This is a genomic window from Seohaeicola nanhaiensis, assembly GCF_042654245.1.
Classification (GTDB): Bacteria; Pseudomonadota; Alphaproteobacteria; order Rhodobacterales; family Rhodobacteraceae; genus Seohaeicola_A; species Seohaeicola_A nanhaiensis.
Genome location: NZ_JBHSGI010000002.1, coordinates 109,024 through 161,371, shown reverse-complemented (window position 1 = coordinate 161,371; position 52,348 = coordinate 109,024). Strand labels below are relative to the sequence as shown.

62 protein-coding genes (1 of these 62 cut by a window edge) are annotated in these 52,348 nt (G+C 65.7%); 32 read left to right on the top strand and 30 right to left on the bottom strand.

Features of this window, described 5'->3' with window-relative positions; all coding sequences use genetic code 11:
- Positions 1 to 689 carry the 5' end (the start) of an ABC transporter permease gene (locus ACFO5X_RS00960; protein WP_380715029.1) on the bottom strand. 982 nt of this gene lie to the left of the window's left edge, so only the first 689 of its 1,671 coding nucleotides appear in the window; its start codon is at positions 687 to 689; its stop codon lies off the left edge, out of view.
- A 44-nt stretch (positions 690 to 733) separates the two neighbouring features.
- Entirely contained in the window at positions 734 to 1,198 is a 465-nt protein-coding gene (locus tag ACFO5X_RS00955; RefSeq protein WP_380715028.1) for a MarR family winged helix-turn-helix transcriptional regulator, read from the bottom strand.
- Between the two features lie 78 nt (positions 1,199 to 1,276).
- Between ACFO5X_RS00955 and ACFO5X_RS00950 the strand changes: the two genes are divergently transcribed.
- Genes ACFO5X_RS00950 through ACFO5X_RS00940 form a run of 3 tightly spaced genes read left to right on the top strand, consistent with a single transcriptional unit; the run spans position 1,277 to position 2,504 of the window.
- Positions 1,277 to 1,684, top strand: coding sequence for a VOC family protein (locus ACFO5X_RS00950; RefSeq protein WP_380715026.1), 408 nt, complete (start codon positions 1,277 to 1,279; stop codon positions 1,682 to 1,684).
- Complete coding sequence (locus ACFO5X_RS00945) at positions 1,681 to 2,154, top strand: VOC family protein (protein WP_380715024.1); 474 nt, start codon at positions 1,681 to 1,683, stop codon at positions 2,152 to 2,154. The genes ACFO5X_RS00950 and ACFO5X_RS00945 overlap by 4 nt, the downstream gene beginning before the upstream one ends.
- Positions 2,151 to 2,504, top strand: a complete 354-nt coding sequence (locus ACFO5X_RS00940) for a DUF1428 domain-containing protein (RefSeq protein ID WP_380715023.1) — start codon at positions 2,151 to 2,153, stop codon at positions 2,502 to 2,504. The genes ACFO5X_RS00945 and ACFO5X_RS00940 overlap by 4 nt, the downstream gene beginning before the upstream one ends.
- 3 nt (positions 2,505 to 2,507) lie before the next feature.
- Here ACFO5X_RS00940 and ACFO5X_RS00935 read toward each other — a convergent pair whose 3' ends face one another.
- Together ACFO5X_RS00935 and ACFO5X_RS00930 are read right to left on the bottom strand one after the other, a co-directional pair.
- Positions 2,508 to 3,218 carry an EI24 domain-containing protein gene (locus ACFO5X_RS00935; protein WP_380715022.1) on the bottom strand — a complete coding sequence of 237 codons (711 nt, stop codon included), beginning with the start codon at positions 3,216 to 3,218 and terminating at the stop codon, positions 2,508 to 2,510.
- Complete coding sequence (locus ACFO5X_RS00930) at positions 3,215 to 3,793, bottom strand: nitroreductase family protein (protein ID WP_380715021.1); 579 nt, start codon at positions 3,791 to 3,793, stop codon at positions 3,215 to 3,217. Before ACFO5X_RS00930 ends, ACFO5X_RS00935 begins: the two co-directional genes overlap by 4 nt.
- Positions 3,794 to 3,969: 176 nt before the next feature.
- Between ACFO5X_RS00930 and ACFO5X_RS00925 the strand changes: the two genes are divergently transcribed.
- Positions 3,970 to 4,257: a DUF167 domain-containing protein gene (locus ACFO5X_RS00925; RefSeq protein WP_417765073.1), complete on the top strand. Its 288-nt coding sequence runs from the start codon at positions 3,970 to 3,972 to the stop codon at positions 4,255 to 4,257.
- Here ACFO5X_RS00925 and ACFO5X_RS00920 read toward each other — a convergent pair.
- On the bottom strand, positions 4,227 to 4,469 hold the full coding sequence (locus ACFO5X_RS00920; protein WP_380715018.1) for a hypothetical protein: 243 nt from the start codon (positions 4,467 to 4,469) through the stop codon (positions 4,227 to 4,229). The genes ACFO5X_RS00925 and ACFO5X_RS00920 overlap by 31 nt on opposite strands.
- Positions 4,470 to 4,561: 92 nt before the next feature.
- Between ACFO5X_RS00920 and ACFO5X_RS00915 the strand changes: the two genes are divergently transcribed.
- From ACFO5X_RS00915 to ACFO5X_RS00905, 3 genes are all read left to right on the top strand, one after another.
- Positions 4,562 to 5,284, top strand: coding sequence for a M48 family metallopeptidase (locus tag ACFO5X_RS00915; protein ID WP_380716355.1), 723 nt, complete (start codon positions 4,562 to 4,564; stop codon positions 5,282 to 5,284).
- Between the two features lie 80 nt (positions 5,285 to 5,364).
- On the top strand, positions 5,365 to 5,625 hold the full coding sequence (locus ACFO5X_RS00910) for a DUF6455 family protein (RefSeq protein ID WP_380715017.1): 261 nt from the start codon (positions 5,365 to 5,367) through the stop codon (positions 5,623 to 5,625).
- A 57-nt stretch (positions 5,626 to 5,682) separates the two neighbouring features.
- Positions 5,683 to 6,249 carry a PA14 domain-containing protein gene (locus ACFO5X_RS00905; protein WP_380715015.1) on the top strand — a complete coding sequence of 189 codons (567 nt, stop codon included), beginning with the start codon at positions 5,683 to 5,685 and terminating at the stop codon, positions 6,247 to 6,249.
- Here ACFO5X_RS00905 and rimO read toward each other — a convergent pair.
- Complete coding sequence (gene rimO, locus ACFO5X_RS00900; RefSeq protein ID WP_380715013.1) at positions 6,246 to 7,634, bottom strand: 30S ribosomal protein S12 methylthiotransferase RimO; 1,389 nt, start codon at positions 7,632 to 7,634, stop codon at positions 6,246 to 6,248. The genes ACFO5X_RS00905 and rimO overlap by 4 nt on opposite strands.
- 145 nt (positions 7,635 to 7,779) lie before the next feature.
- On the opposite strand from rimO, the gene ACFO5X_RS00895 reads away from it, so the two are divergent.
- Complete coding sequence (locus ACFO5X_RS00895) at positions 7,780 to 9,711, top strand: AsmA family protein (RefSeq protein WP_380715011.1); 1,932 nt, start codon at positions 7,780 to 7,782, stop codon at positions 9,709 to 9,711.
- Between the two features lie 10 nt (positions 9,712 to 9,721).
- On the opposite strand, the gene ACFO5X_RS00890 is transcribed toward ACFO5X_RS00895, so the two are convergent.
- From ACFO5X_RS00890 to ACFO5X_RS00875, 4 genes are read right to left on the bottom strand one after another with little or no spacing between them, the layout of a single operon-like run.
- Complete coding sequence (locus tag ACFO5X_RS00890; RefSeq protein WP_380715009.1) at positions 9,722 to 11,215, bottom strand: phosphomannomutase/phosphoglucomutase; 1,494 nt, start codon at positions 11,213 to 11,215, stop codon at positions 9,722 to 9,724.
- A gap of 25 nt (positions 11,216 to 11,240) precedes the next feature.
- Entirely contained in the window at positions 11,241 to 12,074 is an 834-nt protein-coding gene (gene kdsA, locus ACFO5X_RS00885) for a 3-deoxy-8-phosphooctulonate synthase (protein ID WP_380715008.1), read from the bottom strand.
- 2 nt (positions 12,075 to 12,076) lie between these two features.
- On the bottom strand, positions 12,077 to 13,822 hold the full coding sequence (locus ACFO5X_RS00880) for a KpsE/RkpR family capsule polysaccharide export protein (protein ID WP_380715005.1): 1,746 nt from the start codon (positions 13,820 to 13,822) through the stop codon (positions 12,077 to 12,079).
- Complete coding sequence (locus ACFO5X_RS00875; protein WP_380716354.1) at positions 13,800 to 14,465, bottom strand: ABC transporter ATP-binding protein; 666 nt, start codon at positions 14,463 to 14,465, stop codon at positions 13,800 to 13,802. The genes ACFO5X_RS00880 and ACFO5X_RS00875 overlap by 23 nt, the downstream gene beginning before the upstream one ends.
- A gap of 268 nt (positions 14,466 to 14,733) precedes the next feature.
- On the opposite strand from ACFO5X_RS00875, the gene ACFO5X_RS00870 reads away from it, so the two are divergent.
- The 5 genes from ACFO5X_RS00870 (at position 14,734) to ACFO5X_RS00850 (ending at position 18,517) form a co-directional block, all read left to right on the top strand.
- Complete coding sequence (locus ACFO5X_RS00870; RefSeq protein ID WP_380715002.1) at positions 14,734 to 15,786, top strand: GSCFA domain-containing protein; 1,053 nt, start codon at positions 14,734 to 14,736, stop codon at positions 15,784 to 15,786.
- A gap of 1 nt (position 15,787) precedes the next feature.
- Entirely contained in the window at positions 15,788 to 16,489 is a 702-nt protein-coding gene (locus ACFO5X_RS00865) for a hypothetical protein (protein WP_380715000.1), read from the top strand.
- 13 nt (positions 16,490 to 16,502) lie between these two features.
- Positions 16,503 to 17,087 (top strand): uracil-DNA glycosylase family protein, encoded by a 585-nt coding sequence (locus ACFO5X_RS00860; protein WP_380714998.1) that lies wholly within the window; start codon positions 16,503 to 16,505, stop codon positions 17,085 to 17,087.
- Positions 17,084 to 17,875 (top strand): SseB family protein, encoded by a 792-nt coding sequence (locus ACFO5X_RS00855; RefSeq protein ID WP_380714997.1) that lies wholly within the window; start codon positions 17,084 to 17,086, stop codon positions 17,873 to 17,875. The genes ACFO5X_RS00860 and ACFO5X_RS00855 overlap by 4 nt, the downstream gene beginning before the upstream one ends.
- Before the next feature lie 123 nt (positions 17,876 to 17,998).
- Positions 17,999 to 18,517, top strand: coding sequence for a YHS domain-containing (seleno)protein (locus ACFO5X_RS00850; protein WP_380714996.1), 519 nt, complete (start codon positions 17,999 to 18,001; stop codon positions 18,515 to 18,517).
- Positions 18,518 to 18,598: 81 nt separating this feature from the next.
- Here ACFO5X_RS00850 and ACFO5X_RS00845 read toward each other — a convergent pair whose 3' ends face one another.
- The 3 genes from ACFO5X_RS00845 to ACFO5X_RS00835 form a co-directional block, all read right to left on the bottom strand.
- Positions 18,599 to 19,213 (bottom strand): GcrA family cell cycle regulator, encoded by a 615-nt coding sequence (locus ACFO5X_RS00845; RefSeq protein WP_380714995.1) that lies wholly within the window; start codon positions 19,211 to 19,213, stop codon positions 18,599 to 18,601.
- 93 nt (positions 19,214 to 19,306) lie between these two features.
- Positions 19,307 to 20,551, bottom strand: a complete 1,245-nt coding sequence (locus ACFO5X_RS00840; RefSeq protein ID WP_380714994.1) for an MFS transporter — start codon at positions 20,549 to 20,551, stop codon at positions 19,307 to 19,309.
- Between the two features lie 9 nt (positions 20,552 to 20,560).
- A complete protein-coding gene (locus ACFO5X_RS00835; protein ID WP_380714992.1) occupies positions 20,561 to 21,538 on the bottom strand; it encodes a DMT family transporter in 978 nt (325 codons plus the stop codon).
- 76 nt (positions 21,539 to 21,614) lie between these two features.
- On the opposite strand from ACFO5X_RS00835, the gene ACFO5X_RS00830 reads away from it, so the two are divergent.
- The 3 genes from ACFO5X_RS00830 to argF all read left to right on the top strand — a co-directional run bounded on the left by ACFO5X_RS00830 (position 21,615) and on the right by argF (position 24,609).
- Positions 21,615 to 22,205, top strand: coding sequence for a transglycosylase domain-containing protein (locus tag ACFO5X_RS00830; protein ID WP_380714990.1), 591 nt, complete (start codon positions 21,615 to 21,617; stop codon positions 22,203 to 22,205).
- A gap of 220 nt (positions 22,206 to 22,425) precedes the next feature.
- Positions 22,426 to 23,604, top strand: coding sequence for an aspartate aminotransferase family protein (locus ACFO5X_RS00825; protein WP_380714988.1), 1,179 nt, complete (start codon positions 22,426 to 22,428; stop codon positions 23,602 to 23,604).
- Between the two features lie 78 nt (positions 23,605 to 23,682).
- Positions 23,683 to 24,609: an ornithine carbamoyltransferase gene (gene argF, locus ACFO5X_RS00820; RefSeq protein ID WP_380714986.1), complete on the top strand. Its 927-nt coding sequence runs from the start codon at positions 23,683 to 23,685 to the stop codon at positions 24,607 to 24,609.
- A 92-nt stretch (positions 24,610 to 24,701) separates the two neighbouring features.
- Here the strand turns inward: argF and hrpB are convergent, their stop codons facing one another.
- The 3 genes from hrpB to ACFO5X_RS00805 are packed head-to-tail and all read right to left on the bottom strand — an operon-like array spanning position 24,702 to position 28,345.
- Positions 24,702 to 27,137, bottom strand: coding sequence for an ATP-dependent helicase HrpB (gene hrpB, locus ACFO5X_RS00815; protein WP_380714984.1), 2,436 nt, complete (start codon positions 27,135 to 27,137; stop codon positions 24,702 to 24,704).
- 39 nt (positions 27,138 to 27,176) lie between these two features.
- Positions 27,177 to 27,914 carry a phosphate/phosphite/phosphonate ABC transporter substrate-binding protein gene (locus tag ACFO5X_RS00810; protein WP_380714982.1) on the bottom strand — a complete coding sequence of 246 codons (738 nt, stop codon included), beginning with the start codon at positions 27,912 to 27,914 and terminating at the stop codon, positions 27,177 to 27,179.
- A complete protein-coding gene (locus ACFO5X_RS00805; RefSeq protein ID WP_380714980.1) occupies positions 27,911 to 28,345 on the bottom strand; it encodes a tellurite resistance TerB family protein in 435 nt (144 codons plus the stop codon). Before ACFO5X_RS00805 ends, ACFO5X_RS00810 begins: the two co-directional genes overlap by 4 nt.
- A 117-nt stretch (positions 28,346 to 28,462) precedes the next feature.
- On the opposite strand from ACFO5X_RS00805, the gene ACFO5X_RS00800 reads away from it, so the two are divergent.
- Complete coding sequence (locus ACFO5X_RS00800) at positions 28,463 to 29,191, top strand: alpha/beta fold hydrolase (protein ID WP_380714978.1); 729 nt, start codon at positions 28,463 to 28,465, stop codon at positions 29,189 to 29,191.
- Here the strand turns inward: ACFO5X_RS00800 and ACFO5X_RS00795 are convergent.
- The 6 genes from ACFO5X_RS00795 to secG form a co-directional block, all read right to left on the bottom strand.
- Positions 29,169 to 29,651: a tellurite resistance TerB family protein gene (locus ACFO5X_RS00795; RefSeq protein WP_380714976.1), complete on the bottom strand. Its 483-nt coding sequence runs from the start codon at positions 29,649 to 29,651 to the stop codon at positions 29,169 to 29,171. The genes ACFO5X_RS00800 and ACFO5X_RS00795 overlap by 23 nt on opposite strands.
- A 41-nt stretch (positions 29,652 to 29,692) precedes the next feature.
- Positions 29,693 to 29,986 (bottom strand): DUF1330 domain-containing protein, encoded by a 294-nt coding sequence (locus tag ACFO5X_RS00790; protein ID WP_380714975.1) that lies wholly within the window; start codon positions 29,984 to 29,986, stop codon positions 29,693 to 29,695.
- Between the two features lie 67 nt (positions 29,987 to 30,053).
- Entirely contained in the window at positions 30,054 to 30,956 is a 903-nt protein-coding gene (locus tag ACFO5X_RS00785; protein WP_380714973.1) for a nickel/cobalt transporter, read from the bottom strand.
- Positions 30,941 to 31,591, bottom strand: coding sequence for a DUF1007 family protein (locus ACFO5X_RS00780; protein ID WP_380714971.1), 651 nt, complete (start codon positions 31,589 to 31,591; stop codon positions 30,941 to 30,943). The genes ACFO5X_RS00785 and ACFO5X_RS00780 overlap by 16 nt, the downstream gene beginning before the upstream one ends.
- A 74-nt stretch (positions 31,592 to 31,665) precedes the next feature.
- The gene (locus ACFO5X_RS00775; RefSeq protein ID WP_380714968.1) at positions 31,666 to 33,309 is read right to left on the bottom strand and encodes a CTP synthase; all 1,644 of its coding nucleotides are present in this window, start codon (positions 33,307 to 33,309) and stop codon (positions 31,666 to 31,668) included.
- A gap of 169 nt (positions 33,310 to 33,478) precedes the next feature.
- A complete protein-coding gene (secG, locus tag ACFO5X_RS00770; protein WP_380714966.1) occupies positions 33,479 to 33,838 on the bottom strand; it encodes a preprotein translocase subunit SecG in 360 nt (119 codons plus the stop codon).
- A 114-nt stretch (positions 33,839 to 33,952) separates the two neighbouring features.
- On the opposite strand from secG, the gene nthA reads away from it, so the two are divergent.
- Genes nthA through ACFO5X_RS00755 form a run of 3 tightly spaced genes read left to right on the top strand, consistent with a single transcriptional unit; the run spans position 33,953 to position 35,561 of the window.
- The gene (nthA, locus tag ACFO5X_RS00765; protein ID WP_380714964.1) at positions 33,953 to 34,576 is read left to right on the top strand and encodes a nitrile hydratase subunit alpha; all 624 of its coding nucleotides are present in this window, start codon (positions 33,953 to 33,955) and stop codon (positions 34,574 to 34,576) included.
- Complete coding sequence (gene nthB, locus ACFO5X_RS00760) at positions 34,573 to 35,250, top strand: nitrile hydratase subunit beta (protein ID WP_380714962.1); 678 nt, start codon at positions 34,573 to 34,575, stop codon at positions 35,248 to 35,250. The genes nthA and nthB overlap by 4 nt, the downstream gene beginning before the upstream one ends.
- Positions 35,247 to 35,561: a nitrile hydratase accessory protein gene (locus tag ACFO5X_RS00755; RefSeq protein WP_380714960.1), complete on the top strand. Its 315-nt coding sequence runs from the start codon at positions 35,247 to 35,249 to the stop codon at positions 35,559 to 35,561. Before nthB ends, ACFO5X_RS00755 begins: the two co-directional genes overlap by 4 nt.
- Here ACFO5X_RS00755 and ACFO5X_RS00750 read toward each other — a convergent pair.
- The 3 genes from ACFO5X_RS00750 to ACFO5X_RS00740 are packed head-to-tail and all read right to left on the bottom strand — an operon-like array spanning position 35,553 to position 37,936.
- Positions 35,553 to 36,128 carry a histidine phosphatase family protein gene (locus ACFO5X_RS00750; protein ID WP_380714959.1) on the bottom strand — a complete coding sequence of 192 codons (576 nt, stop codon included), beginning with the start codon at positions 36,126 to 36,128 and terminating at the stop codon, positions 35,553 to 35,555. The two genes, ACFO5X_RS00755 and ACFO5X_RS00750, sit on opposite strands and share 9 nt — an antisense overlap.
- Positions 36,129 to 36,138: 10 nt before the next feature.
- Positions 36,139 to 36,918, bottom strand: a complete 780-nt coding sequence (locus ACFO5X_RS00745) for an SDR family NAD(P)-dependent oxidoreductase (protein ID WP_380714957.1) — start codon at positions 36,916 to 36,918, stop codon at positions 36,139 to 36,141.
- A 10-nt stretch (positions 36,919 to 36,928) separates the two neighbouring features.
- The gene (locus ACFO5X_RS00740; protein WP_380714955.1) at positions 36,929 to 37,936 is read right to left on the bottom strand and encodes an LLM class flavin-dependent oxidoreductase; all 1,008 of its coding nucleotides are present in this window, start codon (positions 37,934 to 37,936) and stop codon (positions 36,929 to 36,931) included.
- 354 nt (positions 37,937 to 38,290) lie between these two features.
- On the opposite strand from ACFO5X_RS00740, the gene ACFO5X_RS00735 reads away from it, so the two are divergent.
- The 10 genes from ACFO5X_RS00735 (at position 38,291) to ACFO5X_RS00690 (ending at position 47,014) form a co-directional block, all read left to right on the top strand.
- The gene (locus tag ACFO5X_RS00735) at positions 38,291 to 38,854 is read left to right on the top strand and encodes a hypothetical protein (protein WP_380714953.1); all 564 of its coding nucleotides are present in this window, start codon (positions 38,291 to 38,293) and stop codon (positions 38,852 to 38,854) included.
- 50 nt (positions 38,855 to 38,904) lie between these two features.
- Positions 38,905 to 41,490, top strand: a complete 2,586-nt coding sequence (locus tag ACFO5X_RS00730) for a methyl-accepting chemotaxis protein (RefSeq protein ID WP_380714951.1) — start codon at positions 38,905 to 38,907, stop codon at positions 41,488 to 41,490.
- 77 nt (positions 41,491 to 41,567) lie between these two features.
- The gene (locus tag ACFO5X_RS00725; protein WP_380714949.1) at positions 41,568 to 42,113 is read left to right on the top strand and encodes a chemotaxis protein CheD; all 546 of its coding nucleotides are present in this window, start codon (positions 41,568 to 41,570) and stop codon (positions 42,111 to 42,113) included.
- Positions 42,114 to 42,125: 12 nt separating this feature from the next.
- Entirely contained in the window at positions 42,126 to 42,401 is a 276-nt protein-coding gene (locus ACFO5X_RS00720; RefSeq protein ID WP_380714948.1) for an STAS domain-containing protein, read from the top strand.
- The gene (locus ACFO5X_RS00715) at positions 42,398 to 42,766 is read left to right on the top strand and encodes a response regulator (protein ID WP_380714946.1); all 369 of its coding nucleotides are present in this window, start codon (positions 42,398 to 42,400) and stop codon (positions 42,764 to 42,766) included. Before ACFO5X_RS00720 ends, ACFO5X_RS00715 begins: the two co-directional genes overlap by 4 nt.
- Positions 42,767 to 42,773: 7 nt before the next feature.
- Complete coding sequence (locus ACFO5X_RS00710; protein ID WP_380714944.1) at positions 42,774 to 44,876, top strand: chemotaxis protein CheA; 2,103 nt, start codon at positions 42,774 to 42,776, stop codon at positions 44,874 to 44,876.
- Position 44,877: 1 nt separating this feature from the next.
- Positions 44,878 to 45,348: a chemotaxis protein CheW gene (locus tag ACFO5X_RS00705; RefSeq protein ID WP_380714942.1), complete on the top strand. Its 471-nt coding sequence runs from the start codon at positions 44,878 to 44,880 to the stop codon at positions 45,346 to 45,348.
- Positions 45,345 to 46,205, top strand: a complete 861-nt coding sequence (locus tag ACFO5X_RS00700; RefSeq protein ID WP_380714940.1) for a CheR family methyltransferase — start codon at positions 45,345 to 45,347, stop codon at positions 46,203 to 46,205. The genes ACFO5X_RS00705 and ACFO5X_RS00700 overlap by 4 nt, the downstream gene beginning before the upstream one ends.
- Before the next feature lie 42 nt (positions 46,206 to 46,247).
- Positions 46,248 to 46,634 (top strand): response regulator, encoded by a 387-nt coding sequence (locus ACFO5X_RS00695; RefSeq protein ID WP_380714938.1) that lies wholly within the window; start codon positions 46,248 to 46,250, stop codon positions 46,632 to 46,634.
- Between the two features lie 2 nt (positions 46,635 to 46,636).
- Positions 46,637 to 47,014 carry a hypothetical protein gene (locus tag ACFO5X_RS00690; protein ID WP_380714936.1) on the top strand — a complete coding sequence of 126 codons (378 nt, stop codon included), beginning with the start codon at positions 46,637 to 46,639 and terminating at the stop codon, positions 47,012 to 47,014.
- Positions 47,015 to 47,169: 155 nt separating this feature from the next.
- On the opposite strand, the gene ACFO5X_RS00685 is transcribed toward ACFO5X_RS00690, so the two are convergent.
- The 5 genes from ACFO5X_RS00685 to ACFO5X_RS00665 all read right to left on the bottom strand — a co-directional run bounded on the left by ACFO5X_RS00685 (position 47,170) and on the right by ACFO5X_RS00665 (position 50,938).
- Positions 47,170 to 47,709 (bottom strand): adenine phosphoribosyltransferase, encoded by a 540-nt coding sequence (locus ACFO5X_RS00685; RefSeq protein ID WP_380714934.1) that lies wholly within the window; start codon positions 47,707 to 47,709, stop codon positions 47,170 to 47,172.
- Between the two features lie 10 nt (positions 47,710 to 47,719).
- Entirely contained in the window at positions 47,720 to 48,349 is a 630-nt protein-coding gene (locus ACFO5X_RS00680; RefSeq protein ID WP_380714933.1) for a LysE family translocator, read from the bottom strand.
- Positions 48,350 to 48,409: 60 nt separating this feature from the next.
- On the bottom strand, positions 48,410 to 49,294 hold the full coding sequence (locus tag ACFO5X_RS00675) for an S-methyl-5'-thioadenosine phosphorylase (RefSeq protein ID WP_380714932.1): 885 nt from the start codon (positions 49,292 to 49,294) through the stop codon (positions 48,410 to 48,412).
- A 57-nt stretch (positions 49,295 to 49,351) separates the two neighbouring features.
- Entirely contained in the window at positions 49,352 to 50,284 is a 933-nt protein-coding gene (locus ACFO5X_RS00670) for a calcium-binding protein (protein ID WP_380714931.1), read from the bottom strand.
- 69 nt (positions 50,285 to 50,353) lie between these two features.
- Positions 50,354 to 50,938 carry a flavin reductase family protein gene (locus tag ACFO5X_RS00665; protein WP_380714930.1) on the bottom strand — a complete coding sequence of 195 codons (585 nt, stop codon included), beginning with the start codon at positions 50,936 to 50,938 and terminating at the stop codon, positions 50,354 to 50,356.
- Positions 50,939 to 51,019: 81 nt separating this feature from the next.
- Here ACFO5X_RS00665 and ACFO5X_RS00660 point away from each other — a divergent pair, with 81 nt between their 5' ends.
- Together ACFO5X_RS00660 and ACFO5X_RS00655 are read left to right on the top strand one after the other, a co-directional pair.
- Positions 51,020 to 51,517 (top strand): GNAT family N-acetyltransferase, encoded by a 498-nt coding sequence (locus ACFO5X_RS00660; RefSeq protein ID WP_380714928.1) that lies wholly within the window; start codon positions 51,020 to 51,022, stop codon positions 51,515 to 51,517.
- Between the two features lie 50 nt (positions 51,518 to 51,567).
- Complete coding sequence (locus tag ACFO5X_RS00655) at positions 51,568 to 52,335, top strand: EcsC family protein (protein ID WP_380714927.1); 768 nt, start codon at positions 51,568 to 51,570, stop codon at positions 52,333 to 52,335.
- Positions 52,336 to 52,348 lie beyond the last annotated feature (13 nt).

The following is a 52,348-nucleotide window of genomic DNA, read 5'->3' as shown; positions in this document are numbered from 1 at the left end:
TGCGCCACGGTGCCGTAGTCGGCGATGGTCTCCATCACCGTCAGCAGCACCCCGCCGGCGATGGCGGGCCGCGCCATCGGCAGGCTGACCCGCCAGAAGGCGCTCCAGGTCGAATGGCCCAGCGTGCGGGCCGCGAGGAAGGCGGCCGAGCTTTGCTGCAGGAAGGCCGCGCGGGCCAGCAGGTAGACATAGGGATAGAGCACCAGGACCAGCATCAGCGCGGCCCCGGGCAGCGAGCGAACCTCGGGGAACCAGTAATCGCGCGCGCCCCAGCCGGTGATCTGCCGCAGCGTCGATTGCACGATGCCGGGATGGTCGAGGATATAGGTATAGGCATAGGCCAGCACATAGGCCGGGAAGGCGAGGGGAAGGACGAGCGCGATCTCGAACAGGCGGACGCCGGGGAAGCGGGTCATCGTGACCAGCCAGGCGGCGCCGACCCCCAGCGTGAAGGTGCCGCAGGCCACCATCACGGCCAGCGCGAGCGTCGTGGCGGCATAACGGGGCAGCACCGTATCGATCAACTGAGACACCGTCCCGGTGCCGCCGGTGAGCGCGGCCAGCGTCACCGCCAACATCGGCAGCAGGCACGCGGCGGCGACCGTCCAGGCCAGCACGGCCAGAAGCCGCCCGCCGCCTTTGGCGGGGCGGCCGGATCGGGGGGCGGCAGCTGCGACGCTCTGGCTCACGCGGTCGGTCTCCGTGAACGGCACCCAGGGGTGCAGGCAGGGTCTTATCCCGCCTCGGGGGCCGGAGTTCCAGCGGTTTCTGCCGTGAGGCCGGCCAGCCGCGCAAGGTCGCCGAACTGCGCGAGCGGCGGCAGCTGTGCGAGGGTCTTGCGCCAGATCGGCAGCGCCTGCACCAGAAGCTCTTCGGCCGCGGGTGTCAGCGCGAGCCGGCGGCTGCGCCGGTCCGCGGAGTCGGGGTTGACGGTGAGCAGGCCGCGCCGTTCCAGCGGCTTGAGGTTGGCGGTCAGCGTCGTGCGGTCCATGCCGAGCAGGCTGGCGACATCGCCGATCCGCGGCGGCTCGGGCCGGTTGAGAGAGATCAGCAGGGAGAACTGTCCGTGGGTCAGCCCAAGCGGGCGCAGCGCATCGTCAAAACAGCGGCCGACGACGCGGGCCGCGCGTTGCAGATGCAGACAAAGGCAGCTGTCGCGAACTTCGTGGGTGACGTCGATCGGCAGGTCTTTTCTCATGGGGTCAATTTAAGTTGACTTCAACGTATTTGTCAATCACGCTTGTCCCCGAAAGAGGAGAGAACAGGGAATCCGGACGTGAATACATATATCAACCTCTGCGTTGCCGACGTGAAGCGCTCGCGGTCGTTCTTTACGGCGCTGGGCTTTGCGTTCAACGACAATTTCAGCGATGCCGAGTCGATTGCCATGCGGATCAGCGACAGCTGTTTCGTGATGATGCTGCAACCGGGCAAGTTCAAGGGGTTCACCCCGCGCGAGATCGCCGACGCAACGCGGACGACCGAGGTCATGACCGCGTTGCAGCTGGACAGCCGGGCGGCGGTCGATGCGATGGTCGAGGCGGCGGTGGCGGCGGGCGGGTCGGTGTTCCGCGCCGCCGAGGAGCACGGTTTCATGTACGGACGCAGCTTCTGCGATCCCGACGGGCATGTCTGGGAGCCGTTCTGGTTCGATCCGGCAGCGGTTCCGGAGAACCCGTCATGATCCCGGTGCGGACCTGCCTGTGGTATGAGAGCGAGGCAGAGGAGGCCGCGCGGTTCTATACCTCGCTGGTGCCGGGCAGCGCTGTGGAAGAGGTGATGCGCCCGGCGGCGGAGGCGCCGGCGGTGCTGGTGCACTTCACCCTCGGAGGGGTGCCGTTTTCCGCGCTGAACGGCGGCAGCTCGGTTGCACATACCTATGCCGCCTCGGTGGTGCTGGAGGCGCCCGACCAGGTCGAGACCGACCGGCTGTGGCAGGCGATCCTCGAGAATGACGGCAAGGAGGTTCAGTGCGGCTGGATCACCGACCGCTGGGGTGTATCGTGGCAGATCATTCCGCAGGGATTTCAGAAGCTGATGTTCTCGGCGGATGCCGAGGCGAACCAGCGGGCCTATCAGGCGATGCTGAAGATGATCCGGCTGGATCTTGCCGCCGTGCGTGCGGCGCATGAGGGGAAGGGAGGAACGGCATGACTTATGTCGATGGCGTGGTGACGGCGGTCGCGAATGACAGGAAGGACGAGTTCATCGCCTTTTCGAAGAAGCTGACGCCGCTTTTCCGCAAGCTGGGCGCGCTTCAGGTGGTCGATTGCTGGGGCGAGACGGTGCCGGAGGGCAAGCTGACCTCGTTTCCGATGGCGGTGAAATGCGGACCCGACGAGACGGTATGCTTTTCCTGGATGCTCTGGCCGTCCAAGGCGGTGCGGGATGCCGGCTGGGCGGCTTTCGAGGCCGACCCGAAGCTGGCCGAGATGATGCAGCCGGCGCCCTTTGACGGCAAGCGGATGATTTTCGGGGGCTTCGAGGTGGTGTCGGAGGGCTGAGGTTCAGCCACGGCGCGTGTCGTTCAGGGCGTGGAAGATGTGGGTGAAGGTCGCCGCGCCGAGGATCGGGATCACCAGGCCGACCAGCGGGATCGACAGCGGCAGGGCCATCAGGACGCCGGCCAGCCATATGGTGCCGCGATGCCGCTGGCGCAGGGCGATGGCGCGCTCGCGGCCGATCCGGCGCATGGCGGCAAGGGTGAAGTATTCGCGCCCGAGCAGGAAGCCGTTGAGGCCGTAGAAGATCAGCGGCCAGGCCGGGGGAAAGGCAAGAAAGGCGACGGCTGCGATGACGAAGGCGATTGCATTGGCGCCGATCAGAACGCCGAGATAGTTGATGGTGTCGCGCAGGGCGTCGCCGAAAGGGACCTTCGGGGCGGGCGGCAGAAGGGGGTAGTGTTCCTCCTCGACCGCCTGGGCCACGTCGTCGAGGAACATCGACGTGATGGCTGATGCGACCGGAACCATCAGGAAGAAGCTGAGCACCATCATGAAGATGAAGGAGGCAAAGCCGAGCAGATCGTCGAGCCAGCGCACTTCGCCGATCAACGGGATCGACACGGTTTCGCCGGTCATGGCCTGGATGCCCCAGAGCAACAGGGCATAGGCGGCGACCAGCAGCGCGAAGCTGAGCAGCACGCCGAGTGCCAGCACCTTTCGGAATTTGGGATCGCCGATCTGGCCGAGTGCCAGCAGAAACGAACGCAGGATCACTCGGCCACCCAGCGCGTCAGGGCCGAGATGTCCGGGCGAGGGCGCTCGGGTGGGACAGACCCTTCGGTACCGATATGCACGATCCCCGCGACCCGTTCGCCCGGCGCCAGGCCGAAGCCCCGTTCGCAGAATGCAGCGTCATGAGCGGGCCAGCCGCTGAGCCAGCAGGCGCCCCAGCCGGAGGCGAGCGCGGCATTGACCAGCGACAGGCAGACCGCGCCGGCGGAATAGGTCTGTTCCAGCGGCGGGATTTTCTCGGAGGCGACCGGCTTTTCCACCACCACGACGGCGAGATGGCCCTGATCGTACTGGCTGCGGCCCTTGCCGATGTCTTCGGGCGACTTGCCAAGCTCGGCTCCCCGCGCCTCGGCCAGATCGGCGAGGCGGGCCATCGCTGCGCCCTGGATCACGATGAACCGCCAGGGTTCCAGCTTGCCATGATCGGGCACGCGCGCCGCAGCGGTCAGCAGCATTTCCACTTCGGCGCGATCAGGGACCGGCAATACAAGCGTCTTGGCGGGGCGCGACCGGCGGGTCAGCAGAAAGTCGAGGGCGGCAGGGTTCGGCTGGGGCATGTCTTGGTCCTGTAAATTGCCAGTCTCATGTCGGGTGGGCGGGCGCCTGTGTCAAGCCGATGCGGCGCGCCCGGTTGTGCGCGAACCCGGTATGTGCAAAGGGACGGCGCGACTTTCACGGCGATCCCCTGCAAAAGCCCATGGCGCGCGCCCTGCCTGCGGGGCAAAGTGCCGACATGGCCAAACCGCGCGACATTCCTGACCTGACCCGCCTTGCCGTGCCCGGTGCCGAGATCGCCGTGAAGGCCACGCCGCGCGCGGCGCGGGCGCGTCTGGTCGAGGAGAGCGGGGGCTTGCGCGCCTATGTCACCGTGCCGCCGGAGGACGGCAAGGCCAATGCGGCGGTGCAGGCCCTGCTGGCGGCGGCGATGGGCGTGGCCCCGTCGCATCTGACGCTGGTGCGCGGCCAGACCGCGCGCAACAAGGTCTTCGTCTATTTGGACGGCGCGGGCGCCAGCCGGTAGACGCCCTCGGGCAGGTTGAGCGCCGCTCCGAGATCGCGCGCCTGTTCGGGCGACAGGGTGATCCGCATGACCTGATTGGTGCGCGGGTCGAATTGCTCGACCGTGATGCATTCGGCAAAGCTTTGAATGACCACGTCTTCCTGCAGTGGGGACGATCCCTCGTCGACAAGGGTGATCACGGTGGCGTCGAAATCGTGCTCGATGGTGAACATGGGGGCAGAGTGATCGCGTGGAGGTGTTTATGCAAGCAACTTGACCCTCTGGAAGCGCGCAAATCCTGTGCTAGACAGGGTGCATGACTGTGATGCGACATCTCTCGGCCGCCCTGGCTGCCTGCGCCCTGCTGATGACGGCCGCCTGTGACGTTCCGCAACCGCCCGCGACGACGGCGTCGCCCGTGTTCCTGGCGCCAGGCGCCCGCATGTCGCCCGATGAGGCGATGGCCACCTTCAATCGCGTGGTGGCAGCGGTCGAGCCGGTGGCCGAATCGGAATGCCGCCGGCGCACGCCCGGCCGGCGCTGCGATTTCCAGATTGTCGTCGCCAGCGATTCCGCGCTTCCGTCGAATGCCTATCAGAGCATTGATGGGGCGGGCCGGCCCGTGATCACCTTCACCCAGGCGCTGATCCGCGACGCGGGCAATGCCGACGAGCTGGCCTTTGTGATGAGCCACGAGGCCGCGCACCATATCCGCGATCACCTGACGCGTCAGCGCCGCAACGCCGAGACGGCGGCGGTGGTCTTTGGCGGACTGGCCTCGCTGAACGGGCTTGGGACGACCGAGGTGGAAACCGCGCAGAAGCTGGGCGCGGTGGTGGGCGCGCGCACCTATTCCAAGGATTTCGAGCTGGAGGCCGACGAGCTGGGCACGATCATCGCCTGGCGCGCAGGGTTCGATCCGCTGGTCGGGGCTGGGTTCTTTTCCCGCATTCCCGATCCGGGGAACCGGTTTCTTGGCACCCACCCGCCGAATGGCGACCGGATCGCAACCGTCCGTCGCACCAGTGCCACGCTGGGCCTGAACTGAGCGGTTGATCTGCATCAACGACCGCGGGGGCGTTTCCGTCAGTATGGCACCGTAAGCCGATGACGGGAGGGGCAGGTGCCATGACGGATACTGTTGATCTTCGCCGCCACGCGATCCTGGTCGATTCGATGGCCGGAGCGCTGGGCATCGATCTGGAAGAAGCCGCGCTGCGGGGCGAGCTGGACATGGACGAGATTTCCGACGCGGTGCTGCGGTGCGTCGGCTGCACCAACCCCGAGCACTGCGCGCATATGCTGGCTGATAAGCCGAAGCTGACGGCGACTCCGGGATATTGCCGCAACCGGGAACTGATGACCCGGCTGGCCGATCGGGGCGCTTGACAGGTTCGCGTTGCGGCCTCTAGCTGGCGGGCAGTTCCGTTGCCCAAGGTGTTTCCCATGCGCCATGTTGCCGCCGCCGTTCTTTCCCTTCTGCTCTGCGGTCCGGCGCTGGCCGGGCCGGTCAAACTGAAACCGGCCGAACCGCAGCCGGCCGCGCCCGGACCGGGGCTTTCGGTCGCTTATGCCTATCCCGAGCAGAAGATCCATTCTCTGGCCGAAGCCGCCACTGCGCTGCGCGGCGCGGTGCGCGACGGCAAGCCGTTGCGCGGGCTGGATTACGCGGACACGACCGAGGGCGAGGTGACGCTCACCTCGCGGCAGGCGATGAATGTCGCGGCGCGAATCACCGGCTTTGTCCGGTTCGACGCGCCGGGCGCCTACGATATCGAATTCGTGGTGAACGACGGGATCGACGCCCGGATCGGCGGCCAGCAGGTCGGGTTCTACGACGGCATTCAGGCCTGTGAGGGCACAACGGTGGTGCCGGTGGAGGTGCCGGTGGCGGGGTGGTATCCGGTCGACATTCTCTACTTCCAGAAGCAGGGCACTGCCTGTCTGAACATGAAGTGGGGACCGGCCGACGGCAAGCGGAGCTGGACGCCGAATTCAGCCTTCGGGCGCTAGGCCAGACGGCCCCAGAGGTCGTATTCCCCGGCCTCGTCCACCGTCACGGTGACCACATCGCCGGCCTTGAGCGATTCGAAGCCCTCGTCGATGAAGAGATTGCCGTCGATTTCCGGCGCGTCGGCCCAGGTGCGGCAGGTGGCGGCATCTTCGTCCACCTCGTCCACGATGACCTGGAGCGTCCGGCCGACCTTTGCGGCCAGCTTGGCCTCGGAGATGGCCTGGGATTTTTCCATGAAGCGGTCCCAGCGGTCCTGCTTGACCTCTTCGGGCACGTGGTCGGGCAGGGCGTTGGAACGCGCGCCGGCCACGTTTTCGTATTTGAAGCATCCGACCCGGTCGAGCTGGGCCTCGTCGAGCCAGTCGAGCAGCGTCTGGAATTCGGATTCGGTTTCGCCGGGATAGCCGACGATGAAGGTCGAGCGCAGGGTGATGTCGGGGCAGGCCGCGCGCCAGGCGGCGATCTCGTCCAGCGTCTTCGCCGCGGCAGCTGGGCGCGCCATGCGTTTCAGCACGTCCGGGTGAGCGTGCTGGAAGGGGATGTCGAGATAGGGCAGGACGCCGTTTTCGGGATCGGCCATCAGCGGGATCAGGTCGCGGACGTGCGGGTAGGGATAGACGTAGTGCAGCCGCACCCAGGCGCCGAGCCGGCCCAGTTCGCGTGTGAGATCGGTGATATGGGCGCGCACGTCGGCATCTTTCCACAGGCTCGTCCCATGCCTGAGGTCCAGCCCGTAAGCACTTGTATCCTGTGAGATGACCAGCAGCTCGCGCACGCCGTTATCCACAAGTTTCTCCGCCTCGCGCAGCACGGCGTTGGCGGGACGGGACACCAGCCTTCCGCGCATGTCGGGGATGATGCAGAACTTGCACTTGTGGTTGCAGCCCTCGGAGATCTTCAGGTAGCTGAAATGCCGGGGGGTGAGACGGATACCCGCGGCGGGCAGCAGGTCGATGAAGGGATCGGGGTCGGGCGGCACGGCGGTGTGGACGGCATCCAGCACCTGTTCGTACTGGTGCGGACCGGTCACGGCCAGCACCTTGGGATGCGCGCCGGTGATATAGTCGGGTTCCGCGCCGAGGCAGCCGGTCACGATGACGCGCCCGTTCTCTTTGAGCGCCTCGCCGATGGCCTCGAGGCTTTCCGCCTTGGCGCTGTCGAGAAAACCGCAGGTGTTGACAATGACGGCATCCGCACCGGCATAGTCGGGAGAAATGCCATATCCCTCGGCCCTCAGCCGGGTGAGGATGCGTTCGCTGTCGACCAGCGCCTTGGGACAGCCGAGCGAGACCATGCCGATGGTCGGCTGGCCGGGGCGGGGGACATCACCGAGGCGGGCCCGGGGGGCCAGGTCGGGGCGCAGGTCGGGCGGGTTGGTGCTCATGCGCGCTCCCCTACACCGGCGCCGGGGCGCACGCAAAGGGAATGCGCGGGTGGCGGAGCTGTGGGGCCCATGACCGAAGAACTCGGGCTTTGCGAAAATCCGCCTGCGGGGGTATCATTCCGTCCAAAACGAGGCGGAGCAGCCCATGCGTTGGATTGTCAGGATCATCGGTGCCCTGGTGGTGAGCCTTGTGCTGTTGGTCGTCGGGCTGTTCCTGCTGCCGGGTGAGAAGATCGCTCAGCTGGCGGCGGAACAAATTCGCGTTCAGACGGGACGCGCGGTCAGCATCGGCGGCGACGTTCGTTTCACGCTCTGGCCGGTTGTGGGCGTGCGTACCGGTCCGCTAAGTGTCGCCAATGCCGACTGGGCCGGGACGGAGCCGATGTTTTCAGCCGAGAGCCTTTCGGTGGGAGTGTCCGCGCCCGCGCTGCTGGCGGGCAACATCCGTGTCACCGAAGTTGTCGCGGAAAGGCCGCTGCTGCGGCTGCGCCGGGCGCAGGACGGTCGGGGTAACTGGGAAATCGCGCCGTCCGGGACCGCCGCGGCGCCCCGCGAAGGAGCGGCGGCGGCGCGGCAGGCGACGCTTGAGCGGCTGGCCCTGTCCGGCGCGCGGCTGGAGTGGATCGACGGCGGTTCGGCGCCGGTGGTGGTGGACGGGGTCGACCTGACGCTCGACTGGCCCGATGCGGCCGGGGCGGCGGATATCGCGCTGGCGCTGGCCCCGGCCGGCGAGCGGATCGAGGTCGAGGGAACGATTGGCAACTTCCAGAGCTTCCTCGCGGGAGAGGTCACGCCGGTTTCGGCGCAGATTCACGCGCCGGGAGGCAACATCGCCTTCGAGGGCCGGGCCAGCACGGATGGCGCGGCGGCGGGGAAGCTGGCCCTGAAGGCCAGCGACAGCGCGCGGATGCTGGCGGCAGCGGGTCTCGGTCGGGTGAGCATTCCCGAGGGCGCGGGGCGTACGATCAACGCCGCTACGGACATGACCTATACCGCGGACGGGCGCCTGGCGCTGCGCCAGCTGGCGCTGACGCTGGACCAGAACCATCTGACCGGTGCGGCGGATCTGGAGCTGGCGGCGAAGCCGCGGATCGTGGCACGGCTGAACGCAGGGGCGCTGGACCTGACGAAGCTGAGCGCAGCGGCGACGGCAGGGGCTGGCAGCGCGCCAACGACCGAGGGCTGGTCGACTGCGCCCATCGATGCCTCGGCTCTCGCCCTCTTCGACGGCACCATCGACCTGACGGCCGAAAGTATTCGCACACCCGTGACGCAGTTCGGGGCGGCGCAGCTGCGGCTGAGCATCGACCGTGCGCGCGCGGTGGCGGATATTGCCCGGCTGGACGGGTTTGGCGGCGCACTGACGGGGCAGTTCGTGGCGAACAACCGCAACGGGCTGTCGGTCGGGGGCAAACTGAACGCCAGCGGGATCGAGATGGCGCAGGCGCTGAAGGATCTGGCGGATATCGAGCGGTTTTCGGGCAAGGCCGACGCGACGGTCGAATTCCTGGGCGTGGGCAACAGCGAGGATCAGATCATGCGCTCGCTTTCAGGGCAGGGCGGGCTGCGCATGGGGCAGGGGGTGATCGCCGGCGTCGACCTCAATGCGCTGATGACCTCGGGACAGGGCAGCGGCGGGACGACGGTGTTCGACAGCCTAGCGGCGAGCTATACGATGACGGGCGGCAATCTGACCAATGACGATCTGGTTCTAAGCCTCAAGAACTATCGCGCCGATGGAAAGGGCCGGATCGGGATCGGAGCAAGGGACATCGATTATCTGTTTACACCCACCGCCCTGCGCGCGCGGGGCGGTGAGGGGCTTTCGGTGCCGATCCTGATCACCGGCCCCTGGGCGCATCCGCGCATCAAGCCGGATCTGGAGGGCGTGCTGAAGGCCAAGGCCGACGCGCGGCTGGACGTTCTGGAGCAGGAGGCGAAGGAAAAGGCGAAGCAGAAGCTGTCTGAGCGGCTGGGCGTACCGGTGGAGGATCGCCAGCAGGCCGAGGATGCGCTGAAATCGAAGCTGCAGGAGGAGGCCAAGAAAGGCCTCCTCAAATTGCTGAACAAGAACTAGGCGCGGCGGCTCAGATCGTCTGATCGTAGTCGCCGACGCCCGGTTCGGTGCGGATCACCTTGTCGATATCGGCGAAGATCGCTTTCATCTCGGCCTCGCTCTCGCTGCTTTCGCAGACAACGACGAGGTTCGGGGTGTTGGAGGAGGCGCGCACGAGGCCCCAGGACCCGTTGTCGAGAATGACGCGGGCACCGTTGACCGTCACAACCTCCTTGATGGCGCGGCCGGCGAAGGTGTCGCCGGCCTCCGCCTTGGCGACCAGCTTGCCGACGAGCCGTTCGAGGATGTCGTATTTCTCGGTGTCCGCCGCATAGGGCGACATGGTGGGGGTCGACCAGGTTTTCGGCAGGGCCTTGCGAAGATCGCTCATCTTCATGGTCGGGTTGCGGTCCATCAGCTTGCAGATTTCGACCGCCACGCGCATCCCGCAGTCGTAGCCGCGCCCGATGGGTTCCGCGAGGAAGTAGTGGCCCGATTTTTCGAATCCGGCCAGCGCGCCGATTTCCTTGACGCGACGCTTCATGTGGGAATGGCCGGTCTTCCAGTAATCGGCCTTGACGCCATACTTCTGCAGCTCGGGGTCCGACGCGAAGAGGCCGGTCGATTTCACGTCCGCCACGAAGGTCGAACCGGGGTAGAGCTTGGCCAGATCGCGGGCCATTATGACACCGACCTTGTCGGCGAAGATTTCCTCGCCCTCGTCATCGACCACACCGCAGCGGTCGCCGTCGCCGTCGAAGCCCAGCGCGAAGTCGGCGCCCGAGGCTTTGACCGTATCGGCCATGTCGTGGAGCATCTCCATCGCTTCGGGGTTCGGGTTGTAATGCGGGAAGGTGTAGTCAAGCGTGTTGTGGCTCTCGACCACTTCGACCCCGAGGCGGCGGAACAATTCCGGGGCAAAGGCCGAAGCGGTGCCATTGCCGGTGGCGCAGACCACCTTGAGCGGACGCGACATGCGGAAGTCGCCGACCAGATCGTCGAGATAGGCTTCCTTCACGCCCTCGACAAAGCGATAGGACCCGCCGGACCGGTCCTCGCCTTCGCCGTTCAGCACGATGTCGCGCAGCTCTGCCATCTCGTCCGGACCATGGGTCAGCGGGCGGTCAAAGCCCATCTTCACGCCCGTCCAGCCGTTCGGGTTGTGGCTGGCGGTGACCATGGCAACCGCCGGAACATCCAGGTGGAACTGGCTGAAATAGGCCATCGGCGACAGGGCCGGGCCGATGTCGTGCACGTTGATCCCGGCGCGCATCAGGCCGAGGATCAGGGCGTTCTTGATCGCGAGGGAATAGTCGCGATAGTCGTTGCCGACGGCGATATCGGGCCGGATGCCGCGGCGCATCATCTGCGTGCCGAGGCCGAGGCCGAGGGCTGTTACGCCGGGCAGGTTGATCTCGCCCGGATATTTCCAGCGCGCGTCGTATTCGCGGAATCCGGTCGGCGCGATCATCGGGTCGCGCAGGAATTCCCAGGTGTTCGGTGTTACCTTTGCCAATGGCTTCATCGTCAATGTTCTCTTGTCACAGGGTCTAAATGCGGATCGGATCAGCCTTGGCAATCCGGTCCAGTGTCATCAGGGTCTCGATCAGATGCGGCATGTGGTCGAGATAGATCATGTTCGGGCCGTCTGACGGCGCATTGTCGGGATCTTCGTGGGTTTCCATAAAGATCGCTGCAACGCCGATGGCGGCGGCGGCGCGGGCCATGACGGGCGCGAATGCGCGGTCACCGCCCGAGGAGGTGCCCTTGCCGCCCGGGGAGGCGACGGCGTGGGTGGCGTCCATCACCACCGGATAGCCGGTCTGGGCCATGTGCGGCAGGCTGCGCATGTCCACGACCCAGTTGTTGTAACCGAAGGAGGTGCCGCGCTCGGTCAGCAGGATCGAGGTGTTGCCGGTGCTTTCGATCTTGTCGACGATGTTGCCCATTTCCCAAGGCGCGAGCCACTGGCCCTTCTTGACGTTGACCGCGCGGCCGGTGCGCCCGGCGGCCAGCAGCAGATCGGTCTGGCGGCAGAGGAAGGCCGGAATCTGGAGGACATCCACCACCGCGCCGGCGACGGCGCACTGTTCCTCTGTGTGCACGTCCGTCAGCACCGGAACGTCCAGGCTGGAGCACACACCGTCGAGCACCTTGAGGCCTTCGTCGATCCCGAGCCCGCGCTTGCCCGAGAGCGAGGTGCGGTTGGCCTTGTCGTAGCTGGCCTTGAACACATACTGCGCGCCGTGGGCGGCACAGATTTCCTTCATCCGGCCGCCGATCATCTGGGCGTGATCCGCGCTCTCCAGCTGGCAAGGGCCGGCGATGATGGTCATAGGGCGATCATTGCCGATCGTCAGACCGGCCACTTCTACATGTTTCATAACTACGAGGTCACCTGTTCGCGAAGGATCGAAGCCGTCAGCGACAACATAAGGTAGATGCCCGAAAATACGAGGAAGGCCAAGATCGTATTCTCGAACTTGCGGGGATAGCTGGCCTCCTGGCTGGCCACCGGCTGCACCGAGGTGGTCAGATAGCGCACCTGGCGGTTGGCCTCCATCCGGGTCTGTTCCACCTGTTGCAGCGCCGATTGCAGCATGAGGTCGCGCGTGGCGAGGTCGGCGCGGGCCATCTCGATGCGCACGCTGAGCTCGGCCAGCGAGTTTTCGCCTTTTGAGGCGTCGATCATCCGGGCGTTCAGGTCGGCCAGCAAGCTGCGCAGGCGCTCCACGTCCGCGCGCGCGCCATCGACGCGCGCCTGGTTGGGACGCGAGTTGTCGAGCAGGGCGGCGAGCTGCAGCTCTTTATCCTGCAGCTGCACTTCCACGTTGTTGATCTGGCCGCGCAGCGTGGTGATCACCCCTTCGGGGTCGAGCAGGGCGCCCTGCTGCTGCAGCTTCACCAGGGATTCCTGCGCTTCGCGGCGGGCCTTTTCAGCATCGGCAAAGCCCAGCTTGGCGTCGCGCATCTGATCGGCACGCTTCTGCTCGGACAGATGATTGATGCGCTGTTCGGCATATGAAATCAGCCTCGCCGAGAATTCGCGCGCGACCTCGGGATCGGCGGCGACCACTTCCATGCGGATCACGCCCTCGGTCGGGTCGTAGCCAATCTTCACGTTGCGCGAATAGGTGCGGTAGGTCTCTTCGTTGCTTGCGTTCGGGGCAAGGCGCTGGATCGGGTCGATCTCGGGCTGCGAGAAATGCGAGCGGAAGCCGACCTCGGAATCGAGCCGCAGCATCGCGTCCTTGGACTGGAGATAGGATTGGGTGGCGATGGAGTCCTGGCTGGTCGCAAACTGGGTGCCACTGAGCAGCCCGCCGATGCCGGCACCACCCATGTTGTCAGCCTGGATGATCAGGAATTCCGACTTGGACGAATACATCGGCGTAGCGACGCGGTAGAAATACCAGCCGCAGATCAGCGTCGGCAGCAACACGAAAAAGGCCAGCCGGGTGAGCAACAGCATCAGCCGCTTGCGCCGGCGCAGCATGATGTCGCGCTGGATCGCGCTGATGTCCCGCTCGCGCCGCTGGGAGGGGCTCAGTTCGGGCGCCGGGCTGGGGAGATAGGGATTGGTTTGCGGCGCGGTCTGGGGCAGGCCGTCGCGGCGGTTCGAGACCTGCAGCTGTCCGGCGGCTGCCGAGACGGCGGCGAAGGCGTCGGGCGCGCCGGTTCCGGGATCGGCGCCGCCCTGGGGCACCACGAGTTCAAGCATGTTCGAGCGCGCGAAGGGGTCGATGCCGCGTTCGCGCAGCAGGCGCACCGCCTCGAAATCCGAGGTCGCGGGCAGGTTGTATTTCTGCGCCACGCGCCGCGCCATGCGCAGCTGGCGGCCGGTCAGCCCCTCGCGGCGGATTGCCTCGATGTCGGTCTCGGCCGCCGCCTCGCTGGCCGAGCCGATGTCGCCGTCGCGGGGTCGCGCGTCGTCTTCTGTGTCGTCGGGCGGTGCATCGGTCGCCCGCGCCCCGGCCTCGGGCCCGGGAACCGGGCGCGCCACGGGCGGCGTGCGTGCCTCGGCGCCGGTATCGTCGTTCTCGGCCGTCAGATCGGGTGCGACGGCCGCCGAGGATCCGGGCGGCAGAGTGCGCCGCACGCGGAATTTTCTAGCCTTGGGTTTCGTAGTCATAGAGCTGTTTCGCTTCTTCCAAGGTGTCGAACATGTATAGCTGGCCTTTGAGCAGCACGGCGGCCGAGCGAACAAATTTTTCCAATGTGCGGGCCTGGTGCGACACCATGATGATGGTGGTCGTTTCCAGCCTCTCCTGCAGGATCGCGCCTGCCTTCTTGTTGAATTCCACGTCGGTGGTGCCGGGCATCCCCTCGTCGATCAGATAGATGTCGAATTCCAGCGCCAGCATCAAGGAGAAGGTAAAGCGCGCGCGCATGCCGGCCGAATAGGTGCCGAGCGGCTGGTCGAAGTATTCCCCCAGTCCGCAGAGCCAGCGGCAGTAGCTTTCGATGTAGTCCGGGTCGAGGCCATAGAGCTTGGCGATGTATCGGCAGTTCTCCATCGCCGACACCTTGGAGACCACGCCTCCCATGAAACCCAGGGGGAAGGAGATGTTGCACGAGCGCCGGATTTCGCCCTCGTCCGGCTTTTCGAGGCCGGCCATCATGTTGATCAGCGTCGTCTTGCCGGTGCCGTTGGGGGCGAGGATGCCCATGCTGCGACCCAGTTCGACGCGAAAGCTGACCCGGTCAAGGATCACCTTGCGCTGTTTCCCGGTCCAGAACGACTTGCTGACGTTCGAGAACTCGAGCCCGGGCATCACTTTCGTCTGGCTTCGCGACACGGGCTTTCCAAGCATGGTGTTCGATCCTGCGTTCTGCCTGTCTTACAGGATACGATCAGAACCTCGTTAACCCAATGTGGAAAACGAGTTGGGCGATATTATGTCCGATTCCGAAACAATTGTCCAAATCCGGGGCGCAGTCGTGCCCCCGGCAGGGCGCCTGTCGATTGTCAGTTGCACTTGCCAGGGTTGCATTCCAATCTTGCGGCATAATTGCCCGAGTTCAATTGGAAGGAACTCTGTCTTGACAGACAATCCGTATCAGTCGCTGGCGCCCGAGGCGTTCTGGAAGTCGGCCGTCGCCAGCCGGAACATGTTCGACATCTCGGGCCTGCACCAGCCCCGCTTCAACCTCTTGCCGCGCCACAAGGTGGCGGCCTACGGGTCTTGCTTTGCACAGCATTTCGGCCGGGCGCTGGCGGCCCGCGGCTACAGCTGGCTGCGCACCGAAACCGCGCCAGAGCGGCTGAGCGAGGCGAATGCCAAGCGATTCAACTATGACATCTTTTCCTCGCGCACGGGAAATATCTATACCACCTCGCTGTTGTTGCAGTGGATGAACTGGGCGGCGGGCAAGGAAGAAATTCCCGAGGAAATCTGGGAAAAGGACGGCCGGTTCTACGACCCGTTCCGTCCGCGAATCGAACCCGACGGATTCGAGAGCGTCGAGGAACTGCGCGCCTCGCAGCGCCACACCGTCCAGTGTTTCGGCGACAGCATTCGCGAGGCGGATGTCTTCGTGTTCACCCTGGGGCTGACCGAAAGCTGGAAGAACGCCAAGGCCGGATATGAATACCCGATGTGTCCCGGCACCGTCGCCGGCACCTTCGATCCCGAGGCCCATCAGTTCGAGAACCAGGCTTTCCCGGACATCCAGCGCAATCTGCGCTCGGCAATCCGTCTGGCACGGGAGATGAACCCCGGTCTCAAGATTATCCTCACCGTCTCGCCTGTTCCGCTGACCGCGACCATGTCGGGCAAGCATGTGCTGGTGGCCAGCAGCGGATCGAAGTCGATCCTGCGGGCGGTTGCCGATCTGGTGGAAAGCACGATGAAGGACGTGGCCTATTTCCCGTCCTACGAGATCATCAACAGCCCGGTGTTCCGCGGCACCTTCTTCGAGCCGAACCAGCGCGAGGTCAACGCGCGCGGCGTGTCGCTGGTCATGGACCATTTCTTCGAGGGCATGTTCGCCAAATTCGGAAAACCCAAGGTGCTGGAGCGCCGAGAAAAATCCAAGGCCGCGTCGGACGAGGATCTGGTCTGCGAAGAGGCCTTGCTGGGGGCCTTCGGCTGACATGCTGATCTGTATTCTGGGCAACAGCCATGCCGGAGCCCTCAAGTCTGCCTGGGACGCCATGCAGTCCGAGCGAAGTGACGTCGAACTGCACTTCTTCGCGATGAGAGGCCAGCACATGCGCTTCGCGCGGGTGAATGGCGACAGGCTGGAGATACCGAATCCGGACGACCTGCTGAGAACCTACCCGGAAACGGTGGGGAATTCGGTGGACATCCCGCGCTATGACGCTTTCATCATGCATGGTCTGGGCCTGCATCCGCTGTTGCCCGAACGCACGGAGGGCGTGTCGCGGGCGTGTTATGACTGCGTCATTTCCGACAGCATCACGAACACGGCCAACTGGTCCATCCTGAGCGAGCTGCGCCGCGTCACCAAGGCGCCGGTGGCAGTCGGAACCTCGCCGCTGACCGCTGCGGTGGAGGTGCGTTCGCGAAACGTTCATCCCATAGTGGACCAGGACGCCGCGGTGCTCGAAGCGAGACTGGCGGAAATGAATGCGGCCTTGGTGCGGCAGCCCAATTCAACCATAGTGAACGGGACCAAAACCGACCCCATCTACAACGAAGGCGCGTTGGGAATCGCGCCCGACGCCACGAAGGTCGATTTCGAGAATTTGCTCTCGGACCGGAAACACATGAACAGCAAATATGGACGGGTTATGCTGCAACTCTATCTCGACAGGCTGACCTCGCTTCGTTGAACGGGCTGCAGCCATGAACGACCTTCCGGCGCGCATCCGCGCCTGCCGCCTCTGCGCGCCGCGCTTTGCCGCGACCGCGACGGGCCACGCGCCGCGCCCGGTGCCCTGGTTCCGGCCCGGCGCGCGGGTGCTGATCGCGGGGCAGGCGCCGGGTGCGCGGGTCCATGCCTCGGGACGGCCGTTCACCGATCCCTCGGGGGACCGGTTGCGCGACTGGTTGGGGATCGGCGAGGACGTCTTCTATGATCTCGACCGGGTGGCCGTGGTGCCGATGGCCTTCTGTTTCCCCGGCTATGATGCGCATGGCTCGGACCTGCCGCCCCCGCCGGTCTGCGCGCAGACCTGGCATTTACAGGTGATGGAGGCGATGGGGCCGATGGATCTGGTCGTGCTGGTGGGCGGTCACGCCCATCGCTGGCATCTCGGCTCCCGGGCACCGGTGACGGCCACCGTTTCGGCCTGGCGCGATCATGCGCCCGCGATCTTTCCCTTGCCCCATCCCTCGTGGCGCAATACCGGATGGATCCGCAAGAACCCCTGGTTCGAAACCGACCTGCTGCCGGCATTGCGGGCGCGGGTACGCGAGGTGCTGACGTGACCGAGACGACCCTGCTCGACTCCGCCCATGCGGCGATGGAGGCTGCGCCGGAGGACGCGCAGGCCCGCCTGCGGTTCTACGAGCGGCTGGCCGATGGCGAACTGTTCCTGATGCTGGCCGAGGAGGCGCTGGGCGACACGCTGAGCCCGGAGATCTTCGAACTGTCCGACGGGCGCTTCGTGCTAGCTTTCGATCGCGAGGAACGCCTTTCGGCCTTTGCGGGCGGCCGCAGTGTGCCCTATGCCGGCCTGTCGGGGCGCGCCCTGGCGCGGTTGCTCGCCGAACAGGGGCTGGGACTGGGCCTGAACCTCGAGGTCGCGCCGTCGTCGATCCTGCTCCCGGCCGAAGCGGTGGCCTGGCTGGTCGAGACGCTGGCTGGCGCCCCGGACGAAGCGCAGGAGCAGATCGCCGAAGTGGCGCCCCCCAGGGGATTGCCCGAGGCGCTGCTGGGCGCGCTCGACGCCAAGCTCGCCGCCGCCGGCGGGATGGCGCAGGCGGCGCATCTCGTGGGGGTCACCTATGCCGGGGGCGGCAAGGGGCATCTGCTGGCCTTCACCGATGCGGAGCCGGGCGCAGAGTCGGCGCTGGCGCAGGCGGTGGCCGAGGCGCTGACCTTCTCGGGAATCGAGGCCGGCGCGCTGGACGTGGCCTTCTTCGCGGGGACCGATCCGATGGCCCTGCGGCTCGACCGCGCCGGGTTGCGCTTTGACCTGCCGCAGCAAGCCACTGCGCAGACGCGGCGCGCCGCGCCGGGCAGCGATCCCGCGCGCCCGCCGATCCTGCGCTGAAACACGCTTCACGCCGACTGCCTTGGCCGTCACAGCTGCGCGAGCGGCCCTTCGCGCAAGGCTGCCCGCCTGTATGCTGACGGCAGCGCGTGGCGCGCCGCCGCCGCGTTTCGGGAGACAGCCATGAAGACAGATATCCTGAAGATCCTGAGCGTGCTCGTCATCCTCGCCAGCCCGGCGCTGGCGGGCGAGCAATATGTCGATGGCACCGGCTTTGCGGTCTCGGGCTACGACGTTGTCGCCTACCGTGCGCTGCCGCAAGGGACGGTGGGCGGGGACCAGCCAGCCCCGGTGCCCGGGCGCGCCGACATCACCGCCCGCTGGAACGGAGCCACCTTCGCCTTCGCGACGCCCGAGAACCGCGCCGCCTTCCTGGCGGATCCTGAACGCTACGCGCCACAGTTCGATGGCCACTGTGCCTATGGCGTTGCGAAGGGTGGCAAGGTTCCGGGCAACCCGGCGCTCTGGCGGATCGTCGACGACCGCCTGTATCTCAACATCACGAGAACCGTGGCCGGGTTCTGGGAAGAGGACATTCCGGGCAACATATCGCGGGCCGAGGGCAACTGGCCCGCAATCGAAACGGTCCAGGCGTCGGACAGCGCGATACCCGATTTCACCCCGGCCGCGCCGTTGCGATGACGCGGTCTGCTCTTCCTCTTGCTGCAAATATCCTGGGGGGTGCGGGGGGCAAGGCCCCCCGCCCGGGCGGAGCCACCCCGATCAGCGCTTGCGGTCGCGCCGCGCACTCATGGGCTGGAAGGCAACGCCGACATGGGCGTCGCAATAGGGCTTTCCGGCCTGCACCGGCAGGCCACAGAACCAGAAATCGGGCGTGGCCGGGTCGCCCACCGGCCATTTGCAGGTGCGCTCGGTCAGCTCCATCAGGGTCAGTTTCTTCGCGCGCTTCTCGATCTCGTTCACCTTGGCCAGCGCCTCGGGGCTGATCTCGTTCGCCGAGGGCTGCGGTGGCAGCGGCTGGCCGGCCGGAATGATCTGGCGCCGTGCGGGCACAGCCGACTTGGTTTCGGGCGCGGCCTGGGCGGCCGGCTGCGCCGGAGCGGGGCGCGGCGCTTCGGCCTTGGGCGCGGGGCGGGCCTTGGCGTCGGTCTTTGCTGCGGGCGCGGCGGCAGCAGCAGCCGGCTTTTCCTTGATCTCTTCCGTCTTGCCGGGCGGCACCGGAGCGCCATTGGTGCGGTTCGACAGGCCCAGCCGGTGCACCTTGCCGATGACCGCATTGCGTGTCACCCCGCCTAGTTCCTTGGCGATCTGGCTGGCGGACTGGCCGTCGCTCCACATCTTCTTCAGAAGTTCCACGCGCTCGTCAGTCCAGGACATGTTTTGCCTTTCCGCCCCGACGGCGGCCCTGTTGCCGCCCCCGTCTGCTCCGATTTCGATATCAGCGCTCTATTCTAGTCACTGACGCCCGACTTACAAGGCGTCTTGCGCGGCCGGTGCGGCGCGCGGCAGCGCCGGCGCGCGTTCCTGTCCCAGCCTGGGATGCAGGCGCGTCGCGATGGCGAAGGCGATGAACATGGCCACGCCGCCCGCTGCGAAGATGCCCGAAACCGGAAAGATCAGCAGCACCAGCCAGGCCATGCCCGGTGTGGCGATGCCCGAGACATCGCGGAAGCTGGAATAGATCGCGGACATCTCGGTCCGCTCCGAGGGTTTCACCGCCATAAGGAAGGGCAGGCCGCCGCAGATGTCGAGCAGGATCAGGAAGACCGAGGCGGTCACCAGCAGCGCCACGGCCAGCGGCGGCACCCCGGCGAAGACGGTGGCGGAGATGAACAGGATGCCGGCGATTCCGAAACCGGTCAGCACCGATTGGCGCAGCGGCCGGCGCCGGACCCAGAGCAGCATCAGCGGTGCGGTGAACAGGCTTGCATTGGTCAGCGAGGCGACCCAGCCGCCCAGCTGCGGGCTGAGCCCGGACTGGATCGCGTAGATCGGCAGGTAGACGATATAGACCCACCACCCGCAGGAGCGGATGACCGCGAACAGCCAGCCGGCGACCAGACGGGGCTGGCGGAAGAACCGGCCGAGGAAGGCCAGAGGGTTGGGCGGTGGCGCGGTCGCGCGGGTGATGAGCTTTCCGTTGCCCAGCCGCATGTACCAGAACACCGCCAGCATCACCATCGCCGCGCAGGCCGAGACGATGAAGGGCGCCGGATGCCACCAGCTGTACAGCGTCACGCCGGTGAGCGGCCCGAAGGTCCAGCCGATGGCGCTGTAGAACATCCGGCTGGTTTCCATCTTGCCCAGCCGCACGCGGGCGACGTGATCGAGCACATAGGCGTTGAAGCAGACGAAGGTCGACACCGTCGCCACTGTGTTGGAGGTCAGCCCACCAATCGCGCCGAAGGAGCCGCCATAGCTCGCCAAGATCGCCCCGAGGACATAGAACAGCGCGCCGCAGGTATAGACCCAGCGGCGCGGCACGTAGCGGATCAGCCAGGGCACCATCAGCCCGGATGAGAGGGAGACCAGACCGACCGCGAAATAGGCCGCCGAGACCAGCTTGGCGCCTCCAAGCGCCTGATACATGATCAGCGGAAACACCGAGATGAGCATGCCGCGCACCACCGCCTCGAGCCCGGCAAGAACGGCGAACCCCTGGATGCTGGGGGCAGGGGGGTGGCGGAGCCACTCGGGCAGGCGTCTTTCGTGCATGGCGGGCCTTCAGTGCTGGCCGGACCCTGGGCCATCACCGGTCGGCTTGTCCGCGCCATTTGCGACAGCGGCCGTGTCCGTTTGCGCCGGAAGCGGCAGGGGCGGCACCGCCGCCGCGCGGCCTTCGCGCAGCGCCAGCAGCAGGGCGCCTGCCATGATCACCGCCGCTCCGAGAATCGAGACGGTATCCGGCACGACGCCGAAGACGGCGAGATCGTAGAGCGTGGCGAAGATCAGTGTGGCATAACTGAAGGGCGCGACAAAGCTGGCGTCGGCGCGGGCCATGCCGTTGACGAAGGCGGTTTGTGCACAGGCCATCAGCCCGCCAACGGCCATGAGCGCCAGCCATTGTGCCGGTTCGGGCATCTGCCAGACCGCCAAGACCGCGGCGGTGGCGATGCAGACACCGACGAAGTTGTTCACCACAAGGATCTGGAAGATGCCTTCGCGCCGGGTGAGTTTCTTGATGAAGATCAGCTCCATCCCCATCACCATTGCGGCTGCGAGCGCGAGGAGGGCAGCCGGTTGGAAACTGTCGGGCGTCGGGCGCAGCAGGATCACCATGCCCGTGATCGCGATGGCGGCGGCGCTCCAGCGGATGCGGCCGACCCTCTCGCCCAGCAGCGGGATCGCCAGCATCATGGCAAAGACCGGATTTAGAAAGCTGATGGCGGTGGCGTCCCCCATCGCGATGTGGGCGACGGCGGCGAACATCAGCGAGATGCCGCCCCAGCCGCAGAGGGTGCGGCCGATATGCAGCCCCCAATGGGGTCGGCGGATCGGCTGACGCATCGCCACGGCCGCACCGGCGAAGATCATGAAGGCGAAGAGGAATCGCGCGTGGCTGATCTGCAGCGGGTGCAGCGGCGGCCCCAGCGCCCCGGTGCTGAGTGCCTTGGCCAGCAGGGTCGTTGCCGCGATGAAGGCCGAGGCCAGAAGGATCAGACCCGCCGCCAGCGGCGGGTTGTGCGCCTTGGGAGTGAACATGGCGTCACCGATATCGGTTTGGCGGGCGGGCGCAAGCGGATTGCGGCAGGGCCGGACGGCGGATAGTCTCGCTCATATGCGCCTTTTTGCCCTCGTCCTCGCGACCCTGCTTGCCACGCCGCTTTCGGCGCAGACGCCACAGGAAGTCGCGGCCCTGTATGCCCGCGAGATCGCGCCCTTGCCCCCGCTGCCGCCGATCGCGCTTGCGGCCCTTGTTGCCGCCGAAGACCGCGCCTTCTTTGACCGGGCGACCGGTCTGTCGCCGATCACGGCCCAGGTCACTCAGATCCTGAACTTTCCGGGATGGGGGCTAATGCGTCTGCCGTATCAGGCGCTGGTCGCCAATGCCCTGAGCCATGATGAAATCCTTAGCCTCTATGCGAACCGTGTGTTTTTCGGTCTCGGATGCTTTGGACTCCGTGACGCCGCGCGCGCCTACTACGGCAAGGCTCTGGACGATCTGACGCTGGCCGAGTCCGCCTTCCTTGCCGCGCTGCCCCGATCGCCGGCGCATTTCAATCCCGAGCGGGTGCCCGACAAGGCGCGCGCCCGGCGCGATTTCGTGCTGGGCGAGATGGCGAAGTCCGGCGCCATCTCGTCGGAGGACGCCGCGGCCGCCCGGGCCGCGCCGCTGACCCACCAAACGCCGCTCGCCAGCTGCCGGTGATTTTCCCTCTGGTCAACTGTGCGCCGTGGTTCTATGAGCATCGCCATGACCACGCTTTCCGCATCCCGCGTCCTCCGACGCCGACGCTGATCCGTCCCCCGCGCCTCTCCGCGCGGCTGGTCATGCCTTGCCAAAGGCGCAAACCTCTTCCACATCGTTGACGCAATGGCCGTTCATGGGGCAACCATGAAGGCTCAACACTCCAAGAAGGATGATCCCTATGATCGCTTCCGTCCTGCCGACCTACAACCGTGCGCCGCTGTCCTTCGTGAAGGGCGAAGGCTCCTGGCTGATCGAGGCGGATGGTCGACGCTTTCTCGACCTCGGTGCCGGCATTGCGGTCAACGCTCTGGGCCATGCCAATCCCGCGCTGGTCAAGGCGCTGACCGATCAGGCCAACGCGGTCTGGCATACCTCGAACCTCTACCAGATCCCGAACCAGCAGGCGCTGGCCGACAAGCTGGTCGAACATACCTTCGCAGACACGGTGTTCTTCACCAACTCGGGCACCGAGGCCTGTGAGCTGGCGGTGAAGATGGCGCGCAAATACTGGTACGAGAAGGGCGCGCCTGAGCGGACCGATATCCTGACCTTCGCGGGCGCCTTCCACGGCCGGTCCTCGGCCGGGATCGCTGCTGCTGGGGGCGAGAAGATGACCAAGGGCTTTGGCCCGCTGCTGCCGGGCTTCGTGCACCTGCCGTGGGGCGACAAGGCGGCTCTAGAGGCGGCCGCGGCGTCGCCGACCGCCGGCGCTGTGCTGGTCGAGCCGGTGCAAGGCGAGGGCGGTATCCGCCCGATGTCGGACGAGGATCTGAAGGCGCTGCGCGCGCTCTGCGACCAGCACGGGCTGCTGCTGATCCTGGACGAGGTGCAATGCGGCATGGGCCGGACCGGGCGGCTGTTCGCGCATGAATGGGCCGGGATCACGCCCGACATCATGATGGTGGCCAAGGGCATCGGCGGCGGCTTCCCGCTTGGCGCCGTCCTGGCCACCGAGAAGGCGGCCTTCGGGATGACCGCGGGCACGCATGGCTCGACCTATGGCGGCAACCCGCTCGGGTGCGCCGTCGGCTGCGCGGTCATGGATGCGATCACCGCGCCGGGCTTCCTGGACGATGTCAACCGCAAGGCGGGTATGATGCGGCAGAGCCTAGAGGCGCTGGTCGCCACGCACCCCGACGTCTTCGACGCGGTGCGTGGCGAGGGGCTGATCCTGGGGCTGAAATGCAAGGCTGTGAACACCGATGTGGTCAACGCCGGCTATGACAACCTGGTCATCACCGTGCCGGCGGCCGACAACGTGATCCGCCTGCTGCCGCCGCTGACCATAACCGACGAAGAGATCGCCGAAGCCGTACAGCGGCTCGACGCCGCCGCGCGACAGATCGAGGCTGCCTGATCTTCGTCTCTTCTCAAATACTCCCAAGGGGTCCGGGGACAGGATGTCCCCGGCCTGCGCAAGAAAAAGTCCGATGACATGAACCACTTTCTCGATATCCACAAGACCGACGCCGCCGATCTCAGGCGGATCATCGACGACGCCAGCGCGATGAAGCGCGCCCGCGCCGGCCGGCCCAAGGGCGCGCGGGACGAAGATCAGGTGCTGAAGGACCATATGGTCGCGCTGATCTTCGAAAAACCCTCGACCCGGACGCGGGTGTCCTTCGAGGTGGGCGTGCACCAGATGGGCGGTCAGACGCTGGTGCTGAAGGGCGACGAGATGCAGCTGGGCCATGGCGAAACCATCGCCGACACGGCCCGCGTGCTCAGCCGCTATGTCGACCTCATCATGATCCGCACCTTCGAGGAGGCGACCCTGCTCGAGATGGCGGAGCACGCCACCGTGCCGGTGATCAACGGGCTGACCAACCGTACCCACCCGTGCCAGATCATGGCCGACGTGATGACCTTCGAGGAACATCGCGGCCCGATCGCGGGCAAGAAGGTGGTCTGGTCGGGCGATGGCAACAATGTCTTCGCGAGCTTCGCTCATGCCGCCGGGCAATTCGGGTTCGATCTGACCTTCACCGGGCCGGAAACGCTTGACCCCGAGCCGGTGTGGCTGGACTTTGCGGCCTCCAAGGGGCATCCGATCACCATTGAGCGCGACCCGGAGAAGGCGGTCGAGGGTGCCGATCTGGTCGTGACGGATACCTGGGTGTCGATGCACGATCCGCAGTCGGCGCGCGAGCGGCGGCACAACCAGCTGCGCGGCTATCAGGTGAACGACCGGCTCATGAGCCATGCCAAGCCGGAGTCGCTGTTCATGCACTGCCTGCCCGCGCATCGCGACGACGAGGCGACTTCGGAGATCATGGACGGGCCGCATTCGGTGATCTTCGATGAGGCCGAGAACCGCCTGCACGCCCAGAAAGCAGTCATGCGGTGGTGCCTCGGGGTATAAGGCGCGGACTTCGGAACCCGAGGGCAGCGCGCGTGCCGCGCGATGGTCTTAGGCGAAGATAATTGTGGCAAGAGGAAAAGGCGCCCGGGCGGCTATGCCTTGCGCGGCTTGGCCCTGAGCGTCGCCTCGGCACTGGTCGGGTCTTCGGGCCAGGGGTGCCGGGGGTAGGCGGCACGCATCTCCTTGCGCACCTCGGCATAGGAGCCGGCCCAGAAGCCGGGCAGGTCCTGCGTCACCTGTATCGGGCGATGGGCGGGCGACAGCAGGGTCAGCCGGATCGGTCGGCCGCCCGCGGTGGGGTGACGCGTGACCCCGAACAACTCCTGCAGGCGCAGGGCCAGTTCGGGTCCATCGGGCGAATAGTCGATGGCGACCTCGCGCCCGAGCGGGGTGGTGAACTTTGCCGGCGCTTCGCGATCGAGCCGCTGTCGTTGCTCCCAGCTCAGCATGGCGTCGAGCGCCGGGAAGAGGTTGAACCGCTTCCAGTCCTCCGCGCTGCGGAGGGGGCCGAGCATGGGGAGCAGCCAATCCTCCAGAGATTCCATCAGCCCGACCACGCTCATGTCCGGGAGGTCCGCGCCTGTGGAGCGCAGCAGTTCCACCCGCGCGGCGAGGCGCGCGGAGGCGCCGTCGAGGGTGAGTCCGAGGCTGCGGACACCGTCCAGCATCGCGCGCCCCGTCGCCTCGGGCGGGGCATCGGGCCAGGCTTTGTCCTCGAGCACGAGGGCGCCGAGGCATTCCTGCCGGCGGGTCAGCACCCGGTTTTCACGCCGCGACCAGGTGCAGTGATCGACCCAGGCGATCCGGTCGCCGAAGGCCGCGCGAATCTCGTCCAGCGCGATTGGCGCGGCGAGGCGGATCTGCGCCTCTCGCGGGTTGCCATCGGTGTCCAGCGCGACGATCCAGGGGGTGCCGGCCAGGGGGTCGGAGTCCGGCATCGCCGCGCCCTTCCCGCCCGAAAGCACGTAGCGCGCCGGGCCGCCTTTCCGGCGTTGCCCGATCCGGTCGGGAAAGGCGAGGGCGGCCATGGCGCCGGGACCGAGCGGCGTGCCAGGTGCGGGTCCGGCCTGACGTTCCAGCCGTTTCGCCTCGGTCCGGATACGCTCCAGCGCGCCGCGCGCCTCGGGCGGTGCGCGATTCGGCGCGCGCAGGGCGGCGAGGCGGCGGCTGACATCGACGCCGGCGCCGCGCAGGGGATCGCGGTCGGCGAGCAGAGCGGCGAGCGGGGCGGCGGCGGGACCGGCCAGCCGCAGCATGTGGCCGAGCCGAGGATGCAGCGGCAAGGCGGCCAGCGCGCGGCCATGGGCGGTGATGCGGCCGCTGTCGTCCAAGGCGCCGAGCAAGGCCAGCAGCGCCTGCGCCTCGGCCAGGGCGGACGGGTTCGGTTGCGTGAGGAACGGCAGCTCGGCGGCCGTGGCGCCCCAGAGCGCCAGTTCCAGCGCCAGTCCGGCCAGGTCGGCGACCTCGATCTCGGGCGGGGGAAAGGCGGCGACCGCGCCTTCCTCGCCTCGGGTCCAGAGGCGATAGCAGATGCCGTCGGCCACGCGGCCGGCGCGACCCTGGCGCTGGATCGCCTCGGCGCGGGTCACCCGTTCGGTGATCAGGCGCGACATGCCCGAGCCAGGATCGAAGCGCGCGCGCCGGGCGAGACCGGCGTCGACGACCACGCGGATATCGGCCAGCGTGAGGGAGGTTTCCGCAATCGAGGTGGCCAGCACCACCTTACGCCCCTGTACCTGCGGCGCGACCGCCGCGCGCTGGGCGGCAAAGGGCATCGCGCCGAACAGGGGGCGGAGCGTACAGCTGTCGGGCAGGCGGCCCTTGAGCAACGTCTCCACCCGGCGGATTTCGCCTTCGCCCGGCAGGAAGACCAGCAGGCCGCCGCCGATGGCGCGGGTCTCGGCCTCGGCCGTCAGAACCAGGTCGGCGGCGGCCTCGGCCACCTTCGTTCCCACGCCCGCCGGCCGGTCGAGCCACCGGATCTCTACCGGATAGCTGCGACCCTCGGAGGTGACCAGAGGCGCGTCCATCAACGCGGCCACGGGCGCCGCATCGAGCGTCGCGGACATCGCCATCAGCACCAGGTCGGGCCGCAAGGCATCCGCGACTTCCAGGCAGAGCGCCAGTCCGAGGTCTGCGTTGAGCGAGCGTTCGTGGAATTCGTCAAAGATCACCGCGCCGGCGCCCGGAAGGTCGGGGTCGGATTGGAGCATCCTGGTCAGGATACCTTCGGTGACCACCTCGATGCGGGTGGCCTTCGACACTGTCGCCTCGCCCCGGATGCGATAGCCGACGGTGGCGCCGACCGCTTCGCCCAGCGTTTCGGCCATCCGCTCGGCCGCAGCGCGGGCGGCGAGGCGGCGCGGTTCCAGCATGACGATCCGCCCGTTGACGAGCCCCGCGTCGAGCAGGGCCAGCGGCACGCGCGTCGTCTTGCCCGCGCCCGGCGGAGCCTGCAGCACGGCGCGGCCGCGCGATTTCAGCGCAGCGAGCAGCTCGGGCAGGACATCTTCGATGGGCAGGACCATGCGCGCCTTATCGCCAAAGGGGGCGCGGGCGTCCAGCGGTCAGGGCCGGGGCGGGATCGGCAGGGCGAGGTAGGCTTCCGCGGGGATCTGGACGAGGCCCCTGAGGTGCAGCAGGGCGCGGTCGTCGGGCGACAGGTCGTCGATGGCGCCGGTGATCGCCTTGGCGAGCGGGGCCGGATCGCGACCCGCCGCGGTGATGTAGGGCAGAACGGGTGTCGGAGCGGTGCGGTCGAGCTCACGCAGGCCGGCGGTCAACTCGGGGTGGTGTTCCCGCAGCAGCGTCCAGGTCAGCGCGTCGAGCGCGGCGATATCGGCGCGGCCCTCGGCCACGGCGGTGGCCGAGGCGGCATGGGAACCGGTTTCCAGCCGCGGGCCGATCTCGACCCTGGCGGCCTGGAAATGCGCCCAGGGCGCGGCCCAGCCCGATTGCGAGAGAGCGTCGTTGAAGGCGAAGCGGGCGTGGGGGAAATCGGCAAGGGTGGCGCGCGGGTCGTCAGCGCGCACCACGAGCGCAGAGTTGTAGTGCCCCGGCGGACAACCGGGCAGACCGTAGTCGGGCGTTCCGACAAGGCTGACCTTTTCGTGAAGGCGGGCGCGGAAGGGCAGGCCGCAGGTCTGCGCCAGCAGCATGTCCGGCGACTGCCAGACTTCCCAGGTGTGGATGTCGCGCCTTAGCGACGCCGGCCCTTCGCCCAGCCGCGCACGGATCGCCCCCCAGAACCGGTCATTCGCCGCCTGGAGGTCGGGCGGGTCATACATCCCGAGCCAGACGATCATTCCGGCGCTGCCGCCCTTTGCCGCGCCAGCGCGCTGTCGGGGTCGGACACGCCGAGCAGGCTGGCCGCCAGTCGCATCAGGGCGTTTTCCTCGTCCGCGCGGCCGCCGTCTGCCAGAACGACCGACCACATCGCCTCGATCACGCCGACGCGGTCGTCGTAGGGCACCGCTTCCTTGATGGCGCGGGTGAAGCGGACGGTGTCGGGGGCCTCGGCCTCGAGCGTCTCGGCCTCGGCGCGCAGGGCGGCGGCGGCAGCCGCGTCGAACCCGTAGCGACGCGAAAGCACCCGGTCGATCTGGGCGATCTCGGCGCTCTGATAGCTGTTGTCGGCCCGGGCGATCCGCACCAGCAGAGCGGCCAGTGCCAGTCGGGCATCCGTGTCCGGAAGAGGGTCGGGAGCGGTGAGGCGGCGGAGGAAATCGGCGAACATGCTTCAAGCTATAGGCCGCGCAAAGGGCGAGGCCAAGTGCTACCGAACGTGCGTATTTACAGAGCGGGACGGTTGTCGCCAATGTGAGCAGGCAGGACGAAACAACGGGAGGTGTTCATGGCGACTTATGTTCTGGTGCACGGGGCGTGGCACACGGGCGATTTGATGGCGGCGACGGCAGAGCCGATCCGCGCGGCGGGACACGCGGTGCATACGCCCACCATCGCGGGCAACAATCCGGGCGACAGCCGCGCCACGACCGGGCTGGAGACCGCCATCGCATCGGTGGCCGATTACATCACTGGCGCGAACCTGAGGGACATCGTGCTCGTCGGCCACAGCTATGGCGGCATGGTGATCACCGGGGTTGCCGACCGTCTGGCGGGGCGCATCGCGCGGCTGGTCTATTGGAACGCCTTCGTGCCGAACGATGGCGAAAGTCTCAATTCGATGGTGCCGCTGCACTATAGGGCGCTGTTCGATCAGATCGCTGCGGCGAGCGGCGACAATTCGGTCATGCTGCCCTATCCGATCTGGCGCGAGGCCTTCATGAACGATGCGGATGGGGACTTGGCCCAATCGGCCTTTGACCAGCTGAACCCGCATCCCTATGCGACGTTCACCGATCCAATCAAATTGTCGGTCAACCCGGCCGAGATGCAGGTGGCCAAGTCCTACATCAACTTCACCGAGGATACTGCGCTGCCGCACAGCCATGGCTGGCATCCGCGCCTGTCGGAAAAGCTGGGTCTGTTCCGTCTGGTCCAAAGGCCGGGCGGGCACGAGGTCTGCTTCACCAACCCCGAGGGGCTGGCTGAGGCAATCATGGCTGCGGGTCGGGACTGACGCCGGCGACTGTCATCAGACGGGCTTCGATGCGGGCACGGGCCTCGTCGCTGTCGGCCTCGGACAGGCCGATGGCCTTGCGGGCGTCGTCGACGATGCGCACCTCGCTTTCATCCGCGCGCCCGTCGGCCAGAACCACCTCCCACAGCGCCTCCAGAGCGGCGAGGCGTTCTCCTTCGCCGGTCGTCTCGCGGATCAGCTTGGCGAATGTGTCGGTTTCCGGGGCCGCCGCGTGCAGCTTTTCGCAGGTGGCGCGCACCTTGGCGGCCTCGATGGCGTTATGGCCGTAGATCCGCGCCAGGATGCGGTCGATCAGTTTGATTTCCTCGAACTGGTATTCCCGGTCCGACTTCGCGATCCGCACCATAAGCGCGCCGAGCGCCAGCTCGGCGTCAGGGTCGGGCAGTTGCGCCGGCTCTTGCGGTCGGAAGGACTGGAGAAATTTCTTGAGGCTGGGCATGGTCGCAGCGTATCCCCGAAGCGGTTTCAGGCCAGGACGGTCTAGCCGTCATACCCCTTGACGATCACCATGTCGCCTGTCGAGACCGGAGTGCGCAGCGCCATGGCGGCCTGATAGCCTGGGCTGTTATAGCAGGCGAGCGCAGTTTCGTAGCTGTCGAACTCGATCACGACGGTGCGCTTGCGCACGGATCCTTCCATCACCTGATACTCACCGCCGCGGGTCAGAAAGCGCGCTCCGTATTCGGCGAAGGGCGCGGCATTGGCGGCGATATATTGCTTGTAGGTCTCCATGTCGTCCACATCGACGTGCGCGACCCAATATCCCTTGGCCATTCTGTCTTCTCCTTCAAGGCTTTGCCGCAAGCTGATCCGGCGGCGGGCAAATGACAAGCCGATTTTGTCAGCCGAGCGCGCGCAGCAGCAGGCCACCGGCGACAAAGGTGACAAAGGCTCCGGCAACGATCTCGATCACCGGCACGGCGCGCGTGGCCAGCGGGGAACCGGCCAGCCCGCCCAGCAGGCCGCCGCGCATGCCTGCCGCGGCCAGACCGACGGCGATGGTGACGGAGGCCGTGCCGAGCCCCATGACGAGCGCGCCGGCGATGCCGGCCAGGCCGATGCCCATCTGCCAGGTGATCAGCAGCACGAAAAGCGCGCCCGAGCAAGGACGGACCGCGATACCGCCGATCAGGGCGAGCGCCTCGCGCAGGCTGTGAACATGGGCGACCTCCTCCAGCGTCGGGCCGTGGCGGTGGTCGCAGGTGTGGTCGTGATCGTGGTCATGTCCGTGCCCATGCGCATGGTCATGCCCGCCGCCCCGGGCATGGCGGACCCCGCGCCAGATCAGCCACAGGCCGATCAGCCCGATGGCTGCATAAGAGACTGGCGCCATGATGCCCTCGGTCACGCCGATCATCCGCTCGCGAGTCAGTGAAAGCAGCCAGACCCCGGCATAGACCAGCACGATGGCGGTCACCGCCTGACCGAGGCTGGCCAGAAGTCCGATCCCGGCCAGCCGCGCCCAGGGCACCCGGCGCCCCAGGCCATAGCCGCCGATCAGCACCTTGCCGTGGCCCGGCCCGACCGCGTGGAAGAAGCCGTAGGCGAAACAGACGGTCATCAGCAGCGCCAGGGCGCCTGACTCGCCGCCGCGCAACGAGCGCAGGGCGCGGGCGATGCGGTTCTGGAAATCGCGCTGTTCCAGCGCCGCCCAGGAGGACAGCGCATCAAAGCCGCCGCTGAGCCAGAACCACACCAGCAGCGCCAGCGCGATCAGCGCAGCGATGCTCAGGACGCGGGACATGAGACCTGAACGTCGGTGGCGAATTCGGCGCCAACCTCGGGAAAGCCGTTCTCTTCGAGGTCGGCGTCCTTGTCGAGGCGCAGCAGTTGCTGGCGCATATCCTCCATGGCCGCGTCGATATCGGGCTCGATGGCTTCGACCATGCAGGTATCGCCGCCCTTCAGGGTGACGGGAAGGGCGACAGAATAGGCCGTGTAGAAGGTCGGGTCGTAGGGTTTCAGCGACAGCAGCCGGCCGGCCAGCCTGGGCGCTCCCTCGACCGCGCGCAGGTGGGTCGTGATGATCCGGCCCTTTTCGATCACCGCCGTAAGTTCCAGCGGACCCGAAAGTGTCAGCGGCTGCCCGTCCAGCGTCGCCTCGAGATCGCCGTTGAAGCCTTCGATCCACTGCATGTCGAAGCCGGTCAGGCGCTGCTTTTCAGCTTCGGTCAGGACGCCGTCGAAGTCCTGATCGATGTCCATGTCTTCCGAAATCAGCAGCGTGTAGAATTCGTCATAGGCCCAGGTGGTGCGCACATGGGTCAGCGCGCCGGTTTCGTCGATGACGATCTCGAACCCGGTGTCGATGAAGACATGCGGATGCGCCGCCGCGGGCAGCGGTGCAAGGGCGGCGAGGAGGGCGAGGGCGCGTCTCATGTCCCATTCCTAATCCAGCGCGCGGCGGGCGCAAAGCAGGACCGCATCCGCCGGGCCCGATCGGCGGCGGAATGTCACACCAGCCGGCTGGCCTCCTTCGCGGCCCGCACGAAGTCGGCGAACAGCGGGTGCGGCGCGAAGGGCTTCGACTTCAGCTCCGGGTGGAACTGGACGCCGATGAACCAGGGGTGGTCCGGGATTTCGACGATTTCCGGCAGGCGTCCATCCGGGGACATGCCCGAGAAGCTCAGCCCGCAGGTTTCCAGTTTGTCGCGGTATTTGATGTCGACTTCGTAGCGGTGGCGGTGGCGTTCGTCGATGGCGGTCGTGCCGTAGATCTCGGCCACTTTCGAGCCGGGCTTGAGCACCGCGTCATAGGCGCCGAGGCGCATCGTTCCGCCCTTGGCGTCGCCGACCTTGCGCTCGACCTTCTGGTTGCCCTGCACCCATTCCTTGAGGTGATAGACCACCGGCGTGAAGCGCTTCTTGCCGGCCTCGTGGTCGAATTCCTCGGAGCCCGCGTCCTGAAGCCCGGCGAGCGTGCGCGCCGATTCGATTACGGCCATCTGCATTCCCAGACAAATTCCGAGGTATGGCACACCCTTCTCGCGGGCGAATTGCGCCGCCTTGATCTTGCCCTCGGTGCCGCGTTCGCCAAAGCCGCCGGGCACGAGGATCGCATGGAAGCGCTGCAGGTGCGGGGCCGGATCCTCGCGCTCGAAGATCTCGGCGTCGATCCATTCGGCCTTCACACGGGTGCGGTTGGCCATGCCGCCATGGGTCAGAGCCTCGGCGATGGACTTGTAGGCGTCTTCCAGCTGCGTGTATTTGCCGACGATCGCCACGCGCACCTCGCCCTCGGCGTTGGTCATGCGGTCCATCACGTCGGTCCAGCGGTCGAGGTTCGGGCGCGGGGCGGGCGAGATGTCGAAGGCGTCCAGAACGGCCTGGTCCAGCCCTTCGCGGTGATAGGCCAGCGGCGCCTCGTAGATCGTCTTGAGGTCATAGGCGGCGATCACCGCCGATTTGCGCACATTGCAGAACAGCGCGATCTTCTCGCGCTCCTTGTCGGGAATCGGCTGTTCCGATCGCAGCAGCAGGATGTCGGGGGCAAGGCCGATGCTCTGCAGTTCCTTCACAGAGTGCTGGGTCGGCTTGGTCTTCAACTCGCCCGAAGCGGCGAGATAGGGTAGCAGCGTCAGGTGCATCAGCAGGCACTGGCCGCGCGGGCGTTCGTGGATGAACTGGCGGATCGCCTCGAAGAAGGGCAGGCCCTCGATATCGCCGACGGTGCCGCCGATCTCGCAGAGCATGAAATCGACCTCATCCTCGCCGATGGCGATGAAATCCTTGATCTCGTTGGTGACGTGCGGAATGACCTGGATCGTCTTGCCGAGATAGTCGCCGCGGCGTTCCTTCTCGAGCACGTTGGAATAGATGCGCCCGGAAGAGACGGAATCGGTCATCCGCGCCGCAACGCCGGTGAACCGTTCGTAATGGCCGAGGTCGAGATCCGTTTCGGCGCCGTCATCGGTCACGAAGACCTCTCCGTGCTCGAAGGGTGACATCGTGCCGGGATCAACGTTCAGGTAGGGGTCGAGCTTGCGTAGCCGCACGGAAAATCCCCGGGCCTGCAGCAAGGCGCCCAGAGCCGCCGAGGCCAGCCCCTTGCCGAGGGATGAGACAACGCCGCCGGTAATGAAGATGAAACGCGCCATAGGTGTCGCTGCCCCCGTGAGTGTTCGAAAACCTGAATGTCCAAGGCTTTCGAAAAAACCCTGCATCACGGGAGTCCACCTATAAGGGATTCGCGCGACAAGGGCAAGACGACCGCAAGATGATGTTGCGGCTATTAAGTGCTGGTCAAGGTATTGTGGCTTTGCGGCCTCAGTCGGCTTTTGGCACCAGAGGTGCGTCGTCGCCGGAGGCGGGCGGCAAAAGATCAGAGCCCGTAGGCACTTGCGCGGGCGACGCCGGCGCCTCGGCCGGTGCATTGCCCAGCCGGTCGAGCACCGAGGTGCCCGCGGATTTTTCTGCGGCGATGATGGTCAGCGCCAGCGAGGTGCAGATGAAGCCAATGGCCAGAAACCAGGTCAGCTTGCCCAGTGCGGTTGCGGCCGCCCGACCGCTCATCACGCCGCCGCCGCCACCCATCCCGAGCCCGCCGCCTTCCGAGCGCTGCAGCAGCACGATGCCGATCAGGCCGAAGGCCAGGATCAGATGGATGATGAGTACGACGTTTTCCATGGGACGTATGGTCTCCGGGCGGCTGACGGGGGGTATCTATGCAAGATCGCACGCGGGGGCAAGGCATCAGTTTGAGACTGGACAACCGAGGGGGTGCGCGGGCACTCTCCCGCCATGCCCCATGATCATCACGACCACGACGCACATCCGCACTCCCTGCTGCCCTCTGACCCGGCGCTGCGGGTCAAGGCGCTCGAGACGATTCTGACCCGGAAGGGACTGGTCGACCCGGCGGCGCTGGATGCGATCATCGACACCTACGAGAACCGGATCGGCCCGAAGAACGGCGCCGATGTTGTGGCCCGCGCCTGGAGCGACAAGAGCTTCCGGCAGGAGCTGCTGGCGGATGCCACGGCAACGGTGCGCGAGCTTGGCTATTACGGCCGGCAGGGCGAGCATATCGTTGCGGTGGAGAATACGCCCGAGACCCACAATATGGTCGTCTGCACGCTGTGCTCCTGCTACCCTTGGCCGCTGCTGGGCATCCCGCCGGCCTGGTACAAGTCGGACGGATACCGCGCGCGCGCGGTGCGCGAGCCGCGCCGGGTGTTGTCGGAATTCGGGGTTGTCCTGCCGGAAGAGACCGGCGTGCGGGTCTGGGATTCGACGGCCGAGGTGCGCTATCTCGTGATCCCGATGCGCCCGCAAGGCTCCGAGGGGATGGACCGCGCGGCGCTGGCGCGACTGGTGACGCGCAACAGCATGATCGGCACCGGCCTTGCGAAGGCGCCGTCATGACACGCGCGCACGACATGGGCGGGCGGTTCGGCTATGGTGCGATCCGGCCCGAGGGGGAGGACGAGCCGCTGTGGCATGAGCCCTGGCATGACAGGGCCATGGCGCTGACACTGGCGGCCGGTGCGCTGGGCCAGTGGAACATCGACATGTCGCGCCACGCGCGGGAATGCCTGTCGGTGCCGGATTATTCGACCTTTTCTTATTACGAAAAGTGGATCGCCGCGCTGGCCGACCTTCTGGTCGAGACTTCGGTTCTGACACGCGACGACCTGACCGGTGAGGGCTCCGAGGGGCGCCATGCGCTGTCCTACAGCGTGCTGACGGCCGAAAAGGTGCCCGCAGCGCTGGCCAAGGGCAGCCCGTCGGACCGGCCGTCGTTCGGCTCGCTCGATTTTGCCCCGGGGCAGGAGGTGCGGGTGCGCCCTCACCCGGAGAACACGCATGTCGAGGGCGGGCATACGCGTCTGCCGGCCTATGCTGCCGGGGCGAGGGGCCGAATCCTGCGCTACCATGGCAATCATGTCCTGCCTGACACCAGCGCCCACGGCCTCGGCGATCAGGCTGAACCGCTCTATGCCGTTGTCTTCTCGGCCTCCGAGCTGTGGCAGATGCCGGAGCATCCGAACGACGAGGTGGTTTTGGACCTCTGGCAAAGCTATCTGGAGCCGGCATGACCCGCCCCGAACCCGTCTTTGCCGAGCCCTGGCACGCGCAGCTTTTCGCGATGACCGTTCATCTGAACGAAACCGGCCGTCTTGACTGGCCCGAATGGGCAGAGCGTTTCGGCGCTACGCTGCGGCGACATGGGCTGTCGCGCGATCTCGACGGGGGCGACGATTATTTCAACGCCTGGCTGGAAACGCTCGAGGGCGTGCTGGCCGAGACCGGCGCGGCGGATCCGGCCGAGGCGGCGCGGGTGAAGCAGGCCTGGGAGGCGGCCTATCTTGCCACGCCCCACGGCCAGCCGGTTCATCTGTCAGATTAGGCTTTCCATGGGCGCCCAGGGTGCGGGCGGAGGGCTGCCGGGGCGGAAGGCGAACCAGTTGCCGCCCCCTGCCGGCTGGTCGTGGCGTCGCGAGATCGGCAGACCCGCCAAAGCGCAATAGAGCAGCGTGCCTACGGCGCCATGTCCGACGATCAGAACATCTCCGTCCGGTGCCAGCGCAAGGCAGGCCTCCAACTCGGCGCAAATTCGGCGCTGCGCGGCCATTGCGGTTTCCCAGCCCCGCACGCTGGTCCCGGGTTCGGCGAAAAACCGGTCGGCGACGGCCTCGAATTCTGCGGGCGGCAGGAAGCCGGTGGCGCTGCGGTCGTTCTCGTGCATTGCCGGGCGCACAATGACGGCAAGGCCAAGCGCCTGCGCCAGCGGGCTGGCGGTCTCAAGCGCCTTGGTCTCGGCGCTGCTGAACACCGCGCCCGTGCCGCGCAGGGCGTCCGAGCCGGCAAGGGCCTGCACCCGCCCGCGCCCGGTGTCGTTCAGCGACCACCGCTCCACCGGCTTGGCCGGGTCGATCAGCACCTGAGGGTGCGACAGGTAGCGGACCAAACCCATGATGCCGCGATCAGAAGCGGAAATACCCGCCGTCGATCTGCAGCAGCTGGCCGGTGTGATAAGCCGAGGCATCGCTCATCAGATAGACCGCGATCCCGCCGAAATCCGAAGGCTCGCCCCAGCGGCGCGCCGGGATTCGTGCACCGGCCGCCTGGGCGAATTTCGGGTTGTCGCGGGCGTTCTCGGTCATGTCGGTGGCGATCCAGCCCGGCAGGATGGCGTTTGCAGTGATGCCATAGCGCGCGAATTCCACCGCCAGCGCGAAGGTCATCGCATTGAGTGCGCCCTTGGAGGCGGCGTAATGCTCGTTGCGGGCCGCGCCCGAGACCGACGCCAGGGACGAGACGCAGGCGAGGCGACCGCCGGGATCGCCGGCTTCGGCCCGCGCGACCATGTGGCGCAGCGCGGCCTGGTAGGTGTGATAGACCCCGTCGAGATTGACCGAGAGCACGCGACGCCATTCTTCGGGATCGATGTCGAGGAACGATCGCGCCCCGCGCCCCGAGACGCCGGCATTGGCAAAGCAGCCATCCAGCCGCCCGAACCGGTCGAGCGTCGCGGCCATCGTGGCGTTCACCTCGTCGCGGTCGGCGACGTTGCAGACAAACCCCTCGGCCTCGCCATGAGCGCGCAGCGTCTCGACCGCGCGGGCGTTCTTGTCGGGATTGGTGCCCCAGATCGCCACACGCGCCCCGGCCTTGGCCAGAGCCTGCGCCATGCCCAGTCCGATGCCCCCATTGCCGCCGGTAACCAGCGCGACCTTGCCGGTCAGATCGAATGTCTGTCCCATATTCCCCCCGTTATTCTGCCGCGTCGGCGTGGTTGATCTGTCCCATCGCCTCGGCGGCGATGGCGACCGAGCGCTTGCGCGCCGCGTGATCGTGGATCTGGCTGTTGAAGATGATCTCGTCCGGCTGGTAGCGGGCGACCAGCCGTTCGACCCCGGCGCGCACCGAGTCCACGGGCCCCTGGACCGAGACCGACAGCGCCTGGTCCACCATGCGCAGCATCGCCGGATCGACGAGCGCCGCGATATCGTCGACCGGGCGCGGCAGCGGCCCGGGCTGACCGGTGCGCAGGCGCACGAAGCCCAGTTGCATCGACGACTTGAGCCGCAACGCCTCGGCCTCGGTCGCGGCGCCGAAGACATTGGCGGCAAGGATGAAATAGGGCGACTCCAGCCTCTCCGAAGGGCGGAAATGGGTGCGGTAGACCTCCACCGCCTGGTCCAGAGCGCCCGGCGCGAAATGCGAGGCGAAGGCATAGGGCAGGCCCAACTGTGCCGCCAGTTCGGCGCCATAGAGCGAGGATCCGAGAATATAGACCGGCACCTTGGTGCCGACGCCTGGCACCGCGCGCAGCCGCTGGTCCGGCGATGCATCGCCAAGGAACCCCATCAGTTCCACCACGTCACGCGGGAAATTGTCTTCCTGCGCCATGTGGCGCCGCAGCGCCCAGGCGGTGGCTCCATCGGTGCCGGGTGCGCGGCCGAGGCCAAGGTCGATGCGGCCGGGGTAAAGCGTGGCCAGCGTGCCGAACTGCTCGGCAATGACCAGCGGCGCGTGGTTCGGCAGCATGACGCCGCCGGAACCGACGCGGATCGACCGTGTGCCGGCGGCGACATGCCCGATCACGACCGCGGTCGCCGAACTGGCGATGCCCGGCATGTTGTGGTGCTCGGCCAGCCAGTAGCGCGTGAAGCCCAGCGCCTCGGCATGGCGCGCGAGGTCGAGCGTATTGGCCAGCGATTGCGCGGCGGTGCCACCTTCGCAGATCGGCGAAAGGTCGAGAAGGGAATAGCGGATCATGACGGGCCTCCGAAGCAGCCCGGGCAGACTAGCAGGCTGACCGGCAGGCGAAAGGGGGCGCTGCGGGTGGGGCGGGCTTCGGCGCAGGGACACTGCTGAGGGGGAAGTCGTAAAAAATGTAACGAACCGATTGTCGGGCGCGAATGGGTCGAAATCCCTGTTCGTCCTTCAAGCATATGAAAGATATATATAAATTAAAGCTTTCCGGTCTTCGCTCGCCGCTGTTTTTCGGCTTCGTTCGGGCGCCGGCGTCGTGGGGGAGAGGGCCGTTTCGGTTTCATCGAACCTTAAGTGTTTGCGGTCAGTTTGCACAGATCAAACGTGATTGCCAACCAGATGGAATCGGACACACCCATGAAAATTTGCGCGCTGACTGCCATTCTTGCCCTGACCGCCCCGGCCGTTTTCGCGGCCGAGCCGAACGACTCAATGATCGCTTTCGTCAACGCCTCGGCGCGAGGCTGGTTCGCCGATCCGGTTGTGCAGGCCGCCATCGCGGAGAGCAATGCCGCCCATGGTGGGCTGAGCCAGGAACAACTGATCGCACTCGACGACAAATGGCGTGCCGAGGTCGGCCATGCCGACGCGCCGACCATCGCACCTGTCCGCGATTCCCAGATCTCTCAGGCGATGCGCGCTCATGTTGCCGAAAGCGGCGGCAAGATCACCGAGATCATCGTGATGGATAAGCGCGGCATGAACGTTGCCGTCAGCGACGTCACCTCGGACTACTGGCAGGGGGATGAGGCCAAGTTCCAGGAAACCTTTCCCCTCGGTCCCGATGCCATCCATGTGAGCGAGATCGAACTCGATGAATCCAGCCAGATTTACCAGGCACAGGTTTCCTTCACGGTCATCGACAGCCAGGGCGCGCCCATCGGCGCCGTCACCATCGGACTGAACGCCGAAGCCTTCTGAAACGCCGGCGCAGCCGAGATTTTTCAGGCGCAATACGGAGCTTGCCAGACATGACTGCCCCCAGGACGCTGCCGAAACTGAACTCCATTTTCTACAAGGTCGCAGGCATCATCGCTGTCACGGTGGGGCTTGTGATCGGGACCATCAGCTATGTGTCCACCACCCTGACCTCGGGGATGACGCAGCAATTCGTCGCCGAACAGGCATTTTCCAGTTCGAAACTGCTGGGCGAGCTGATCGGCGGCGCTCTCAAGTTCGGCAAGGGCGATCAGATCAGCGAAACCTTCGACCTCGCCGCGCGCGATTCCAACGGTCAGCTGGTTGGCGCAGCGGCAGTACGCCCGGACGGTACCATGATCGCAAGTTACGGAGATATCAGAGGCGCGGGGGACACCTTGATGGACTTGGCCCGCAAGACTCTGGAGACACAGGAAAAGGTGGTTTCAGAAGACCGCCTTTCGATTGCACTGCCGCTGCGCTTTGGCACAGGTGACGCGCTGGTCGGGGTCCTTGTCAGCAGTTGGACGCCGGACCGGATGTTCGCCAGCGCGCAACAGGCCCAGAGGGTCGCGCTGCTCTGGGCAGGGTGTGTCTTCCTCGTCTCCGTCACGCTGGCGCTGATGCTCTGCGGCCGCCTTATCGTCACGCCTCTGCGCAAGTTCCGCACCGCCATCCAGGCTTTGGGCGAAAAGCGGTACGATACGGAAATCCCTGGCACCGACCGGGGCGACGAGATCGGCGACATCGGCAAAACCTTGCACACCCTGAGCGATCAGCTGGCTTCGGGCGAGGCCATCCAACGCGACGCCAGTTTCAAGGGAGCCGCCTTCATGGGCTGTTCCGCGGCGCTTATGGTGGTCGATGACAGCCGCGTCATTCGCTATCTCAACCCGCGCATGAGCGCTCTGTTCACCGGGCTCCGCGATCTCATCGCCCGCTCGCTGCCGGAATTCGACCCGGCGAGCCTTGTTGGAAAACCCGTCGATGCCTGCAGCTTTGGCGGTGCGAATTTCCGGGAAATGCTGAATGGACCGGTGGCTGGCGGATCGCAAACCATCCTGCGCCTTGGCGATGTCCACCTGTCGCTCGCAATCAGCACCGTCCGCGACGACGCCGGCAAGGCGCTCGGTCATGTGCTGGAGTGGGCGGACGTCACCAAGGACATTTTGAACCGGGCAACGCTGTCCTCCATCGACGCCAATCAGCTCAAGGCGGAATTCCTGCCTGATGGACAGCTCATGACCGCCAATACTGCCTTCGCCAATGCCTTGGGCGCTTCGGCTGAGGCCCTGAAGGGGCGCAGCTTTGGCGATATCGTCGCCTCCGTCGGCAGCGGCTCCGACAGCGCCGCGCGGCTGCTGGATGGCGCGCGCCATGGCAAGGGATTTTCGGGAAAGATGCGGCTGTCCAAAACCGACGGATCGATGGCGATCGTCGATGGCAGCCTGACGTCGATCTGCGATCATGACGGCAAGCCGATCCGCCTTCTGCTGCTGGGCAATGACGTGACCCAGGCCGAAGCGGAACTGGAATCGGCCCGGAAGGAACGGGAGGAGTCCCAACGGCAGCAAAGCCAGGTGGTCGAAGCCCTGCGGATCGGACTCGAGCGCCTCAGCCAGGGCGATCTTACGGCGACGATCCAGAAGCCTTTCTCCGGCTCCTACGAGCAGTTGCGGACCGACTACAACGGCGCTCTGACAACGCTCGCCAATGCGATGAGCGGGATTGCCCGCAGCGCCGAGAGCATCCACAACGAGGCCCGCGACATTTCCAGCACTGCCGACGGATTGTCGCGCCGGACCGAAACCAATTCGGCCACGCTGGAGGAAACGGCCGCTGCGCTCGACACTCTCACCACATCCGTCCGCGCCGCCGCATCCGGCGCGGATCAGGCGGATACCGCCGTGGCTGCGGCCAAGGCCAATGCCGAGAACAGCGGCAGGGTCGTGGTGGAGACGGTGTCGGCGATGGACCAGATCGCCGGGTCCTCGGAGCGGATTACCTCGATCATCAAGGTCATCGACGATATCGCATTCCAGACAAACCTTCTGGCCCTGAATGCAGGCGTCGAGGCCGCACGCGCAGGAGATGCGGGACGCGGCTTCGCAGTGGTCGCTTCGGAGGTGCGCGCACTGGCACAGCGCTCGTCCAATGCGGCGCGCGAGATCAACGACCTGATCGCCAAGAGCGCGACACAGGTCAAGACCGGTGTCGAACTCGTGGGACGAACGGGGCAGGCGTTGCACCAGATCGTGGAATCTGTATCGGAAATTTCCACGCTGGTTTCTGAGATTGCCTCTTCGGCGAGACAACAGTCGTCGAGCTTGGCTGAAATCAACAATTCCGTCAGCCAACTCGATCAGTCGACCCAGCAGAATGCTGCCCGTCTCGAGGAAACCACCGCCGCCAGTGAAGCCCTGCGTCAGAACGCTCTGACACTGGTCGATGCCGTTGCACGCTTCCGTGTCGCCGAAGAGTCCCGGGAAGCCGGGGGCGTCGTAAGACAACAATCCAAATCCCCGAAACCCACGAAACCAGCGCTCGCGCCACCGGCAGAATGGCCCAAGGCTGCGGCCGGACAGGCCAAGCCGCATCCTGTGGTCGCAAAGGCAGCCGCGCAATGGGAGGATTTCTGAGCAATGTTCCCCAGCATTCGCACTCTGGCACGTCTACGGAACCGATTTCATGCGGGACAGGATCAAGGTGAAAGATCATGACCGGATTGACCTCGGAACTCGACATGCGCGCGCTGCGCACCAGCCACGTAATCCAGGGAGAGTTTCGCGTCTCGGATGATCCGGGAATCGTTCTGACAACGATCCTGGGCTCCTGTGTTGCCACTTGTCTCTGCGATCCAGTTGCCGGTGTCGGTGGGATGAATCACTTTCTGCTGCCCGAAGGCGAGGTGAAACAGGAGGTCGGCTTCCGCTATGGCCTGCTCGCGATGGAGTTGCTGATCAACGGGTTGCTGAAGCGGGGTGCTCAGAAGTCCCGGCTGGAGGCCAAGCTATTTGGTGGCGCCATGATGAACGGCGGGCTCGGGCGGATCGGCGAATCTAACGCGGCTTTCGCACGGCGGTTTCTGGCCGACGAAGGCATACCCTGCCGGGCGGAAAGCCTGGGCGGCACGATGGCTCGGCGGGTGCGCTATGTTCCGACGTCCGGACTCGCCCAACAGATGCTGTTGAGCGACCACGTCGAGCCTGCGCTGCCAAAGCGGGCTCAGTCTGCAGCCGATGACGATGTCACGCTGTTCTAGGGAGAGGCCAAGATGAGGCACAGAATTGATCTGGGCGAAAAGCTCGATACCCCGGGGCTGACAGACTTGCGCAAGCGCCTGACCGAGGCCCTTGGGCACCCGGTGGAGCTCGATGGCGGCAATCTGCGCTTGCTGGGCGGGCTTTGCGCGCAATTGCTGGTCGCCGCACGGCACCGCTGGGTGCGGGACGGCCTGGATTTCGATTTGCTGCCTTCGCAGGCGATGCGCGACGACATTCGCCGCCTCGGGCTCGAGTCGCAGCTTCTGACGCAGGATGTGCAACCATGAGTATCAGAATTCTCGCTATCGACGATTCCCGCACCATCCGTGAGATGTTGCGCCACTGCCTGACCCAAGGCGGGTTCGAGGTACATGTCGCCGAAGACGGAGTCGATGGGATTGAGAAATTGCCCGAGGTCGATCCCGATGTCGTGATCACGGACATCAACATGCCGCGCATGGATGGTTTCGGGGTGATCGATACGATCCGTGCGGCGGCGGAATACGCCGGGCTGCCGATCCTGGTCCTTACCACGGAGAGCGCGCAGGACCTTAAGGATCGCGCGCGGAAGAGCGGTGCGACCGGCTGGATCGTCAAGCCTTTCGACGATGCCAAGCTGATCGGCACAATACGACGCATCACGGTTGCATGAGGCGAACATGAGCACGGCCAACGATATCCGGCAGACCTTTTTCCAGGAATGCGACGAACTGCTCGAAGCGCTCGACGACGGCCTGAACGAAATCGACGACGGCATTTCGGACGACACCTTCAGCATCGACACGATCAACGCCGTTTTCCGCGCCGTTCATTCAATCAAGGGCGGTGCCGCCGCCTTTGGCCTTGATGCGCTGGTGCACTTCGCCCATCAGTTCGAAACAGTGCTTGACGCCATGCGGGCAGGGGACCTCCGGCCGAACGAAGAGAGCATGAAGGTCTGTCACCGCGCGGCGGATCATCTTAACGATCTCGTCGCGGCGGGCCGGGAAAACCGGACGCTGCCGGGTGACAGCGGTGGCGATCTGGCGGCACGCCTGGCGTCTCTGGTTTCTGCGACGTCACCCTCGGCCGATGCCGGAGAATCTGAGCCGACGTTCGATTTCGTGCCCCTTGGTGTCGCGGTCAGCCCGATCACGATCGAGACGGGTCCAACGACTTTCGATATCCGTTTCAAACCCGCCCGAGCTCTCTATGCCAGTGGAAATGACTCTGCGCTCCTGCTGCGCGAACTGGGTGAATTGGGTGCGGTATCTGTCGAGGCGGAGACCGGTCGCCTGCCGGAATTCGATCTGCTGGATCCGGCGGAGGCCTATATCGCCTGGGAATTGACGCTGACGACGGATGAAAGCGAACGGGCCGTCCGAGAGGTCTTCGAATTTGTTGAGGGCATGTGTGAGCTGGACATTTCGGTGGCGTCGCGGGCCGAGGCAAACGGCGCGCAAACCGTCCCAATTCAACTGGCGCCCCAGGCACCGACGCAAGCGGAGACCGGCAGTACGCGGGGAGGGGGCAACAATGGAGCACCCCGAGAGAAGACATCCGACTCCGACGGACCGAAGGCGACCGTTCGGGTCAATCTCGATCTGGTGGACCGGCTGATCAACATGGTGGGGGAACTGGTCATCAACCAGGCCGTACTGACACAATGTGTCAAGGACGCGGGGCTACTCGATCGCGGCGATCTATCGACAAGCCTGGCGGAGTTTCGCAATCTTGCCCGTGATATCCAGGAAAGCGTCATGGCGATCCGGGCTCAATCGGTGAAACCGCTGTTCCAACGCATGGCGCGGATCGTGCGTGAGGCAGCGGAACTTTCCGGGAAGGAAACGGAGTTCGTCACCGAGGGCGAGACAACCGAGGTCGACAAAACGATCATCGAGCGGCTTGTCGATCCTTTGACCCATATGATCCGGAACGCCGTAGACCACGGTCTGGAGACTCCTGAAGATCGGATTGCGGCGGGAAAGCCTGCGACGGGCCGCGTCACGCTGTCCGCGGCGCATCGGTCGGGCCGCGTGCTGATCGAGGTGTCAGACGACGGCGCCGGTATCAATCGTCCGAAGGTATTCCAGATTGCAGTGGACAAGGGCCTGATCCCGCCAGATGTGCAACTGAAGGAGTCCGAGATTGACAACCTCCTGTTTCTGCCGGGGTTTTCCACGGCCAGCCAGGTCAGCAACCTGTCAGGCCGCGGTGTCGGTATGGACGTGGTGCGTAGCGCGATCCAGAAGCTCGGGGGCAGGGTCAGTATCCAGTCGCAACGCGGCAAGGGCACCACCATGTCGATCAGCCTGCCGCTGACGCTGGCGGTCCTTGACGGCATGGTGGTCGATGTGGCCGGGCAGACCATGGTGGTGCCCATAACCGCGATCGTTGAAACCCTGCGACCGAAACCCGGGGACATCCACCCGCTCGGTGCCGACAATCTGGTTGTTTCTGTGCGCAATAAGCTGGTGCCGGTGATCGACCTCGGGGTGGTCTTTGGCCATCGCACCGCCCCCGCCGCGATCTCGGATATGGTCGTCCTTCTTGTAGAGTCGGACAATCACACAAGCTGGGCGCTAGCGGTCGATCAGATTTTCGATCAGCGGCAGGTGGTGATCAAGGGACTGGAGTCCAACTACGGTCACGTGCCCGGCGTCGCTGCCGCCACCATTCTGGGCGACGGCAACATCGCTCTTATCATCGATCCGGAAGAAACGGCACACCGATCGGGCGCCGTCATTGATCCCGGCGATTTGGCCCTGTTGGACGAGGTGTGAAATGACGACGGCTACCCATGTGCAACCCGGCGTGCGCGAATTGGTTACCTTTCGCGTCGGCGAACAGGACTTCTGCATCGATATCATGATGGTGCGCGAGATACGCGGATGGTCGCCGGCGACGATCCTGCCTCATGCGCCCAAATTCGTCCTGGGGGTGATCAACCTGCGCGGTTCTGTGGTGCCGATCGTTGATCTCTCGGCGCGCCTTGGACTGGCGCCTTCGGTTCCCGACGACCGCCACGTAATCGTGATCGCGGTGGTTGGCAATCAGACCATCGGGTTTCTGGTCAGCGCGGTGGCCGATATCATCGCGGTGGACGGTTCCGAGGTTCAGCCCACACCAGACGTGACCTCCGAGACGACGCGCAATTTCATTGAAGGCGTGATCGTGACCAAGGAACGGATGCTCCGGGTGATCGACATTCAGACCGTGCTGCCAAAGGTGGCAGATTCCGCCGAGGCACCATGAGTGCGCTGAATCTTGACCTCCCCGGCGGTCCGATGGGGCGGGACGTCGAATACGTCACTGCCGACTTTCAGCGGATCATCTCCATCCTGCACGAGGTTGCGGGCATCAAGATGCCGCCGACGAACGAAGCGCTGGTGTTTTCGCGCCTGTCGCGACGGGTGAGGGACCTCGGGCTGAATAGGTTCGCGGACTATATCGCCCATGTCGAAGCGCCGCAGAATGTGGCCGAGCGCGACGAGATGGTCGCTGCATTGACGACGAACACGACGCGCTTCTTCCGAGAGGACTATCATTTCGAGACACTGGCGAGCGAGCTCTTGCCCGGGCTTCTGGCGCGGGCGCGAGAAGGGGCGCGAATCCGGCTGTGGTCTGCAGGCTGCTCTACGGGGGAGGAGCCCTATACGATCGCCGCCGTGGTCATGCAGCACTGTCCGGACCTGGCGGCCTGCGATTTTCGCATTCTGGCGACGGATATCAATCGCAGGGTCCTCGCCATTGCAGAACGCGGCGAATATCCCGCCGCCTGCGCCGAGGCGGTCACACCGGACCTCGTGCCACGGATGTTCGAAACCGCCGGCACAGACATGGTTCGTATCCGTCCGGAACTGCGGTCGCTGATCACCTTCCGATACATGAATTTCATGGATCCCTGGCCGGTGAGCGGCCCGTTCGACGCGATCTTCTGCCGCAACGTGATGATCTACATGGAGGAGGATGTGCAGCGGCGGGTCTGGGCTGGCCTCGCCTCGGTGATGCCGCCGGGCGGTTATCTGTTCATCGGTCATTCGGAACGGATCGGACGAGAATTCAAGGACCAGCTGCAACTGGTCGGCAAGACCACCTTCCGCCGGGTGTGATCCGCTGGCGGAGAAGACATATAGGGAAAGGGACGGACTAGAATGGCATTGAGAGACGTGCTGACCGTCATGGTCGTGGACGATATGTCCACCAGTCGAAGCCTCATCATCATGGCGCTTGAGGAAATGGGTATCAAGAAGGTGGATTTCAGCAATGACGGGGCCTCTGCTCTGCAGGCCCTGGCCCAACGGCCAGCTCATCTGGTGATCTCGGATTACAACATGCCAAATATGGACGGGTTGCATCTGCTGCAGGCCCTGCGCAACGCGCCGGCGACCAAGGGAATCGGGTTCATCCTGGTCAGTGGCAAGGTCGACCAGAACATCATCAACGTGGGGCGGCAGCTCGGCATGAACAACTTCATCAAGAAGCCCTTCACCACGGTACAGATGCGCGATTGCATTCAGGCTGTCGTCGGGCAGCTTTGATCATGTCGGATGGCGCGAGGCTCGACCCGATTCCGCTTGCCCGGCTCATCGGTCTGATCGGCGATGAACTGCGCGATCTGCGCGATGAAGGCCGCAATCTGGAAGACGCCATCGCCCATGCGATCCTCGATCATCAGCCGACCCGCCGCGAAGCGCTGGGAAACTTGCAGAAGATCGACCTGATCGTGCAGACGCTGGGCGAACTCAGCGCTTATGTCCTGGCCCTGGTGGAGCATGTGCCGCCAAGCCATTCAATTGAAGTGCACGACTTGCTGGAGCGGATCACCCTGCGCGGGCTGGCAGGCAAACTGGCGGGCCATCCGCGTCAGCCCGTGGTCGACGCGTCGGGCCGGATCAGTGGAGAGGTGGATCTGTTTTGACCGACAGGGGGGCAATGTCTGCGGCAATCCTCATTATCGGGCAGGCGGGACTGAGGCGGATTTTTTCACAAGCGCATCCGGCCTTTTATCCGCTGTAGCCGCGCGGCCGGACGGTCCGGGGTGCGGGCGGATCGACGGCATCGGGCCGCCGCCGCTCAGGCCCCCTCGAAGGCGCAGAGCGCATGCACGTCCATGCCCATCCCCTCGAGCAACTTGCGCCCGCCCAGATCGGGCAGGTCAATGATAAAGGCGCAGGACACGATTTCGCCGCCGAGGCGCTCGATCAGCTTCAGGCCAGCCGCCGCGGTGCCGCCGGTGGCGAGAAGATCGTCGACAAGGAGGACCCGTTCGCCCGGCGCTATGGCGTCCTCGTGGATTTCGACGATCGCCTCGCCGTATTCCAGCTTGTAGTCCTGACTGATCGTCCGCGCCGGCAGCTTTCCCTTCTTTCGGATCGGCACGAAACCAACCGAGAGCTGGTGCGCGATGGCGCCGCCGAGGATGAAGCCGCGCGCCTCGAGACCGACGACCTTGTCGATCTCCATGCCGGCATAGGGATGCAGCATCTGATCGATGGCCATGCGAAACCCGCGGGCATCGGCAAAGAGCGTGGTCACGTCACGGAACATGATCCCCTCGTGGGGGAAATCCACGATGGTGCGGATATAGTCGCGCACGGCTGGGGTCTTGGGCATGAAACTCTCCTCAGGCCGGGCGGCGCAGCAGCGCGGTGGCAAGGGCCATGCCGATCAGCGCGACCCCGCCGGTGCGGGTGAGGCCGGTGATCACGCCCGGCCGGGCGACGGTGGCGCGCAGCCGGTCGGCCGCCAGTGCATAGGCCAGGGCGTTGATTGCGGCAAGGCTGACGAAGGTGGCGATGAGGATGGCGAATTGCGGGGCCAGCGCGGCCTCTGGGCGCAGGAATTGCGGCACGAAGGCGATGAAGAAGGCGATGGACTTCGGATTCAGGGCCGTAACCACGGCGGCATGCAGGAACACGCCGCGCGCGGTGATGTCGCGGCGGGTCGTCTCGGCCTGCAACCCGTCCGCGGGAGCTGACCGCAACAACCGCACACCCAGCCAGACAAGGTAGAGCGCGCCCACCCATTTCAACGCGGTGAAGAGCGCGGCCGACGTCATCACCAGCGCGCCGAGGCCGAGCAGAGAGGCGGTGAGGGCAATGAAGTCGCCCAGCGCCACGCCCAGTGCGGTGGCCACGGCGACACTGCGACCCTTGGAGACGGCATAGCTGAGCACCAGCAGAACCGTCGGGCCGGGAATCAGCAGAAGAGCGATAGTGGCGGCGACGAAGGCCAGCCAGAGGTCGAGGGGCATGTCGGAAACTCCTGAGTCAGCGGACCGACCAAGCCACGGTTTCACCCGTTTGCCAAGGTGTCACGCGGGCCGTCCGAGAACCCGTCCGGCCACCGCATCAAGCCGCGCGAGCAGCAGCGGGTCGCGCCGGTCGGGAGCGGTGAGGATGGCATGATCGAGCGCGTGGTCGCAGCCGGCCGGGCAGGGCGCGCGCTCTGCGGCCAGCAGGGCGGGCAGCCTGCGCACCATGGCCCGGCCGTTGTCGGCATTGCCCATCAGCGTGGCAATGATCTGCGTCACATCCACTTCGCCGTGATCGGGGTGCCAACTGTCGTAATCCGTGACCATGGCGACCGAGGCATAGCACAGCTCGGCCTCGCGGGCGAGTTTGGCCTCGGGCATGTTGGTCATCCCGATCACGTCGGCGCCCCAGTGCTCGCGATACATCCGCGATTCCGCAAGCGTCGAGAACTGCGGGCCTTCCATCGCCAGATAGGTGCCGCCGTCATGCACGGTGATCCCGGCCTGGCGGGCGGCGTTGAGGCAGGCGGTGGACAGCCGCGCGCAGGTCGGATGGGCGACGCTGACATGGGCGACGCAACCGGTGCCGAAGAAGGATTTTTCCCGCGCGAAGGTGCGGTCGATGAACTGATCGACGATCACGAAATCGCCCGGCGCCATCTGTTCGCGGAACGACCCGCAGGCCGAGATCGAGATCACATCGGTCACCCCCAAACGCTTCAGGGCATCGATATTTGCGCGATAGGGCACGGTGGAGGGGGTGAAGACATGGCCACGCCCGTGGCGCGGCAGGAAGGCCATTTCAAGCCCGTCCAGGGAACCGGTCAGAATTTGGTCGGAGGGCGGTCCCCAGGGCGTTTCGACTCCGATCCATTCCGCGTCGGTCATCCCCTCGATGTCGTAGATGCCCGACCCGCCGATAATGCCGATCTTGGTCTTGGTCATGTGCCATCCCCTTTGCCACCCCGGCAGAGTGGCGGGGTGGCGGGGCAAAGGCAAGGGTCAGAGCGGGAGGATCGCGATGCTGTTGCCGGCCAGATCGGCCTGTGCGACGTCCTTGAGCAGAATGTCGAAATCGCCGATCTCAACCAGAAGTCCAAAGCCGGTGTCGGTCATAGTCACGGCCTGATCGGTGCGTATCACCACCCGATCGACGCCGGCCTGGAAGTCTGTAATTTGATCGTAGTCGCGATAGAGTTCGGGAATGACAAAGACAAAGCGATCGCGCCCTGCGCCGCCCGTCAGCACGTCGTCGCCATCACCGCCGACCAGCCGGTCACGGCCGGCGCCGCCATCGAGTAGATCACGGCCCCGCCCGCCGATCAGATTGTCATGACCAGCCCCGCCGAACAGCGAGTCTGCCCCCGACCCGCCGAAAAGATGGTCGTTGCCGCTTTGCCCATACAGCATGTCGTCGCCTGCGGCACCGTATGCGCGGTCGTTTCCGGTCCCCAGGACAAACGTGTCGTTACCATAGTTAAGGAAGACCTCGTCGTTTCCGGCGAAACGAATGGCGATGTCATCGAAAGAGGTTAGCGAAGGCGTGACGTTGGCGGAGGTGCTGTTGTCGATGATCTTCCAGTCCAGCGCATAGAGGAGGGCCTCCATGGCACCGAGTTCGCCCGATGCCTCCGCCAAGGCGGCTGCGGAAACGTTGGCGATATCCAGATCGAGTTCCTTGAAGGTCACATAATAGCCTGGAGAGAACGAATAGGTGAAGCTCTCCAGGGTACCTGACACCAGCGTCGTTTGGCCCGCAGACGTGCCATAGACCAGGTTCGTGCCGGTTACGGAAAGAGTCGAGGCTTCATTCGTAAGGAACGCGGAAGTGGACGTCGCGTTTGTCACAACCGAATCCAAGAAGAGATTCTCGAATAATCCGGCAGGAACCCGGTGCCCATTCGCAATTCCTTCGGAAATTTCGTAAGTTCTCATGTCGGGCCTACCATTCTTGTGATTCCACAGATCATCATATTAGCCGGGATGTCAGCCACCGCCTATGGATTAATCATCCGGCCGCACCAATTCGAAGACCTCGGTCACCCGCGCGTAATCGCGGTATCCCAGACGCGAGAGCGGCTGGTAGGTTGTCACGTCGAACCGGCCGTCCTTCAGGCAGTCGTCGCGCATGTGCACGCCCACGACTTCCCCCAGCACCAGATGGTTGACGCCGCCTTTCAGTGGAATGATCTGCGTCATCCGGCATTCGAGAGAGGCCGGCGCCCCGGCGACGCGCGGACAAGGGATCGTGGCACATTCGGCGCGTTCGATTCCGGCTTCGGTGAATTCGTCGATTTCTGGCGGGAAATGATTGGTTGTGACATTCATCGCCTCGCGTGCCGCATATTCGACGATATTGACGCAGAACACGCCCGTTTCTGAAATGTTCTGAACACTATCCTTCCAGGTGGTCGAAGAAAACATGACCTGCGGCGGCGTATAGGCAATGGCGTTGAAAAAGGAATAGGGGGCCAGATTGTCCTGCCCCTTGGCGCTGCGGGTTGAGATCCAGGCGATCGGACGCGGCGTGACGATCGCGTTGAACGGGTTGTGAGGCAGTCCGTGGCCGTCTTCGGGGCGGTAAAACATCTGCGTCTCCTGTGGTTTGAACAAGTGGTATCGCCATGCTACGTCGCATGCCACCACATACCGAGGAGCCAGGGCAGCCCCGTGATCGAAATCAGACCGGAAACCGATGCCGACGCCTGGGAGGTGGAATCCCTGCTCGACCTCTGTTTCGCCCCCGGCAGGACCTTGTTGTCCTCCTATCGCCTGCGCGATGGCGTTCCGCCGGTGCGTGGCCTGTCGCTGGTGGCCCGCGACCAGCTGGGCATCCTGATCGGCGCAATCCGGTTTTGGCCGATCCGCGTGGCGGGCCTGCCGGCCCTGCTGCTGGGCCCCGTCGCCGTGCACCCGACGCACCAGGGCGAAGGGCTGGGCGCGGGCCTGATCCGCGAAGGGCTCGCGGCCGCCCGTGCCGGCGGCTGGGAGCGGGTGATGCTGGTGGGCGACGCGCCCTACTACAACCGGTTCGGGTTCACCAAGCTCGAGGATGTGGAGATGCCCCCGCCAACCAACCCCGACCGGGTGCTGGGACAGGATCTGGTGCCCGGCGCCTGGGCCGGCCTGTCCGGGCCGGTAACGAAGTGGGATGCGGCTGACTATTGAAACCCGGGCCGCGACCGCCGACATTGAAGGTGAACATGGCGGAGGGTGGCATGGACGATGTCGTGATGGTGGGCCCGGTGGATGTCGACGCCGAACTCGACCGGCTGGCCGCGCGATATCGCAAGGCGGGCGGCATCGGCGTGCAGATGCTGAGCGCAGTGGGCGGTCGGGCTGAAGGCCTGCTGGACAAGCTTCCGACCGGCATTCGCGACCGTCTGGGCGACGCCACCAGCTATGCCCTCACCCTGGCGATGCGCGGGGCGCAGAAATCGCGCGGCGCGGTGAAGGATCAGCAGCCCTGGGTCAATACCGCCGTCGCCACCGCCATGGGGGCGGCGGGCGGCTTTGGCGGCCTGCCCTCGGCGCTGGTGGAGCTGCCGGCAACCACCGCTGTCCTGATGCGCGCGATTCAGGGCGTGGCCGCGCAGCACGGCTTCAATCCCGACGAGGAGAGCGTGCAGTTCGACTGCATCCGTGTCTTTGCCGCGGCCGGGCCGCTCAGCAATGACGACGGCGGCGACCTGGCGTTTTTCACCCTGCGTCTGACCCTGACAGGGGGTGCGATGCAGAAGCTGATCGCCACGGTGGCGCCCAAACTGGCCGTTGCGCTGGGTCACAAGCTGGCAGCACAGGCTGTGCCGGTGCTGGGCGCGCTTGCGGGCGCTTCGGCCAATTACGTCTATACCCGTTATTATCAGGAAATTGCCCACGTTCACTTTGGAATGCGGCGTCTGGCGATCGATGCCGACATCCCGCACGAGCAACTTGTGACGAAACTGCAGCAAAAGATGAAGGCTCCGTCGGTCAAGCGGGCTTGACCTCGGGGCGGGC

Excerpts from the sequence above, each read along its gene's own strand:
- ACFO5X_RS00955 (WP_380715028.1), bottom strand. The coding sequence starts at position 1,198 with ATGAGAAAAGACCTGCCGATCGACGTCACCCACGAAGTTCGCGACAGC.
- ACFO5X_RS00945 (WP_380715024.1), top strand. The coding sequence starts at position 1,681 with ATGATCCCGGTGCGGACCTGCCTGTGGTATGAGAGCGAGGCAGAGGAG.
- ACFO5X_RS00940 (WP_380715023.1), top strand. The coding sequence starts at position 2,151 with ATGACTTATGTCGATGGCGTGGTGACGGCGGTCGCGAATGACAGGAAG.
- ACFO5X_RS00930 (WP_380715021.1), bottom strand. The coding sequence starts at position 3,793 with ATGCCCCAGCCGAACCCTGCCGCCCTCGACTTTCTGCTGACCCGCCGG.
- ACFO5X_RS00925 (WP_417765073.1), top strand. The coding sequence starts at position 3,970 with ATGGCCAAACCGCGCGACATTCCTGACCTGACCCGCCTTGCCGTGCCC.
- ACFO5X_RS00920 (WP_380715018.1), bottom strand. The coding sequence starts at position 4,469 with ATGTTCACCATCGAGCACGATTTCGACGCCACCGTGATCACCCTTGTC.
- ACFO5X_RS00915 (WP_380716355.1), top strand. The coding sequence starts at position 4,562 with ATGCGACATCTCTCGGCCGCCCTGGCTGCCTGCGCCCTGCTGATGACG.
- ACFO5X_RS00910 (WP_380715017.1), top strand. The coding sequence starts at position 5,365 with ATGACGGATACTGTTGATCTTCGCCGCCACGCGATCCTGGTCGATTCG.
- ACFO5X_RS00905 (WP_380715015.1), top strand. The coding sequence starts at position 5,683 with ATGCGCCATGTTGCCGCCGCCGTTCTTTCCCTTCTGCTCTGCGGTCCG.
- rimO (WP_380715013.1), bottom strand. The coding sequence starts at position 7,634 with ATGAGCACCAACCCGCCCGACCTGCGCCCCGACCTGGCCCCCCGGGCC.
- ACFO5X_RS00895 (WP_380715011.1), top strand. The coding sequence starts at position 7,780 with ATGCGTTGGATTGTCAGGATCATCGGTGCCCTGGTGGTGAGCCTTGTG.
- ACFO5X_RS00890 (WP_380715009.1), bottom strand. The coding sequence starts at position 11,215 with ATGAAGCCATTGGCAAAGGTAACACCGAACACCTGGGAATTCCTGCGC.
- kdsA (WP_380715008.1), bottom strand. The coding sequence starts at position 12,074 with ATGAAACATGTAGAAGTGGCCGGTCTGACGATCGGCAATGATCGCCCT.
- ACFO5X_RS00880 (WP_380715005.1), bottom strand. The coding sequence starts at position 13,822 with ATGACTACGAAACCCAAGGCTAGAAAATTCCGCGTGCGGCGCACTCTG.
- ACFO5X_RS00875 (WP_380716354.1), bottom strand. The coding sequence starts at position 14,465 with ATGCCCGGGCTCGAGTTCTCGAACGTCAGCAAGTCGTTCTGGACCGGG.
- ACFO5X_RS00865 (WP_380715000.1), top strand. The coding sequence starts at position 15,788 with ATGCTGATCTGTATTCTGGGCAACAGCCATGCCGGAGCCCTCAAGTCT.
- ACFO5X_RS00860 (WP_380714998.1), top strand. The coding sequence starts at position 16,503 with ATGAACGACCTTCCGGCGCGCATCCGCGCCTGCCGCCTCTGCGCGCCG.
- ACFO5X_RS00850 (WP_380714996.1), top strand. The coding sequence starts at position 17,999 with ATGAAGACAGATATCCTGAAGATCCTGAGCGTGCTCGTCATCCTCGCC.
- ACFO5X_RS00845 (WP_380714995.1), bottom strand. The coding sequence starts at position 19,213 with ATGTCCTGGACTGACGAGCGCGTGGAACTTCTGAAGAAGATGTGGAGC.
- ACFO5X_RS00840 (WP_380714994.1), bottom strand. The coding sequence starts at position 20,551 with ATGCACGAAAGACGCCTGCCCGAGTGGCTCCGCCACCCCCCTGCCCCC.
- ACFO5X_RS00835 (WP_380714992.1), bottom strand. The coding sequence starts at position 21,538 with ATGTTCACTCCCAAGGCGCACAACCCGCCGCTGGCGGCGGGTCTGATC.
- ACFO5X_RS00830 (WP_380714990.1), top strand. The coding sequence starts at position 21,615 with ATGCGCCTTTTTGCCCTCGTCCTCGCGACCCTGCTTGCCACGCCGCTT.
- ACFO5X_RS00825 (WP_380714988.1), top strand. The coding sequence starts at position 22,426 with ATGATCGCTTCCGTCCTGCCGACCTACAACCGTGCGCCGCTGTCCTTC.
- argF (WP_380714986.1), top strand. The coding sequence starts at position 23,683 with ATGAACCACTTTCTCGATATCCACAAGACCGACGCCGCCGATCTCAGG.
- hrpB (WP_380714984.1), bottom strand. The coding sequence starts at position 27,137 with ATGGTCCTGCCCATCGAAGATGTCCTGCCCGAGCTGCTCGCTGCGCTG.
- ACFO5X_RS00810 (WP_380714982.1), bottom strand. The coding sequence starts at position 27,914 with ATGATCGTCTGGCTCGGGATGTATGACCCGCCCGACCTCCAGGCGGCG.
- ACFO5X_RS00805 (WP_380714980.1), bottom strand. The coding sequence starts at position 28,345 with ATGTTCGCCGATTTCCTCCGCCGCCTCACCGCTCCCGACCCTCTTCCG.
- ACFO5X_RS00800 (WP_380714978.1), top strand. The coding sequence starts at position 28,463 with ATGGCGACTTATGTTCTGGTGCACGGGGCGTGGCACACGGGCGATTTG.
- ACFO5X_RS00795 (WP_380714976.1), bottom strand. The coding sequence starts at position 29,651 with ATGCCCAGCCTCAAGAAATTTCTCCAGTCCTTCCGACCGCAAGAGCCG.
- ACFO5X_RS00790 (WP_380714975.1), bottom strand. The coding sequence starts at position 29,986 with ATGGCCAAGGGATATTGGGTCGCGCACGTCGATGTGGACGACATGGAG.
- ACFO5X_RS00785 (WP_380714973.1), bottom strand. The coding sequence starts at position 30,956 with ATGTCCCGCGTCCTGAGCATCGCTGCGCTGATCGCGCTGGCGCTGCTG.
- ACFO5X_RS00780 (WP_380714971.1), bottom strand. The coding sequence starts at position 31,591 with ATGAGACGCGCCCTCGCCCTCCTCGCCGCCCTTGCACCGCTGCCCGCG.
- ACFO5X_RS00775 (WP_380714968.1), bottom strand. The coding sequence starts at position 33,309 with ATGGCGCGTTTCATCTTCATTACCGGCGGCGTTGTCTCATCCCTCGGC.
- secG (WP_380714966.1), bottom strand. The coding sequence starts at position 33,838 with ATGGAAAACGTCGTACTCATCATCCATCTGATCCTGGCCTTCGGCCTG.
- nthA (WP_380714964.1), top strand. The coding sequence starts at position 33,953 with ATGCCCCATGATCATCACGACCACGACGCACATCCGCACTCCCTGCTG.
- nthB (WP_380714962.1), top strand. The coding sequence starts at position 34,573 with ATGACACGCGCGCACGACATGGGCGGGCGGTTCGGCTATGGTGCGATC.
- ACFO5X_RS00755 (WP_380714960.1), top strand. The coding sequence starts at position 35,247 with ATGACCCGCCCCGAACCCGTCTTTGCCGAGCCCTGGCACGCGCAGCTT.
- ACFO5X_RS00750 (WP_380714959.1), bottom strand. The coding sequence starts at position 36,128 with ATGGGTTTGGTCCGCTACCTGTCGCACCCTCAGGTGCTGATCGACCCG.
- ACFO5X_RS00745 (WP_380714957.1), bottom strand. The coding sequence starts at position 36,918 with ATGGGACAGACATTCGATCTGACCGGCAAGGTCGCGCTGGTTACCGGC.
- ACFO5X_RS00740 (WP_380714955.1), bottom strand. The coding sequence starts at position 37,936 with ATGATCCGCTATTCCCTTCTCGACCTTTCGCCGATCTGCGAAGGTGGC.
- ACFO5X_RS00735 (WP_380714953.1), top strand. The coding sequence starts at position 38,291 with ATGAAAATTTGCGCGCTGACTGCCATTCTTGCCCTGACCGCCCCGGCC.
- ACFO5X_RS00730 (WP_380714951.1), top strand. The coding sequence starts at position 38,905 with ATGACTGCCCCCAGGACGCTGCCGAAACTGAACTCCATTTTCTACAAG.
- ACFO5X_RS00725 (WP_380714949.1), top strand. The coding sequence starts at position 41,568 with ATGACCGGATTGACCTCGGAACTCGACATGCGCGCGCTGCGCACCAGC.
- ACFO5X_RS00720 (WP_380714948.1), top strand. The coding sequence starts at position 42,126 with ATGAGGCACAGAATTGATCTGGGCGAAAAGCTCGATACCCCGGGGCTG.
- ACFO5X_RS00715 (WP_380714946.1), top strand. The coding sequence starts at position 42,398 with ATGAGTATCAGAATTCTCGCTATCGACGATTCCCGCACCATCCGTGAG.
- ACFO5X_RS00710 (WP_380714944.1), top strand. The coding sequence starts at position 42,774 with ATGAGCACGGCCAACGATATCCGGCAGACCTTTTTCCAGGAATGCGAC.
- ACFO5X_RS00705 (WP_380714942.1), top strand. The coding sequence starts at position 44,878 with ATGACGACGGCTACCCATGTGCAACCCGGCGTGCGCGAATTGGTTACC.
- ACFO5X_RS00700 (WP_380714940.1), top strand. The coding sequence starts at position 45,345 with ATGAGTGCGCTGAATCTTGACCTCCCCGGCGGTCCGATGGGGCGGGAC.
- ACFO5X_RS00695 (WP_380714938.1), top strand. The coding sequence starts at position 46,248 with ATGGCATTGAGAGACGTGCTGACCGTCATGGTCGTGGACGATATGTCC.
- ACFO5X_RS00690 (WP_380714936.1), top strand. The coding sequence starts at position 46,637 with ATGTCGGATGGCGCGAGGCTCGACCCGATTCCGCTTGCCCGGCTCATC.
- ACFO5X_RS00685 (WP_380714934.1), bottom strand. The coding sequence starts at position 47,709 with ATGCCCAAGACCCCAGCCGTGCGCGACTATATCCGCACCATCGTGGAT.
- ACFO5X_RS00680 (WP_380714933.1), bottom strand. The coding sequence starts at position 48,349 with ATGCCCCTCGACCTCTGGCTGGCCTTCGTCGCCGCCACTATCGCTCTT.
- ACFO5X_RS00675 (WP_380714932.1), bottom strand. The coding sequence starts at position 49,294 with ATGACCAAGACCAAGATCGGCATTATCGGCGGGTCGGGCATCTACGAC.
- ACFO5X_RS00670 (WP_380714931.1), bottom strand. The coding sequence starts at position 50,284 with ATGAGAACTTACGAAATTTCCGAAGGAATTGCGAATGGGCACCGGGTT.
- ACFO5X_RS00665 (WP_380714930.1), bottom strand. The coding sequence starts at position 50,938 with ATGTTTTACCGCCCCGAAGACGGCCACGGACTGCCTCACAACCCGTTC.
- ACFO5X_RS00655 (WP_380714927.1), top strand. The coding sequence starts at position 51,568 with ATGGACGATGTCGTGATGGTGGGCCCGGTGGATGTCGACGCCGAACTC.